Origin of the sequence: Microbacterium sp. HD4P20, from assembly GCF_019449275.2 — a bacterium.
In the GTDB taxonomy this organism is placed as follows: Bacteria; Actinomycetota; Actinomycetes; order Actinomycetales; family Microbacteriaceae; genus Microbacterium.
Genome location: NZ_JAHZQZ020000012.1, coordinates 341,637 through 399,307, shown reverse-complemented (window position 1 = coordinate 399,307; position 57,671 = coordinate 341,637). Strand labels below are relative to the sequence as shown.

The 57,671-nt window shown below is 69.4% G+C and carries 48 protein-coding genes and 1 tRNA gene (2 of these 49 cut by a window edge); 11 read left to right on the top strand and 38 right to left on the bottom strand.

Features of this window, described 5'->3' with window-relative positions:
* The 4 genes in view from aztD to aztB are tightly spaced (at most 31 nt apart) and all read right to left on the bottom strand, a layout consistent with a single transcriptional unit that may run on beyond the window.
* Nucleotides 1-688, bottom strand: partial view of a zinc metallochaperone AztD gene (aztD, locus tag K0817_RS06865; protein WP_219980626.1) — the 5' portion only. 530 nt of this gene lie to the left of the window's left edge; 688 of the gene's 1,218 nt are visible here — the first part of the coding sequence; its start codon is at nucleotides 686-688; its stop codon lies off the left edge, out of view.
* 27 nt (nucleotides 689-715) lie between these two features.
* Nucleotides 716-1,627 (bottom strand): zinc ABC transporter substrate-binding protein AztC, encoded by a 912-nt coding sequence (aztC, locus tag K0817_RS06860; protein WP_219980925.1) that lies wholly within the window; start codon nucleotides 1,625-1,627, stop codon nucleotides 716-718.
* On the bottom strand, nucleotides 1,627-2,868 hold the full coding sequence (locus K0817_RS06855; protein ID WP_219980625.1) for an ABC transporter: 1,242 nt from the start codon (nucleotides 2,866-2,868) through the stop codon (nucleotides 1,627-1,629). The genes aztC and K0817_RS06855 overlap by 1 nt, the downstream gene beginning before the upstream one ends.
* A 31-nt stretch (nucleotides 2,869-2,899) precedes the next feature.
* Complete coding sequence (gene aztB / locus K0817_RS06850) at nucleotides 2,900-3,742, bottom strand: zinc ABC transporter permease AztB (RefSeq protein WP_219980624.1); 843 nt, start codon at nucleotides 3,740-3,742, stop codon at nucleotides 2,900-2,902.
* A gap of 58 nt (nucleotides 3,743-3,800) precedes the next feature.
* Here aztB and aztA point away from each other — a divergent pair, with 58 nt between their 5' ends.
* Complete coding sequence (gene aztA / locus K0817_RS06845) at nucleotides 3,801-4,457, top strand: zinc ABC transporter ATP-binding protein AztA (protein WP_253735232.1); 657 nt, start codon at nucleotides 3,801-3,803, stop codon at nucleotides 4,455-4,457.
* 47 nt (nucleotides 4,458-4,504) lie between these two features.
* Here aztA and K0817_RS06840 read toward each other — a convergent pair.
* From K0817_RS06840 to K0817_RS06825, 4 genes are all read right to left on the bottom strand, one after another.
* A tRNA-Tyr gene (locus tag K0817_RS06840) sits at nucleotides 4,505-4,586 on the bottom strand.
* Nucleotides 4,587-4,686: 100 nt separating this feature from the next.
* Nucleotides 4,687-5,628, bottom strand: a complete 942-nt coding sequence (locus tag K0817_RS06835; protein ID WP_219980623.1) for a PfkB family carbohydrate kinase — start codon at nucleotides 5,626-5,628, stop codon at nucleotides 4,687-4,689.
* Entirely contained in the window at nucleotides 5,625-6,125 is a 501-nt protein-coding gene (locus K0817_RS06830; RefSeq protein WP_219980622.1) for an FBP domain-containing protein, read from the bottom strand. The genes K0817_RS06835 and K0817_RS06830 overlap by 4 nt, the downstream gene beginning before the upstream one ends.
* 22 nt (nucleotides 6,126-6,147) lie before the next feature.
* Nucleotides 6,148-7,047: a bile acid:sodium symporter family protein gene (locus tag K0817_RS06825; RefSeq protein WP_219980621.1), complete on the bottom strand. Its 900-nt coding sequence runs from the start codon at nucleotides 7,045-7,047 to the stop codon at nucleotides 6,148-6,150.
* 116 nt (nucleotides 7,048-7,163) lie between these two features.
* Here K0817_RS06825 and K0817_RS06820 point away from each other — a divergent pair, with 116 nt between their 5' ends.
* Nucleotides 7,164-7,910, top strand: coding sequence for a class I SAM-dependent methyltransferase (locus tag K0817_RS06820; protein ID WP_219980620.1), 747 nt, complete (start codon nucleotides 7,164-7,166; stop codon nucleotides 7,908-7,910).
* Between the two features lie 10 nt (nucleotides 7,911-7,920).
* Here the strand turns inward: K0817_RS06820 and K0817_RS06815 are convergent, their stop codons facing one another.
* The 5 genes from K0817_RS06815 to K0817_RS06795 all read right to left on the bottom strand — a co-directional run bounded on the left by K0817_RS06815 (nucleotide 7,921) and on the right by K0817_RS06795 (nucleotide 14,711).
* Complete coding sequence (locus K0817_RS06815; RefSeq protein WP_219980619.1) at nucleotides 7,921-8,712, bottom strand: hypothetical protein; 792 nt, start codon at nucleotides 8,710-8,712, stop codon at nucleotides 7,921-7,923.
* Entirely contained in the window at nucleotides 8,709-10,628 is a 1,920-nt protein-coding gene (locus K0817_RS06810) for a glycoside hydrolase family 13 protein (RefSeq protein ID WP_219980618.1), read from the bottom strand. The genes K0817_RS06815 and K0817_RS06810 overlap by 4 nt, the downstream gene beginning before the upstream one ends.
* Nucleotides 10,629-10,753: 125 nt before the next feature.
* Nucleotides 10,754-11,737, bottom strand: coding sequence for a sugar ABC transporter permease (locus tag K0817_RS06805; protein WP_219980617.1), 984 nt, complete (start codon nucleotides 11,735-11,737; stop codon nucleotides 10,754-10,756).
* A 1-nt stretch (nucleotide 11,738) separates the two neighbouring features.
* A complete protein-coding gene (locus K0817_RS06800; protein ID WP_219980616.1) occupies nucleotides 11,739-13,361 on the bottom strand; it encodes an ABC transporter permease subunit in 1,623 nt (540 codons plus the stop codon).
* Nucleotides 13,362-13,457: 96 nt separating this feature from the next.
* Entirely contained in the window at nucleotides 13,458-14,711 is a 1,254-nt protein-coding gene (locus K0817_RS06795) for a maltose ABC transporter substrate-binding protein (RefSeq protein WP_219980615.1), read from the bottom strand.
* Between the two features lie 259 nt (nucleotides 14,712-14,970).
* On the opposite strand from K0817_RS06795, the gene K0817_RS06790 reads away from it, so the two are divergent.
* Nucleotides 14,971-15,459 (top strand): YajQ family cyclic di-GMP-binding protein, encoded by a 489-nt coding sequence (locus K0817_RS06790; RefSeq protein WP_219980614.1) that lies wholly within the window; start codon nucleotides 14,971-14,973, stop codon nucleotides 15,457-15,459.
* 42 nt (nucleotides 15,460-15,501) lie between these two features.
* Here K0817_RS06790 and K0817_RS06785 read toward each other — a convergent pair whose 3' ends face one another.
* The 8 genes from K0817_RS06785 to K0817_RS06750 form a co-directional block, all read right to left on the bottom strand.
* Nucleotides 15,502-19,242, bottom strand: coding sequence for a heparinase II/III family protein (locus K0817_RS06785; protein ID WP_253735231.1), 3,741 nt, complete (start codon nucleotides 19,240-19,242; stop codon nucleotides 15,502-15,504).
* 103 nt (nucleotides 19,243-19,345) lie between these two features.
* A complete protein-coding gene (locus K0817_RS06780) occupies nucleotides 19,346-20,527 on the bottom strand; it encodes a glycoside hydrolase family 88 protein (RefSeq protein WP_219980612.1) in 1,182 nt (393 codons plus the stop codon).
* 185 nt (nucleotides 20,528-20,712) lie between these two features.
* Nucleotides 20,713-21,717, bottom strand: a complete 1,005-nt coding sequence (locus tag K0817_RS06775) for a LacI family DNA-binding transcriptional regulator (protein ID WP_219980611.1) — start codon at nucleotides 21,715-21,717, stop codon at nucleotides 20,713-20,715.
* A gap of 47 nt (nucleotides 21,718-21,764) precedes the next feature.
* Nucleotides 21,765-22,688 (bottom strand): carbohydrate ABC transporter permease, encoded by a 924-nt coding sequence (locus tag K0817_RS06770; RefSeq protein WP_219980610.1) that lies wholly within the window; start codon nucleotides 22,686-22,688, stop codon nucleotides 21,765-21,767.
* Nucleotides 22,681-23,640 (bottom strand): carbohydrate ABC transporter permease, encoded by a 960-nt coding sequence (locus tag K0817_RS06765; protein ID WP_219980609.1) that lies wholly within the window; start codon nucleotides 23,638-23,640, stop codon nucleotides 22,681-22,683. Before K0817_RS06765 ends, K0817_RS06770 begins: the two co-directional genes overlap by 8 nt.
* An 88-nt stretch (nucleotides 23,641-23,728) precedes the next feature.
* Nucleotides 23,729-25,021, bottom strand: coding sequence for an ABC transporter substrate-binding protein (locus tag K0817_RS06760; RefSeq protein WP_219980608.1), 1,293 nt, complete (start codon nucleotides 25,019-25,021; stop codon nucleotides 23,729-23,731).
* 44 nt (nucleotides 25,022-25,065) lie between these two features.
* Nucleotides 25,066-26,379, bottom strand: a complete 1,314-nt coding sequence (locus tag K0817_RS06755; protein WP_219980607.1) for a polysaccharide pyruvyl transferase family protein — start codon at nucleotides 26,377-26,379, stop codon at nucleotides 25,066-25,068.
* A 290-nt stretch (nucleotides 26,380-26,669) separates the two neighbouring features.
* Complete coding sequence (locus tag K0817_RS06750; protein ID WP_219980606.1) at nucleotides 26,670-27,224, bottom strand: helix-turn-helix domain-containing protein; 555 nt, start codon at nucleotides 27,222-27,224, stop codon at nucleotides 26,670-26,672.
* A 65-nt stretch (nucleotides 27,225-27,289) separates the two neighbouring features.
* Between K0817_RS06750 and K0817_RS06745 the strand changes: the two genes are divergently transcribed.
* Entirely contained in the window at nucleotides 27,290-28,828 is a 1,539-nt protein-coding gene (locus K0817_RS06745; protein ID WP_219980605.1) for a bifunctional NAD(P)/FAD-dependent oxidoreductase/class I SAM-dependent methyltransferase, read from the top strand.
* A gap of 254 nt (nucleotides 28,829-29,082) precedes the next feature.
* Here the strand turns inward: K0817_RS06745 and K0817_RS06740 are convergent, their stop codons facing one another.
* The 5 genes from K0817_RS06740 to K0817_RS06720 all read right to left on the bottom strand — a co-directional run bounded on the left by K0817_RS06740 (nucleotide 29,083) and on the right by K0817_RS06720 (nucleotide 34,052).
* Entirely contained in the window at nucleotides 29,083-30,090 is a 1,008-nt protein-coding gene (locus tag K0817_RS06740) for an alpha/beta hydrolase (protein ID WP_219980604.1), read from the bottom strand.
* Nucleotides 30,091-30,113: 23 nt separating this feature from the next.
* The gene (locus K0817_RS06735; RefSeq protein ID WP_219980603.1) at nucleotides 30,114-31,487 is read right to left on the bottom strand and encodes an FAD-dependent oxidoreductase; all 1,374 of its coding nucleotides are present in this window, start codon (nucleotides 31,485-31,487) and stop codon (nucleotides 30,114-30,116) included.
* 66 nt (nucleotides 31,488-31,553) lie between these two features.
* Nucleotides 31,554-32,609, bottom strand: a complete 1,056-nt coding sequence (locus K0817_RS06730; protein ID WP_219980602.1) for a polyprenyl synthetase family protein — start codon at nucleotides 32,607-32,609, stop codon at nucleotides 31,554-31,556.
* Nucleotides 32,610-32,685: 76 nt separating this feature from the next.
* Entirely contained in the window at nucleotides 32,686-33,450 is a 765-nt protein-coding gene (locus K0817_RS06725; RefSeq protein ID WP_308211888.1) for a demethylmenaquinone methyltransferase, read from the bottom strand.
* A gap of 47 nt (nucleotides 33,451-33,497) precedes the next feature.
* Nucleotides 33,498-34,052: a DUF402 domain-containing protein gene (locus tag K0817_RS06720; protein ID WP_219980600.1), complete on the bottom strand. Its 555-nt coding sequence runs from the start codon at nucleotides 34,050-34,052 to the stop codon at nucleotides 33,498-33,500.
* 22 nt (nucleotides 34,053-34,074) lie between these two features.
* Here K0817_RS06720 and K0817_RS06715 point away from each other — a divergent pair, with 22 nt between their 5' ends.
* Nucleotides 34,075-35,373, top strand: coding sequence for a chorismate-binding protein (locus K0817_RS06715; protein ID WP_253735229.1), 1,299 nt, complete (start codon nucleotides 34,075-34,077; stop codon nucleotides 35,371-35,373).
* Between the two features lie 62 nt (nucleotides 35,374-35,435).
* On the opposite strand, the gene K0817_RS06710 is transcribed toward K0817_RS06715, so the two are convergent.
* On the bottom strand, nucleotides 35,436-37,115 hold the full coding sequence (locus K0817_RS06710; protein ID WP_219980599.1) for a DUF885 domain-containing protein: 1,680 nt from the start codon (nucleotides 37,113-37,115) through the stop codon (nucleotides 35,436-35,438).
* Between the two features lie 259 nt (nucleotides 37,116-37,374).
* On the opposite strand from K0817_RS06710, the gene K0817_RS06705 reads away from it, so the two are divergent.
* Nucleotides 37,375-38,136 (top strand): class I SAM-dependent methyltransferase, encoded by a 762-nt coding sequence (locus K0817_RS06705; RefSeq protein ID WP_219980598.1) that lies wholly within the window; start codon nucleotides 37,375-37,377, stop codon nucleotides 38,134-38,136.
* 59 nt (nucleotides 38,137-38,195) lie between these two features.
* Here K0817_RS06705 and K0817_RS06700 read toward each other — a convergent pair whose 3' ends face one another.
* The 3 genes from K0817_RS06700 to K0817_RS06690 form a co-directional block, all read right to left on the bottom strand.
* Nucleotides 38,196-39,059, bottom strand: a complete 864-nt coding sequence (locus K0817_RS06700; RefSeq protein ID WP_219980597.1) for a polyphosphate kinase 2 family protein — start codon at nucleotides 39,057-39,059, stop codon at nucleotides 38,196-38,198.
* 261 nt (nucleotides 39,060-39,320) lie between these two features.
* Entirely contained in the window at nucleotides 39,321-41,180 is a 1,860-nt protein-coding gene (menD, locus tag K0817_RS06695) for a 2-succinyl-5-enolpyruvyl-6-hydroxy-3-cyclohexene-1-carboxylate synthase (RefSeq protein ID WP_219980922.1), read from the bottom strand.
* A 52-nt stretch (nucleotides 41,181-41,232) separates the two neighbouring features.
* Nucleotides 41,233-41,733, bottom strand: a complete 501-nt coding sequence (locus tag K0817_RS06690; RefSeq protein WP_219980596.1) for a PLD nuclease N-terminal domain-containing protein — start codon at nucleotides 41,731-41,733, stop codon at nucleotides 41,233-41,235.
* Nucleotides 41,734-41,832: 99 nt separating this feature from the next.
* On the opposite strand from K0817_RS06690, the gene K0817_RS06685 reads away from it, so the two are divergent.
* Entirely contained in the window at nucleotides 41,833-42,123 is a 291-nt protein-coding gene (locus K0817_RS06685; protein ID WP_219980595.1) for a DUF4229 domain-containing protein, read from the top strand.
* 42 nt (nucleotides 42,124-42,165) lie between these two features.
* Here the strand turns inward: K0817_RS06685 and K0817_RS06680 are convergent, their stop codons facing one another.
* The 3 genes from K0817_RS06680 to K0817_RS06670 form a co-directional block, all read right to left on the bottom strand.
* The gene (locus tag K0817_RS06680) at nucleotides 42,166-43,146 is read right to left on the bottom strand and encodes a 1,4-dihydroxy-2-naphthoate polyprenyltransferase (RefSeq protein ID WP_219980594.1); all 981 of its coding nucleotides are present in this window, start codon (nucleotides 43,144-43,146) and stop codon (nucleotides 42,166-42,168) included.
* Between the two features lie 150 nt (nucleotides 43,147-43,296).
* Nucleotides 43,297-44,451: an AMP-binding protein gene (locus K0817_RS06675; RefSeq protein ID WP_219980593.1), complete on the bottom strand. Its 1,155-nt coding sequence runs from the start codon at nucleotides 44,449-44,451 to the stop codon at nucleotides 43,297-43,299.
* A gap of 4 nt (nucleotides 44,452-44,455) precedes the next feature.
* On the bottom strand, nucleotides 44,456-45,364 hold the full coding sequence (locus K0817_RS06670) for a 1,4-dihydroxy-2-naphthoyl-CoA synthase (protein ID WP_219980592.1): 909 nt from the start codon (nucleotides 45,362-45,364) through the stop codon (nucleotides 44,456-44,458).
* A 76-nt stretch (nucleotides 45,365-45,440) separates the two neighbouring features.
* Here K0817_RS06670 and K0817_RS06665 point away from each other — a divergent pair, with 76 nt between their 5' ends.
* From K0817_RS06665 to K0817_RS06655, 3 genes are read left to right on the top strand one after another with little or no spacing between them, the layout of a single operon-like run.
* A complete protein-coding gene (locus tag K0817_RS06665; protein ID WP_219980591.1) occupies nucleotides 45,441-45,998 on the top strand; it encodes a hypothetical protein in 558 nt (185 codons plus the stop codon).
* A gap of 1 nt (nucleotide 45,999) precedes the next feature.
* Nucleotides 46,000-49,101, top strand: a complete 3,102-nt coding sequence (locus tag K0817_RS06660; protein WP_219980590.1) for an ATP-binding cassette domain-containing protein — start codon at nucleotides 46,000-46,002, stop codon at nucleotides 49,099-49,101.
* Between the two features lie 31 nt (nucleotides 49,102-49,132).
* Nucleotides 49,133-49,609, top strand: a complete 477-nt coding sequence (locus K0817_RS06655; protein ID WP_219980589.1) for a DUF6578 domain-containing protein — start codon at nucleotides 49,133-49,135, stop codon at nucleotides 49,607-49,609.
* 156 nt (nucleotides 49,610-49,765) lie between these two features.
* Here the strand turns inward: K0817_RS06655 and K0817_RS06650 are convergent, their stop codons facing one another.
* The 4 genes from K0817_RS06650 to K0817_RS06635 all read right to left on the bottom strand — a co-directional run bounded on the left by K0817_RS06650 (nucleotide 49,766) and on the right by K0817_RS06635 (nucleotide 55,905).
* A complete protein-coding gene (locus tag K0817_RS06650; protein WP_219980921.1) occupies nucleotides 49,766-53,485 on the bottom strand; it encodes a homocysteine S-methyltransferase family protein in 3,720 nt (1,239 codons plus the stop codon).
* Between the two features lie 220 nt (nucleotides 53,486-53,705).
* The gene (locus K0817_RS06645) at nucleotides 53,706-54,506 is read right to left on the bottom strand and encodes an LLM class F420-dependent oxidoreductase (protein WP_219980588.1); all 801 of its coding nucleotides are present in this window, start codon (nucleotides 54,504-54,506) and stop codon (nucleotides 53,706-53,708) included.
* 78 nt (nucleotides 54,507-54,584) lie between these two features.
* Entirely contained in the window at nucleotides 54,585-55,568 is a 984-nt protein-coding gene (locus tag K0817_RS06640; protein WP_219980587.1) for a permease prefix domain 1-containing protein, read from the bottom strand.
* A 1-nt stretch (nucleotide 55,569) separates the two neighbouring features.
* On the bottom strand, nucleotides 55,570-55,905 hold the full coding sequence (locus K0817_RS06635) for a PadR family transcriptional regulator (protein WP_219980586.1): 336 nt from the start codon (nucleotides 55,903-55,905) through the stop codon (nucleotides 55,570-55,572).
* 139 nt (nucleotides 55,906-56,044) lie between these two features.
* Between K0817_RS06635 and K0817_RS06630 the strand changes: the two genes are divergently transcribed.
* Nucleotides 56,045-57,052, top strand: a complete 1,008-nt coding sequence (locus K0817_RS06630; RefSeq protein ID WP_219980585.1) for an o-succinylbenzoate synthase — start codon at nucleotides 56,045-56,047, stop codon at nucleotides 57,050-57,052.
* Here the strand turns inward: K0817_RS06630 and K0817_RS06625 are convergent.
* Nucleotides 57,030-57,671, bottom strand: partial view of a TetR/AcrR family transcriptional regulator gene (locus K0817_RS06625; protein WP_219980584.1) — the 3' portion only. It continues 15 nt past the right edge of the window; 642 of the gene's 657 nt are visible here — the last part of the coding sequence; its start codon lies beyond the right edge, outside the window; its stop codon occupies nucleotides 57,030-57,032. The two genes, K0817_RS06630 and K0817_RS06625, sit on opposite strands and share 23 nt — an antisense overlap.

The following is a 57,671-nucleotide window of genomic DNA, read 5'->3' as shown; positions in this document are numbered from 1 at the left end:
CGCAGCCGAACACGACGGCCTCATCGGCTGCCGTCCCCTCGCCGTGCACGCCGGGGCACTGGTCGCTCTCGGCGATCGTCTGGCCCTCGGCATCCGTCACGACGATGCCGTTGCGACCGTCGGCGTTGCCGACCGTCGTGAGGAACGTGCCGTCCTCGAGCACGACCGACACGCCGTGGTGCGCCTCGACGCCCTCGATCGTCTCTGTCTCGGGCAGCTCACCCTCGGCATCGGCCAGCGCATCGGTGTCGAAGATGGTGGTGTCGCTTGTGCCGTCGGCGTAGAGGATCGTCTTGCCGTCGTGGCGCACGACGTGCCCGGGCGTGTCTGCCGGGAAGATCAGATCGGTGAGCGCGGGGTCCTCGGTGGTGCCCGCTGCCGTGTCGAGCACCTGGAAGCCCTCGCTCATGGTGACCATCACGTGACGGCCGTCGCCCGCGGCGTTCAGGCGTGTGAACTCCTCGCTCTCGAGATCGGCGACGGTCTCGAGAGTGTCGCCGTCGAGGACCAGGATGCCGCCTTCGTACGAGAGGGCGACGCGATCACCCGCGACCTCGGTCGAGGTCTCGGTGGCGGTGCCGCCTGACCCCGCCGAGTCGGCAGATGGAGTCGAACAGGCGGCAAGGGTGGTGATCGCGCCGGCGGCGACGACCAGCAGTCCGGCGCGGCGCAATGTGCGTGTGCGCATGGAAGTATCCTCTTTCTTCTTGGTGGCTCAGGAGGAGAGCCCGGTGGCGATGCGCTCCGTGTTGACGCGCATCATGGTCAGGTAGTCGGCGGCGCCCCCGCCCGGTTCGGTGAGCGACTCGGTGTACAGCTCGATGACGTCCACGTGTACGTCGGCCTCGTCGGCGAGCGCGCGCATCAGCCTGTCTGGCGACGACGACTCGGCGAAGATCGCCGGCACGCCGGTCTGTTCGATGGCCGACACGAGATCGGCCAGATCCGACGTGCTCGGCGCGGCAAGGGTCGTGCCGCCCGGGATGACGGCGCCGATCACGTGGAAGTCGAAGCGCTCGGCGAGATAGCCGAAGACATGATGATTGGTCACGAGTGCACGAGTCGCGTCGGGGATGCCGGCGAACGCCGCGGTCATCTCGGCGTCGAGCGCCGCCAGCTCGGCGCCATACGCATCGGCCTGCGCGGCGACCGCGTCGGTGTCGACGCCGGGCAGCGCGGACAGTTCGGGAACGAGCGCCTCGACGACATCGGCCATACGCGCGGGATCCGTCCAGAAATGGGGGTCGGGCGTGCCGGCGGCGTCGCCCTCGCGGTAGTCGAGGACCTCGATGACATCACCCGCCACGAACGTCGCCACGCCGTCGGCGGCCGCCGCATCCAGATGCTGCTGCAGGCCTTCCTCCAGCCCGAGTCCGTTCGAGACGACGAGATCGGCGGAGCGCAGTCGCGCCGCCTCCTGCGCCGAGATCTCGAACGAGTGGGGATCGGCGTTGGGGCGCATCAGGGTCATCACCTCGGCCTCGTCGCCGACGAGCTCGCCCACGACGTCGCCGAGGATGTTCGTCGACACCACCACGAGCGGCCGGTCGTCGGCAGCGGGCGCGCACGCGGCGAGCATGGCGGCGAGCATCCCGGCGATCACGCAGACGGGAGCCAGACGCCGCATCATCGCCCGGTCTCCACCAGGAACGTCGGCGCCACATCGGTGTCGAAGACACGTGCCACGCGCGCAGCATCCGCGAAGTCGATCTCGTACAGACGCTGCTCGGCGGGCCCGTTGAGGTAGGCGCGCTGCTCGTCGGCGATCAACGCCGGCGCGCCGACGCCGCCCGAGAGCGACTCGGCGACCAGTGGCGCCGTCTCGGCGAGGAGGGCCCCCGTGGTGCCGTCGAGCACGAGCACGCGACCGTCCGTCGTGAGGGCCAGCACGTGCTCCGCTTTGTTGTCGACCGCCGTCACCTGCACGAGCGGCGCGGGCGCCGGGCGCAGGGTCCACGAGCGCGCGCGGGTGTCGAGCAGCCAGATCCCGTCGTCGCCGGCGAGCGCCGCGACGGTCGGCCGTCCCTCGCGGTTGGCGAACGCCGTGGCGCGTGCCGCAGTCGTCCCCGCCGGGTACGGGATGTGCTCGATCGCGACCTCGCCGTCTTCGACCGTCGCCAGCAGTGCGCCGTCGCCGCAGCCGATCACGGCACCGACGCGCGTCGTGATGGTGCCGCGCGCGTCGGGGCATTCGGCCGTCGCTCCGCGCACCGGCATCGCCGATTCGTCATAGACGGCGACCGTCGAGACCACGCCGCCGCGCGGCTCGGTCACGAGCGCGAACGACCCGACGGGTACGACGAGCCCGTCGTGCGGCGTGGTCTCGACCCGGAACTTCTCGACGATCTCGCCCTTCGAGAGCGCTTCGGTGTCGAGCAGCACGGCATCACCGGACTCGGCGAAGTAGATTCCCGTGCCTCCGGTGGTGGAGGAGTTCGTGGTGGCGACGGTCGCCGGCCCCGCGCCCGGCACCTCGCCGACGATGCGCGGCTCGGCGCGGTAGTAGTGGAAGTGGTCCACGTGGTCCCACGTCCACCGGCCGCTGTCGACGACGGTGACGCCGTCGGGGCCGGTCGCGAACAGGTAGCGGCCGTCACCGGCGACCTGCGACGGGGACGGGACGCGTCCCAGGTCGGCGACGCTCTCGTCCAGCAGATCCAGGTGGAGGACGCCGCCGTCCGGGTCGATGGTGGTGAGGCCGAGTGGGGGCTCGCTGACCTCGGCGGCACCCTGGATGTTGCCGTGGCCGTCGCCGTCGCCACCCTCTCCGGTCGGGGTGGCAGGCGCAGCTGCGGACGCACCCGCGCATCCGGCGAGCGTGACGAGCAGCAGCCCGGCAAGGGGAAGAGAGACGGCAGAGCGACGCACAGGATCCTTTTCGTTCGAACGTGGGGAGGGTTCAGGTGGCGGGAAGCGGCGATGTGCGCACGCTGTCGCGAGCCGCCCTCGCGAGCCACGACAGCCCCGCGAAGCCGATCGCGACAAGAGCGACGGATGCCCCGGCCGCCGTTCCGGCATGCCACGACAGCAGCAGCCCGCCCGCGACGGCGGCCACGCCCAGCGCTGCGGCAAGCAGCATGCGCGACGGGATGCGGGAGGTCCACTGGGCCGCGGCGACCGCCGGCGCGAGCAGCAGACCGACCACCAGCAGTGACCCGACCGCCTGGTACGAGGCGACGACGGCGAGGGTGACGAGCGCGACGAGGGTCGTGTGCGCCGCCCGCGGAGCGAGCCCGAGCACTGCGGCTGTCCGCGGGTCGATCGCGAGGGCGACCAGGGGGCGGTGAGCGGCGATAGCGAGCAGCAGGCCGACGGCCGTGGCCGCGCCGAGGACCACGAGGTCAGGACCCGAGATCGCCAGGATGTCGCCGAAGAGGATGGCCGTGGCATCCGTCGCGAAGCTGGCCGAATGCGAGATCACGATCACGCCGAGCGCGAGCATCGCGACGAAGAGCAATCCGATGCTCGTGTCGTACGAGAGCCGTCCGCGGCGCTGCAGCGCGCCGATCCCCAGGCTCATCGCGACGGCGCTGAGCGTCGCACCGATCAGGACCGGGAACCCCAGCACGGTCGCAAGGGCGACGCCGGGGAGCATCCCGTGCCCGAGCGCTTCGCCGAGGAAGGCCATGCCGCGGATGACGACCCAGGTTCCGACCACGCCGCACAGGATCGCCACGAGCGAGCCGCCCACGAAGGCGCGCTGCACGAAGTCGAGAGCGAAGGGATCGGCGAGCCAGGTCACGAGGGACGACGGTACCCTTGTTGATAACGATTCTCAAACTCGCGGTAGGCTTGGAGCGATGACCACCACCATGGCCGCACCGATCGTGCAGCTCGACAGCGTCCACGTCGAACTCGGCGGGCACGAGGTGCTGTGCCACATCGACGCGATCATCGCGCGGGGCTCCCTGACGGCGGTCGCCGGCCCCAACGGCGCGGGAAAGTCGACGCTGCTCGAGGTGATCGCGGGAACGCGGAATCCGTCGTCGGGCGCGGTCCGCCTCGCCGCCGATTCGGTGAGCTTCGTTCCGCAGCGCGCAGCGGTGGCGGAGCTGCTGCCGGTCACGGTGCGCGACGTCATCACGGTCGGCGCGTGGGGGCGGCTCGGCGCATGGCGGCCGATGGATGCCATCGCCCGGCGTGCTGTCGACGGTGCCCTCGAGAGGCTCGCACTGACGGACGTGCAACGGCGGCCCTTCGCGGAGCTCTCGGGTGGGCAGCGTCAGCGCGCACTGCTCGCTCAGGGACTCGCCCGAGGTGCGGAACTGCTGCTGCTGGACGAACCCACGACCGCTCTCGACGCGGCGAGCGGGCGCCGCATCCGCGAAGCCATCGCCTCCGAGACCCGACGCGGTGCGGCCGTGGTCTGCGTGACGCACGACGAGGATCTCATCGCGGAAGCGGACCGCGTGATCCGTCTCGACGAGGGCAGAGTCGTCGACAGCGCGCCGGCCTGAGCCGAAACGACGACGCGCCCCGCAGTGCGGGGCGCGTGGTCACACGGTGGCGAGTGAGGGATTCGAACCCCCGAAGGCTACGCCGGCTGATTTACAGTCAGATCCCTTTGGCCGCTTGGGTAACTCGCCAAGTGCGCACCCGCCCGGCTTGTACAGTCGACCGGAGGCGCGATCCACCATCTTACGCTGTCGGCGGCGGTGCTCGAAATCGGCGCCACCGACCGCGCGATCAGGTGCCCAGGCGATCCAGATCCATGTTCGTCAGGGCGCTCGGGGTGCGCAGCAGCGCACCCTCGAAACGACAGGTCGCGGCGGCCACATCCATCGCGTTCTGCAGCACCTCCGCCCACTCGTCGGTCGTGACGGGCACGGTCTCGAGGATCGAAGCGACCGTCGCTGCGAACGCTGCGTCGCCGGCTCCCATCGTGTCGACGACGCGTCCGGGCAGGTTCGAGATCGGCCGGGTGACCACGATGTCGCCGGCCTCGATGGTGGCGCCCGCGGCGCCCTCCGTGGCCAGCACGGCCCGGGCGCCGAGATCGATGAGGCGTGCCCGCAGCGCGTCCAGGCGATCGCCGTACAGCAGGGCGGCGTCGTCGTCGCCGACCTTCACGAGCGCGGCCCGCGCTGCGAGCCGCTCGAAACCGCGCACGAAGTCGGACTTGTCGCGCAGCATTCCGGTCCGCGGGTTGGGGTCGACGGCGACGGACACTTCGGCTCGTCCCTCGCTCAGCGCAAGTGCCCCGGCATCGGCGATCACGGCGGCCAGATCGTCGATCTGCTCGGCGTCATCGAAGGCGAAGCAGCTCACGACCACGAGCGCAGCATCCGCCATCGCCTCCCGCTCGCGATCGCCGAACCGGATGCGCCGCTGCTGTGCCGCTTCGTTGAAGTCGTAGGTCGGCTCGCCACCGCCCGAGCGCGTGCTCACGGCGCGGGCGGTGCCCAGCAGCGACGGAGTCGCGAGAAGCTCCACGCCGAAGTCGGCGAGGTACCGCCGGATGCGCGAGGCGGGCTCGTCATCGCCCAGCATCGCCACCAGGGTCGCGGGCACGCCGAGACGTGCCAGACCGACCGCCACATTCAGCGCCGCTCCCCCGACGAACTCGCGCACGCCGTGCTCGTCACGCAGTTCGTCGATGAGGGCGTCCCCCACCACCACGACGCTCATCGGCGGACCGCCGCCGTCTCGGCCACGCGGCCGACGAACGCCTCGGTGCGACGCTTCGTACCGTCGATCTTGCGATCGACGCTCGCGCGCACCTCGTTGGGAGCGAGCGGAGCGGCGAGTCGCACGTTCTCGTGACAGGACAGGTCGGCGCACATGTAGGTGCCGACGCTGTCGCCGTGGGCCCCGGCATCCCCCGCCTTGCGGGCCGTGTACATGACCACCTGATCGGCGGGCTGCATTGTGTGGCACAGATCGCACATCGCCGCACGTGCCCGCGAGCTGCCCTCGGCGGCACGCAGCACGATGCCGGCGGGCTCGCCGTCGAGTTCGGCGATCAGGTACCCGCGGCCACGGCTGCGTGGATCGCGCCACGCCAGGAAGTCCAAGTGGTCCCAGTCGGTGAGGACGAAATCGGCGGGCAGCGCGACGACGCGGAGTTCGTCAGGTGAGGCGTTCACGAATGACGAACGCACCTCGTGTTCGGTCAGCGGGCGCATGGCACCTCCTCGCCGCCCCAGTCTACGAAGGTCGCGCCGATCCGGGGGCGGACACCTCGCTCTCGGGCCCGACGGCGGCCCGGTCGCGAATGAGGAAGCCGAACCCGAACGCGATGAAGAACATCAGCACGCCGTAGACCGCCGCGGGCAGGCTGAGCTCCACCGAGCCGAGCACGGTCTGGGCGATCACGATCGCCAGCGTGGCGTTGTGGATGCCGATCTCGAACGACGACGCGATCGCCTGGCGTTTGCCCACCTTGATCAGGCGCGGCACCACGTACCCGACCGTCAGACTGATGACACAGAACACGATCGTGATGAGCGACAGTCGCCCGAAGTTCTCGACGAGGAGAGCCCAGTTCTGTGCGACGGCGCCGACGATCACGATGACAAGGATGATGACGGATGCGATGCGCACCGGCTTGTCCATCGCCTTTGCGAAGCCAGGCCAGAAGCGGCGGACGATCATGCCGAGCGCCACCGGGAGAAGCACGATCGCGAACACCTCGAGCGCCTTCGACCACTGCAGCCCGAGCTGGTCGTCGAACGGGTTGAAGTACAGGATCGCGAGGTTCGTGATCACCGGCAGCGTGACGACAGCGATCACGGAGTTCACGGCGGTGAGCGAGATGTTGAGGGCCACGTCGCCCCGGAACAGGTGACTGTAGAGATTCGCCGTCGTGCCGCCGGGCGACGCGGCGAGCATCATCATGCCGACGGCCAGCACCGGCGGCAGCTGGAACGCCAGCACCAGCCCGAAGCAGACCGCCGGCAGCAAGATGAGCTGGCACAGCAGCGCGACGATCACCGCCTTCGGCTGCTTCAGGACACGGGCGAAATCGCCGACGGTGAGGCTCAGTCCGAGTCCGAACATGATGATGCCGAGGGCCACGGGAAGGCCGATGCTGGTCAACGCTGACATGGGACTCAGTGTGACGCATGGCGCGACCCCGTGTCACCCATTGAGGGGACGCGTCGCCCATTCGGTGGACACGTCCACCCAAATGGTGGACGACCGAGCCTCGATAGGGTGACGGGATGGTCGATGGAGCGGATGCCGCAGGCTGGTCGGAGGTCGCGGCAGGCTGGTCGGCGCTGTGGGGTTCGTTCGCGGCTCCCGCTCAGGACAAGCTCATCGCGCGGTGCGGCATCGGTTCGGGCACACGAGTGCTCGACGTCGGATGCGGGAGCGGCGAGTTCTTGGCGCGGCTGCGCGCAATCGGCGCCGAGCCCGTCGGCGCCGATCCAGCGCCGGCGATGGCGGCTGCGGCATCCGTCCACGCTCCCGTGGTCGAGGCCGACGCCGAGCACCTTCCTTTCGACGCCGGGCGCTTCGACGTCGTCACCGCCGTCAACGCGCTGCAGTTCGCCGACGACACGGTCGGCGCCCTACGAGAGTTCGCCCGCGTCGTGGTGCCCGGCGGGCGGATCGGCATCGCGAACTGGGCTGAGGCCGCCCGCAGCGACATCGACGTGATCGAACGCGCCGTCGCCGAGGCGCTCGATGAGGAGCAGCATCCGGACGGTCCCCTGCGCCCGGCGGGTGGCATCGAGGACACGATGATGGATGCCGGCCTCGAGGTGGTCGCGTCGGGCATCGTCGCGACCCCGTGGCGTGCGGGCGACGACACGACGCTCGTGCGCGGCATCCTGCTCGGCGAGGATGCCGCGACGCTCACTGAGCTGCACGGCGTGGTGGTGGCCGCGGCCGCGCCGTTCCGCGGAGCGGACGGCGGCTACGTGCTGCGCAACCACTTCCGCTGGGCGGTCGCCGTCACCGACTGACCGTGGCGGGTCATGCTCTCCAATCCAGACGCCGTGCAACCACATCCGCGGCCTCGGACGGGAAGTCACTCCAACCGGGTTCGAGGATCTCGCGCGTCAGCCGGTACAACTCGTACGCGGCTTCCTCGATGGGCAGCTCCAGCGCCGACGCGATGTGCGCTCCCCACCGCGGGAAGTCCTTCTCGAACCGCCGCATCGGGTCGATCGTGTCTCGGAGAGAGGTGGATGCCGTCGAGAACCGGGCGCGGATCGCCCGCACGAGCTGCTGCACGGCCCACTGCCGGATGAAGGCACTGCCGACGAGCCCTTCGCCCCGACGCACCCGCCCGACCCCGATGAGCAGCTTCACGAGGACGAGACGGACGTCGTTGGCGGGATCGAATCGGTCTGCCGCCTCTGCGCGGATGCGCGACTCGTCCACGAGCGCGGCCGTCGTGCCGGCGGCATCGTCCACCACCACGGTGGCGTCGCGTACCAGCGCCCCTGCGAGTTCTGCCGCGTCCGAGAGTGCGAACTCGAAGACGTGCCCGTCGTCGTAGATCGCGACGAAGCCGATCTCGCCCTCACGCGCTGTGAGGACCAGGCGGTGCTGGTCCGGCAGCCACGAGAGGTCGGGGCGGATCTCCGGGCCGCGCCCGACGTCGGTGAGCGCGAAGAAGTCGTGATCCGACCACTCGTCGCGTCGCTCGCGCCCTTCTTCGGACGCCGAGCCCAGCAAGACGAGACCGATGAGACCGTCGTGCTCGCGCACGCGTCCGACGAGGTCGGCGCTCAGTCGCGCGAACCGCTCGGGATCGGTCACGAGGCATCCGCGTTCGGGCTGACTCCTGCCGGCCACGCGGGAGTCGCGACACCCGCCAGGCGCCACACCGCGAAGACGGGCGCGTCGGCCGACAGCAGAACCGAGCCGTCGTCCGCGACGGCCAGGGTGGCGTCGCCGAACAGTGTCTCGGCCGCAGCAGCTCCCGGCAGCGACGCCGCCGGGATCTCGGCATCCACGTCGCCGGTCGCTGCGAGGACGAGAAGCGTCTCGTGGGCCGATTCACGCACGAACGCCACCGTTTCGTCGTCGACGTGCACCCAGCGCATGCCCCCGGTCGAAAGGACAGGGTGGGCGTGGCGCAAGGCGATGAGCTCTCGATACAATGCGAGGCGGTCGGCGGTTGCCGGCTCGTTCTCTGCACCCCACGGGATGGGTGTGCGACTGGCCTCGCCGTCGGCGCCGGTCAGGCCGAACTCGTCGCCCGCGAACACGACCGGCAGCCCGGGCATCGTCAGCATGAGTCCCACGGCGAGAGGAATCGTTCCCGGGGCGGCGTTCGTTGCGAAGCGTCCGGTGTCGTGGGTATCGAGGGGCTGCATGTTCGCGAGTCGCACGCGCCACGGGATGCCGGCCGTGAAGCGGACGACGGCGTCGACGAACTGCCGCGCGCTGTACCGGGGAATGCCGCCGATGGGCTGCCCGAAGAACCACGGCTCGGTCTGCTCCTCGCCCTCGGCGGTCAGATACGGTGCCCCCGTGGGTTCGCTGAGCCATCCCCACAGCGGCCTCGTGAACCCGGGGTAGGTCATCGCGCCGTGCCAGCCGTCGCCCTGCAGGTCGCTGGCCGCATCGTTGGTCGACTCGCCGAGGAGGATCGTGTCGGGGTTGATCTCGATCATCGTGCGCCGCAGCAGCTGGCGCACCTCGGCGTTGAGGTCCACATCGCCGAGCCGGCCGGTCATGTTGGCGACGTCGATGCGCCAGCCGTCGGCGTTGAAGGGCGGCTTCAGCCACTTCGCGACGACCGAGTCGGGACCGTCGATGAATCGCCGCCGCAGCTCATCGGATGCCCAGTTGAACTTGGGCAAGGTGGGCGTGCCGAGCCACGATATGTACTGGGTGTTCCCGGGGTCGGTGAAGTAGTAGAACTCCTCCTCGGGTGCACCAGGATGCCCGAGTGCACCCTGGAACCATTCGTGGCGATCGCCCGAATGGTTGCTGGTGAGGTCTCCGATGACACGGATGCCGCGAGAATGTGCCGCATCGATCAGGCGGATGTACGCCTCCTCCCCGCCGAGCAGTGGATCGACACTGTCGAAGCTCGACGCGTCGTAGCGGTGGTTCGAAGCGGCCGGGAAGATCGGCGTGAGGTAGAGCAGGTTGACACCCAGCGAGACCAGGTGGTCGAGCTTCTCGATGATGCCGTCGAGGTCGCCACCGTAGAACTGCTGCGAGCGCCCGGGCATGACGGGGTCGACCGGCTCGTCCCACGACGCCGCGATCGCCCACTCCGGCGTGGGGTGCGTGTCCGCCTGCGCCGAGCGCGCGAAGCGGTCGGGGAAGACTTGGTACATGACGGACTCGTTCAGCCAGCTCGGCGGGGCGGGGTTCGCCACAAGTGCGAAGTCCTCGGCGTCCAGCGTCTCGAGGCGATGAATGCCCGTCTGGTTCAACCATTCCACCGTGCCGTCCTCATGGACGAGGAGCCACCGATAGCCGTGACGAGGGTTGCGCACCGTCACCGGAGCCTGCCACCACTCCCAGCCGTCGGCGGTGCCGAGCGGGACGGCATCCGTCCACTCCGGCTCGTGGTCGGGATTCGAGCGCGTGCGAACGGCCGATAGCGGACCGTAGCCTTCGGGAACCCGCAGTCGGACGGTGACGACATCGCCTAGCGAAGGTGCGTGGTCCGAGACGTGGAGCGGTGAACCGTCGTGGTGGGGAAGGAGGGTCATGGCATGCCTTTCGGGACAGGCGGCAGCGCGCGCCGCCGGGTGCGACGTGGTTGCACGGCCACGGCCATGACAGAGCCCTCGAATTGTGGTGGAACCAGGATGCCGCGGCCCGCGGCATCCGTCTACTACTTCACGCTGCCCGCCGTCAGCCCGCCAACGATGTAGCGCTGCAACGCGAGGAACAACGCCACTGGCAGGATGGCCGCGAGGACGGCACCGGCGGCGAAGACACTCCAGTTCTTGGAGAACTCGTCTGAAATGAACCGGTAGAGCCCGACAGCCAGGGTCTGATTCTCGGGGTCGATGAGAATGACGCTGGCGAGCACGAACTCGCTCGACGTGCCGATAAAGGACAGTAGTCCGACAACAGCGAGGATCGGGGCGACCAGGCGCAGGATGATCGTGAAGAAGATGCGGGCATGACCCGCGCCATCGATCTTCGCCGCCTCGTCGATCGACGACGGCACTGTGTTGAAGAACCCGTACATGAGGTATGTGTTCACGCCGAGCGCACCGCCGAGGTAGACCATGATGAGGCCGACGCGGCTGTTGAGCCCGAGCGCGGGGAAGATGTCGCCGATAGCGACCATGAGCAGGAAGATGGCGACCATCGCGAGCATCTGCGGGAACATCTGCACCACGAGAAGCGTCGTCAACCCGAACCGGCGACCGGTGAAGCGCATGCGAGAGAACGCGTATGCGGCGAGCGCGCCGAGCAGCACGGTGCCGGCTGCTGTCACCAGCCCGATTATCAGTGTGTTGACGAACCACGCCCCGTAAGGCTGGTTGGGCATCTGGAACAGCGCGGCGTAGCTCGAGAAGTCCAGGTTGGAGAACAGTCCGTTGGCCGTCAGCAGGGTGCCGCCGGGGTTCAGCGATGCAGAGAACACGTAGAGCAGAGGGAAGAGCGCGAAGATCGCGACGCCGACGCCGACGAGGTGCCGCCAGCCGGTCTCGCGGAAGTAGCGCTTGAAGGAACGGCGCGGCTCTTCGCCGGTACCGCGGGTGCCAGCGGTGACCACGACGGAAGTGCTCGGGCGAATGTCGTCCTTCGCGACGCTGTCGAGAAGCTCGCGGGCCGCCGGAGCGCCAGGCTGCAGATTGCTCATGTCAGTTCAGCTCCTCGAGTGACTTGGTCCGGCGGAAGGCGATCACCGAGATCGTGCCGACGAGCACGAAGATGATGATCGAGAAGGCGCTTGCCAGTCCGTAGTCCGACCTCGACCCGACGAAGGCGACCTTGTAGACCATCGTGATCAGGATGTCGGTCGCGCCCACGTTGACATCTGCCGTGACATCGCGCGGACCCCCACCGGTGAGCATGTAGATCAGGCTGAAGTTGTTGAAGTTGTAGGCGAACGACGCGATGAGAAGCGGCGCGACGGCGACGAACAGCAGCGGCAGTTTGATACTGCGGAACACCTGCCACGCGGTGGCGCCGTCGACGCGAGCCGCTTCTTGAAGGTCGTCCGGAATCGCCTGCAGCGCTCCGGTGCAGATCAGGAACATGTATGGGAACCCCAACCACAGGTTCACCAAGATGATGCTGAACTTGGCCAGCCACTCGTTCGTGAGCCATGGCACGTCGGCACCGCCCAGGAGGACGACATTCAAGAAGCCGAACTCCTGATTCATCATGCCGGCCCACACCAGCGCTGACAGGAAGCCGGGGAACGCGTACGGCAGGATCATGATGAGCCGGTAGTACTTCCGGGACTTCATGCGCGGATCATTGAAGACGATCGCGAGAAAAAGGCCCAGCACGAAGGTGGTCGCCACGGAGAGAAAGGCGAACACGAAGGTCCAGATGAGCACCGTGAAGAACGGCCCCCGAATGGACTCCTCGGTGAAAGCGCGCGCGAAGTTGTCGCCCCCGACCCAGATCTGCCAGCCGGGGAGCATCTCGGTGCCGTCCTCGGCGGTGAAGGCACCGGTGCCGATGTCGCTGTAGACGACGCCGGTGCGGGTGTCGGTCATGGTGTCGGCGGCCTCGTCGTAGACGAGGTTCGACACGTAGACGTACGCCACCGATCCGTCGGGGGTTCGCAGTGCACCGTCGTTCGGGTCGTCGCTCAGCGGCACCGACATGTCGGCGATGACACCCTGGTTGGCGACGATCTGCGCGAACGCGAGGGTGTTGTAGCCGGGAACCGAGACGGCCTTGCTGCCATCGATCTCGGCGTTGTCCACCGGTTCGAGCGGCCGCTCGTCGCCGCCCAGCCACACGTCGCCGTCGGGATCGGTGACGAGGAACGAGAACTCGCCGAGCTGCTCGACCACAGTGAGCTCGTACGCGGGCGAATCCTCGACGCGCTCCTGCGCCGAGAGCATGAGCGCGTTGATCGCGCTCTCCTTGGTGCTGTTGTGACCGGTGCCGTAATTGGTGAACGCGATGTAGCCGGTGTAGCCGGCGGCGAAGATCTGGAAGACGAAGAGGAAGATCAGACCGGGGATCAGGTACTTCGCCGGAAGATGCCCGCGACTGAAGTAGATCCAGTTCGCGAAGGCGGTGACGCCGAACACGATGGCGGCGGGCACCCACTGCTCGCTCTGGACGAGAACGAGGATGGAGTACACCGCGAGCGCGTCGATCAGGCCGAGCGCGATGATCTTGATCAGCACGACCTTCCAGCCGCCTCCCGCAGCATCGGCGAGTCGTGCGGCGCGCGCCGCGCGCGGAGTCGGTCTGGGGTCGAGCGCGGCCTCGCGGTCGTCCATGGTCGGCGTCGTCATCGGCTTCGCTCCGGTTGCGTCATTGGGGTCGCATCGAATGGCGAGCGGCGAGCGGAGCGACATCCACCGGATGCCGCTCCGCACCGCCCCTGGGTGTTACTGGATCTCGGCCTGGATGTCGGCCGCCATCTTGTTCCACAGCTCAACCGGGTCCCCGCCCTGGCCGTTGATGATCGCGGCTTCGGTGACGCCCCAGAACTGCCACACAGCGCCCATCTCGGGGATGCTCGGCATCGGGACGGCGTTGGCGCCGACCTCACCGAAACCTGCCGTGATCGGGTCGGCCGCGACGGCGGCATCGAACGCCGCAGTCAGCGCCGGAGCCCGGCCGCCGACCTCGTACAGCGCGGTCTGCACCTCTTCGCTGCCGATGTAGTTGATGAGGAACTCGTTCGCCGCGAGGCGGTTCTCGCTCTCGGAGCTCAGGAAGAAGCCCTGCACGCCCGCGAAGGGCTGAGCCTCGCCACCGCCGGCCGACGGGATCGGGTCGACGGCGATGTTGATGCCGGCATCCACGGCCGCCGGGACGTTCCACGGGCCGGTCAGGTAGAACGGCGACGCGCCGCTGGTGAAGTTCTCGGTCGCGAGCTCACCGGTGATGTTGGTGTTGAAGACACCGGTTCCCGTCGCGCCCTGCGACGCGAGCCACGTGGCGAACGCCTGGCCACCCTCGTTGCCGATCTGGAGGTCGTCGGCGTTGTAGCTGCCGTCGTCGTTGGTACCGAAGACCGGGGCGCCGAAGGACGTCTGGAAGGGGTAGAGGTGATACGGGTCTGCCGCCTCGGGGTCCAGGCCCACGAGGAAGGGGTACTCGGTTCCGGCAGCCTGCCCCTTGGCGATCATGTCGTCGTAGCTGGTCGGCGCCTCGGGAACGAGGTCGGTGTTGCGCAGCAGCGCGATGTTCTCGATCGCGTACGGAACGCCGTAGGTCTGACCCTCATAGCTCCACGCGTCGATGGCGACTTCCTCGAAGTCGCCCGCCGCGTCGCCGAGCTCGACCGGCGCCACCACGCCGTTGGTGACGAGCACGCCGAGCCAGTCGTGTGCGCCGACCGCGATGTCAGGACCTTCCCCGGTCGGCACCTGCTGCACGAACTGGTCGCGGATGTCGCCGAACTCCTTCTGAACGAGCTCGACCTCGACGCCGCTATCGGCCGTGAAGTCGGCCGCGGCCTCTTCCAGCACGCCAGCACGGTCAGCGTCGACCCATACGGTGATCGACCCGGCCGATTCGGCGGCGTCGCCGCCGTTGTCGGCATCGCCTCCGCCTCCCGCGCAGCCGACGAGCGTCAGGGATGAAACGGCGGCCATCGCGCCGAAGGCGACGATGCTCCTCTTGTTCACCTTCATTGGTGTGTGCCTCTCTTGAGTGCGGGTGTCTCGCGACCTTCGACCGGAACCGGGAAGTTCGCTCGGCGCTCACAGAACTGCAAGCGCTTACATTCTTACTCATCGAGTGTTGTAATGGCAATACGGCTTGATGATCGATATGCGGCTGTGACCATCGTGCATCGATCTGGAATCGCTTGCACCACGATCAGCGAGCACGAGGGAGAACGGCACCCTCGTCGCCTGCCCGAGGCGCCCACACGTCGATAGACTGCCGCGCATGGCAGATTCCTCCTTCGACATCGTCAGCAAGGTCGACCACCAGGAGGCCGACAACGCGCTCAACCAGGCCCGCAAGGAGGTCGAGCAACGTTACGACTTCAAGGGCACCGACTCATCGATCGAGTGGAGCGGCGAGGCGATCCTCATCAAGGCAAACTCCGAAGAGCGCGCGAAGGCCGTGCTGGACGTGTTCCAGAGCAAGCTCATCAAGCGCGGTATCTCGCTCAAGAGCCTCGAGTCAGGCGACCCCGTGGCCAGCGGCAAGGAGTACCGCATCACCTCGACGCTCAAGGACGGCATCTCGTCCGAGAACGCGAAGAAGATCAGCAAGCTCATCCGCGACGAGGGGCCCAAGTCGGTGAAGTCGCAGATCCAGGGCGACGAGCTGCGCGTGCAGTCGAAGTCGCGCGACGATCTGCAGGAGGTTCAGCGGATGCTCAAGGCCGCCGACCTCGACGTCGACCTCCAGTTCATCAACTACCGCTGACGAGGCGACGGCGAGCCCCTGCGGTGGCCGCTCGTCCAGGTGTCACTCGATCTGCTCCCACGGCCCGTTGGGATCGCCCGGCGCCTGGTTCCTCGTCCACCACTTCGCCTCGTAGCGGTGGCCCTCGTTTTCCACGACGTCACCGGCGACGAAGATCCTGGAGGGTCGCCACAAGTCAGTGCCGTCCGCCGAGATCGCGATCTCCTGCCACGGGCCGTACGGGTCGCCCGGTTCCTGGTTCTGCGTCCGCCAGGACGCGAACCACGACGATCCGCCGTGGGTGACCAGGTCGCCCTCCTGGTACACGGTGGCAGCGTCCCAATGCGGCGGCGGCGGCACGGCGGCGATGGGCTCGCTGCCGCACGACCGCGCGACCGTCAGGTTCTCGAATTCCGCGTCCGTCGAGGCATAGAGCCCGACGCCCCCGCTGCGCACGACGGTATCGCGCCCCTCCAGGATCTGCTCGCCGTTCAGCGTCACCGTGACGAGGTCCCCGTGGACCGCCGCACCCAGGCGGACAGGCCCCGTGAGCCGGTCGCTGAGCGAGGTGGTCGCCACGGTGACCGGTCCCGACCGATGCGCCTCGCGGATGATGCTCGCGTACTGGCTTCCCTGGCTCGTCCGGCCGACGTGGATGCGATACCCGTAGGCGTCCGTGGTGTCGCGCAGCGAGACGCCCGCGGTGCCGATGCCAGAGAGCGTGAGCTCGGTCTCGACGACGAAGTCGCATGCCTCCGAGAACCGCTCCGGCAGCGTCGACGCGGCGAGGACGTGCGCTCGGCCGTCGACCGGTGACAGGGTGAGCCGGCCGTTGCCGACGGAGACCTCGCCTCCGATCCCCCGCCAGTTCGACTGGTCGAGCGCCTCCGAGATCGAGACGTTGTCGAAGATCGCGGCCCGCCCGTTCGCCGAGAGGGCGGCTCCGCCGTTCGGGAGCTGGGTGTCGTTCGCCGACACGGACACGTCACCGACGGCGGCCGACACGTGGCGCCCAACAGCGGACACCGTCAGCGTGTACGGCGCACCGGCGGCGAGCGGCAGGTCGGCCTCCTTGAGCAGGGTGGTCGTCCCGTTGTAGACCTTGACGAGCCGCAGCTTCGAACCTGTCGCCGTCGGCACGACGTCAGCGCGGTAGTGGTTGAGCGGCGACTGGTAGCGGAACGCCAGGCCGGTTCGACCGGCGGACTGGTCGGCCGGCCACGGCACGATGTCGGCCGACATACTCACGTCGTTCGGGACGTCCTGCTGCACCGCAAGCGCCTCGGTGTCCGCGGTCGCGGTCTGTGCGAGGTGACCATTCGACGGCTCACCGCCGAGCTCCCACGTGCCCTGGAGCGGCACCCAGCCCTCGAGCCCGTTCTCGAAGCCGTAGACCGCGCGATCCAGGGTCGCGTCGTCGAAGTGCTCGTCGAGCACCGGCATGGTGGCGAACGTGGGCTCGAGCGTCACGGTGACGAGATCGCCCGCGCGGGTGAACGCGGTCGGCATGTTGTTCACGGTCACCAGCTCTGCGGCCGGCGCCGCAAACGTGAGGGTCCCGGTGAAGGAGTCTCCAAGCGACACGCTGGCGGCCGTGCCGTGCAGCTCCACGCTGACGTCGGACACGACCCCGGACGCGTCGACGACGATCTGCCCGTCATCGACCAACGACGTCCCTCGGGTGAGCGCGTACCGCGTGAGCGCACCGTTCCCGGCACGCTCGAGATACGCGGTCTCAGCGTCGGTCGTGGCCGCCCCGAACTCCCGGGATGACGGCGTCTGCTCGCGCGAGAGGTAGAACCGGCCGGTACCGTCCGGCAGAGCGATCTCGAGCGCGGTCGCCACGGAGTGCTCCACGCCGGGCAGAGCGATGCGCGTCGCCGTCACGGACGGGGCCGCGCCGGCCGGTCCCGGGAACAGGACGGTGTCCAGGCCGGTAGAGCCGGTGTCGGACCAGTCATACGACAGGTACTCGACGTCCGTGAGGATGTCTTCGCCCACGCGCACGGCGCCGTTGTCGTGCACGCTCGGCGAGACGTCGAGATCGGATGCGGGCACAGGGACGATCTGCACGCCCGAGACCGGAGCGGCGCCGGCCACGCTGTCGAATCCAACGGTGGCGACCTTCGTGGCCGGGTCGACGACGACGGGATCACCCGGGAAGTGCCAGAGTTGCCGGTAGTCGTGCGCGGCGGTGTCGCCGGTGAGATCATCGGAGACCACCCAGAACCCCGGCTTGACGAAGTAGACGACCCGATCGTGGGCGACCGGCTGGTAGCCCATCGCCTGGCCGCGGTAGATGTCGAGGCCCGCGTTCGACCGCCAGAGCGACATCGCGCGGGTGACTCCCGCGGCCTGCGGCTCGCGGTCCACCTCGATGGTGTTGTGCGCCTCGGTCGTGCGGCGCATCCAGTCGTTCGTCGGGGTCGCGCTGTAATCGGCCGCCCCGGGGTCGACGATCAGCGGACGCCCGTACGCCGCCATGACGATGCTGAGGTCGTCCGGATGCCGGTGCGAGGCCGTGTAACTGCTGTTGTGGTTGTTGATCAGCAGGTAGCGCGCATCGGCGTCCCACCCCGAGCGTTGCACCGCGAAGCTGATGGGGTAGAGCGTCGACCCCAGAGTCGGCGTGGTCCCCTGGGTCCGGCCGGAGGCGACCCACGTGAAGTCGGACCAGGCGTTGCGCGCACCGGCCGCGCGGATGGTGCTGGCGCCGGCGTCGACATTCGGGGTGTCTCCGATCAGCGCGGCGTTGAGGTCCGGCTGCCGGGTCGCGAACAGCACGTCCGCGATCCAGTCGGCAGCCTGGATGAGAGTCGGGGGAAGCTCCCGCCCGTTGGCGTCGGCGATTCTGATCATGTAGTTGATGAGGTCCGCCACATAGGCCTGGTAGTTGAACGTCGGCTCGCGGTAGACGCCGTCGCCCTGGAGGAAGACACGCAGGAACCGCTCGACCGCTCGCGCCGCGAACGTCTCCCAGCCGAGGGCGCCCTTGAACTCGGGCAGGTACACCCCGGCGGCGTACATCGACCGCGCCATCGACACGTACCAGTTGTTCCCGACGTGCGTCTGCAGCACCGACGCGAGGAAATCGCTTGTCGCATGCACCGCCGACAGGTAGGCGACGAGATCGGACGCGGCGATGCTCGGCTCCACCCGGAACACGGAGAACGAGCTGACGAGCTGACCGAGCCGCTTGGCGGCCGCCAGGTTGCGGGTCTTGGGCCAGCTCTGGTTGTCCGCGACGAAGTCGAGGGAAATGTCCATCCACGCCGCCGCGTACGCCGCACGCTTGTCGGGGTCGCTCTCCTGCAAGTAGGCGCTCGCCAGCTTGGGCATGAACGTCAAGTCGCTCATCAGGGTCTGCGCGCTCCCGGGGATCTCGTCCGTCCCACCCCACAGGTCCGCCCAGTCGACGTCGATCCTTTGCTCGGAAGCGTTGTAGAAGTCGCGAGTCTCGTCGCCGAACCGGAAGATGCCCGCCGCGAGCTCGTCGGCGGTGGCGTCGCCCCCGCCGCCCGCCGGTGAGGGGTACTCGACGCCCGTCCGCGTCGCGTAGTACTCCTTCAGCGCTTCGGCAGCGCCCACGTCGTCGCCGGCTGCTAACTCCGCTGCGACGCCGGCGAGCTCCGGACGCGTCAGGTCGAGGAGCTGGCCGAGGTCCGACACGTCCGAAGCGACGGCCGAAGCGGCGGCCGGCACCGGCGATACGCCGGTCAACGCGAGGGCCAGCGTGATGGCTGCAGCCACGACGGCCTGCGCACGACGGCGTCCGCTCAATCGGTGTGAAAGGCGCTCTTGCATATCCGTGACTCCTCTGTCAGTCGGCTGCCGCGGGCCTCGGGCGCACGCGCCGTCACCTCAGCTGCGAGTTAGCGTAGATCGTGACGTATCGTCACGTCAAGCCTCACCAGTACCTCTGCCAGTCGGGACGGGTGCGGCGCACGAGGGCTTCCATGTAGAAGTAGTCACCCCACAGGGTGCCCTCGTCGACGCCGGTGCGCGTCGGCAGGTTGTACACGCCGTGCAACAGAAGCGCCTCCGCGTCCTCCGGGTTCGCGGGGCGCGCTCGGGCGATCAACGCATCCAGCAGCGCGTCACCCTCGCGGCGCGCCCGCGCGGCGCGGGCGCGATCCGGATCGCATGCGGCGAGCTCATAGAGACCGCACGCCGCGATCGCGGCGGCCGAGCTGTCTCGGGGAGCGTCACTGCCGTCGGAGTACACCAGGTCCCAGTACGGGATGAGGTCGGCGGGCACGTGGCGCAGGAGGTAGTCGGCACACCGCCACGCAGCATCCAGCAGCGTATCGTCGCCCGTCGCGCCATAGTTCAGCGCGAAGCCGAGGACGCCCCACGCCTGGCCGCGCGCCCAGCACGAGTCGTCGGATGCGCCCTGCTCGGTCGCACCGCGCAGCGGCCGGCCCGTCTCGGCATCCCAATAGAACGTATGGAAGGTCGAGTCGTCATCGCGCAGGATGTGCGCGCACAGCTGGGCCGTGTGCCGGCGGACAGCGTCGGCGAAGCGCGGATCCCCCGTCTGATCGCCCGCCCATGTCAGCAGCGGCATGTTCATCAGACTGTCGATGATGGTACGGCCTCGCTGCTGCAGATCCGAGAGATCCCCCCACGCCTGGATGATCCCGGCCGGCTCGAGGAAGCGCGTCATGAGTCGCTCCGCGGCCCCGATTCCGACCGCGTGCCACCGCTCGTCGGCCGTCCTGCGCCACGGCGCGACCGCCGCCAGCGTGTACAAGAATCCGAGATCGTGGGTGTCGAGATCCTCGTCGGCGCGCAGACGACGCTCGAAATCGGCCGCGTGGCGCAGCGCCTGTTCGCGAAACCCCTCGTCTCCCGTCAGATCGTAGGCGAGCCACTGCATCCCGGGCACGAAGCTCGTCGTCCATCCGCGGTTCTGCCCCTTGGCGAACGGCCCGTACGCGGGACGCAGCGGATACCGATCCTGCCGCGTCGTGTCGTCGACGTAAGCATCGCCGAAGCGATCGATATTGCGGCGCACCACCACGATCGCATCCGCCACCGCATCGGCGACGAGCGACTCGAACGCGGTCGAGGTCATCTCGTTGGTCATGAAGGTCCTCTCAGCCCGCGCGGTTCGGAACGGATCGATCGTGACGAGCGAGGCGGTTCTCTGCCGGCGATTGACGTATCGTTACGTCAAGAGAAGCAGAGGGCACCACCCGAGTCAAGGGATGAACGGTTCCGCTCTTCGCTGGGTGCGAACCCCGGCGCACTGCCCAGCAAGCGCGCGGATCGTCAGCGGATGGGAGGCCGGACGCTCTCGCGCGGAATCACGTAGGGTGGCGGCTCGGAGATGACTCCACCTCTGGGGGCTTCTCCCGATAGCAGGGCCGACACTTGCTGTACTGCCCGGATCCCCAGCACCCGCATCGGCAAGTGCACTGTCGTCAGCCGCGGCCGAACCAGCTCAGCGATCTCAGCATCGTGAATTCCAACCACCGAGAGTTCGCGGGGAACCTCGATTCCTGCATCGGCGGCCGCTGCCAGCAGTCCCAGGGCCGAGACGACGTTGTTCACCACGACGGCCGTCGGCATCGCATGACCGGATTGAAGCATCGCCAGGCCCGCCGCTCCGGCCTGGGCGCCGTATCCGGTGAACAGAGGGGGACGAGGGGCAAGCCCCGCGCGCGTCAACGCGCTGACGTACCCGTCGTGCCGTGGGTTCACGGGATGGATCTCGTGACCACCGACGAACGCGATGTTCGCGTGTCCCGCCTCGATGAGATGCTCAGTGGCCACTCGTCCGGCCGCGGCCTCGTCCGCAGAGACCCACGCGCCGTTGTGGTGTGACTGGTACTCCACGAGCACGACCGGTGTCGGGTGTGAACGGAGCGCAGCCATCACCTCCTCATCGAGCAATTCGCCTGTCCGCAGCACGATCGCATCGACGGAGCCCTGACCCAGCAGCCGTGCGAGGAAATGGCTGCCGGAGTTCATCCACATCGTGTCGCCCAGCATGATGGCCCATCCACGTTCCTCGGCGGCCTCGTAGATCCCCTCCAGCAATTCCTTGTACACCGGATTCTCGAGGTTCTCCACGACGACGGCGATAGTCCCGGCGTGCCGACGACGCAATGCACGGGCGGCATCGTTGGGTACATATGCCAACTCGGCAATCGCTGCTTCGACGCGGGTACGAGTGTCGTCACTCATTCGGGTGTGAGTGGTTCCGTTGATCACCGCAGAGACCGTGGATACAGAAACCCCGGCTAGACGGGCAATGTCCTTCTGCGTCGCCATCTGGCTCACTCTAGTGGCGATGGGAAGGCACCTGTAGCAAGGACGGGCTACTTCAGACCGGTGGTGGCGATCCCGCGGACGAGGAAGCGCTGGCCCAGAAGGAACATCACGAAGAGAGGGATGAGCGAGACGATCGACATCGCGAACATCGCACCCCACGAGGACTCGCCTGTTGAGTCGAGGAAGGCTCGCAGAGCGATGGGGACGGTGTAGAGGTCCGGGTCGGTGAGAAAGATCAGCTGCGAGAAGAAGTCGTTCCACGTCCAGATGAACGTGAAGATCGCCGTTGTCGCGAGCGCAGGGGCTGCCAGCGGAAGCATGATTCCGACGAAGATCCGCGCATGGCCGGCGCCATCGATACGGGCAGCCTCGTCAAGCTCCCTGGGGACGCCGCGGAAGAACTGGACCATCAGGAAGATGAAGAAGGAGTCGGTGGCCAGCAGTTTCGGAACGATGAGCGGCAAGAAGGTGTTGAGCCACCCGATCTGAGAGAAGAGCACGTACTGGGGGACGATGATCACGTGGATCGGCAGCATGATCGAGATCAGCATCATCGCGAACCACAGCCGCCGGAGCCGGAAGTTCAGCCTCGCGAAGGCATAGGCCGCCAACGAGCAGGACACCAGGTTGCCCACGATCGAGCCAGCCACCACGAGGAAGGAATTCAGCAGGTAGTGGCTGAACGGGTGACTCAGGGCGTTCCAGCCCTGGGCGTAGTTGTCCGTCGTGAAATCGGTGGGAATCAGACCGGGCTCGCTGAAGATGAGTGCGTCGGGCTTGAACGATGAGGCCAGCATCCAAAGCAGCGGGTAGATCATCAAGAGGCCAACCGCGATGAGGACGGCATGCTTCGTCAGCGTCCGCAACCGTACCCACGGCAGCCGAACGCGGCGACGGCGCGGGGGCCTGGTGGAAGGGCTCACGTTTGCAGGGGAATCGGTGACGGCTGCAGGTGACATGAGTTCAGTCATCGTGGAAGACCCAATACTTTGAGGCGAAGAAGTTGAGTGCGGTCATGGCTCCGATGATGACAACCAAGAGCCACGCCATCGCCGAGGCATAGCCCATATTGAAGTTGGCGAAACCCTGAAGGTAGAGATACAGCGTGTAGAACAGGGTCGAATCAACCGGTCCGCCGGTTCCCCCAGAGACGATGAACGCCTGGGTGAACGACTGGAAGGCATTGATGGTCTGAAGAACGAGGTTGAAGAACACCACCGGAGTCAGCATCGGGAAGGTGATGCTCGTGAACTGACGGAGCTTCGACGCACCGTCGAGGCTCGCCGCCTCGTAGTACATCTCTGGAATCTGGCGAAGTCCGGCGAGGAAGATCACCATTGGCGAGCCGAACGTCCAGACGTTCAAGACCATGAGCGTGCCAAGCGCGTACTGGGGGTCGGACACCCAGCCGTGCGTGCCGATCTGTATCAGCGGCTGGATGCCGTTGAACCACTCGATGGCTTGATTGAGCACGCCGTCGGTGCCGAACAGCTGCCGCCACAGGATCGCAATCGCCACGGAGGCGCCGAGCAGCGATGGCAGGTAGAAGACCGAACGATAGAACGGCAGGCCGCGCACGCCCTTGTCCAGCACCATCGCGAGGCCGAGCGCAGCTGCGAGTTGCAATGGCACCGAGACGAACACATAGGTGAAGGTGACCTGAAGCGACTGTGCCAGCCGCGGATCCTGGAACAGACGCGTGTAGTTCTCGAGCCCGATGAATTCCGGATCCCGGAACAGGTCGTAGTTCGTGAACGACAGGTACAGCGATGCCAGCAACGGGCCCACGACGATCAGCGCCAGACCGATGAACCATGGCAAGAGGAACACGGCCGCCGCCTTGCCGTCTCCTCGCGCCGGGCGCGCCTTGGTAGCCGTCGTGGCTCCCTTGCGGAGCTTGGAAAACTCACGTAGGACTGCCATGGCGCACCCCCTTCCTCGTGGCGTCGAACATCGCTATTGCACGTGGGCCCCGGATTGCTGCAACGGATGAATCACGGGATCGCATGCGTCAACGTGCGTCGGAGACGCTCTGGTCAAGCTCGGCCGTGAACTGCTCGGCAGCCTCGGCAGGCGAGATCCGATCGAAGAGCATGTCCTCGGCGTAGCGCCGTAGCATCTGCTCGGCTGTATCGGCGCCAGGCGGGGGTGCCATCGGCGCAGCCTCAGGTGCGTTCTCCTCGACGATGGCCACGAAGTCCGCCATCATCTGCTGCTCGGGAGAGAGGTTGGGCCTGATGTGCTCCACGACCTCCTGGTTCGCGGGAAGGCCACGCTCGGCCTGAAGGATGTCAGCGGCATCCAGGTTGCTTTGAAGGCAGTTCAGCAAACGCGCCGCCTCCACCGGGTGCTCAGAATCGGAGGTGATCGCCCAGCTCATCGAACGGAAGGTCTGGCCCGTGTCGCCCTCTTCGTGGACCGGCAACTGCAGCAACTCGAATTCTGAACCAGTGGCGGCGAGAGCGGTGATCTCGTTGATCGGACGCACCGCCATCAATGCCTTGCCGGTACCGATCATCGTCTGCTCGACACCGCCACCCTGGTGCTCGATCGATACCGACGCAGGTGCCGACCCCTCGGCGTTCTGCAGGTCGTAGCCGTACTCCAGGAACGAGGAGATGACCTCGGTGTCGACTCCCACTCCGGTTTCACTGAAAAGGCCGTCCGGGTGCCCGAGCTGTCGCGCCCAGATGCCCAGCAGGCGGATGTCCTCGCTCGGCTGCTGCAGCCCCCAGATCGCGCCATCGGATGCTTCGTAGACACTGCTGGCGTAGTCGAACAAGTCGTCCCATGTCCAGTTCTCGTCATCCGGGCGCTCGAGACCGTACTGCTCCATGAGCGTGACATTGAGCAGGATGCCGGAGGCGTTGACCGTGATCGGAACCGCGTAGTTCTTACCATCGACCGCGTCCTGGTTCAGCACGCCGGGTGCGATGGCCGAGGTGTCGATGTGTTCCTCGACGGTGGCGATATCCACCAGTCCACCGCGCTGGCCATAGGAGGTGACGTGTCCACTGGTCACTTGAATGATGTCGGGCGCATCACCGGCGGCGAACTGGGTGGCAAGCCGGTCGTCATAGCCCTGGCTGGTGAACTCCGCCGACGTGGTGACATTGCCGAGGGCTTCTTCACACACCTTCAGGGCGGCTTGAGTCTGCTCATGGCGACCTTCCGCACCCCACCAGGCAACGCGGATCTCTACGGGTCCCGACGCGGCCGTCTCTTCGCCCTGGGCCTGGTTGTCCGCCTGGCCGCACGCTGCGAGGGTCAGCAGCACTGCTGAACTCGCGGCGACAACCGTCATGCCACGGCGTAGACGCTGTGTCCCGCGCGGCCTCAATGGATTTCTCATCGTGTTCCTCCAGTTAGTTCGCCGACGATTGCCGACTCAAAGGATGAGGCCGGTTCGCCGGACAGGATTGTCTTGGCCATCTGCCGAAGTCGACTGCGAGCAACGGCATTCACCCTCGCGGAGGTGTCACTCCACCGCTGCGGGTCGTCGATGATGCTGACGACGGTCTCTTCCGCCGCCGCCTCGGCACCGGGACCTACTTCGATGAGCATGTCCGAGCCGCCGAGGTCGTCATACATGCGCCCTTTCACCGTTTCGGTCGGCTGGCGCAGGTACACGGTCGGTACTGCATGTGCCGACGCGATGATCGGCGAATGACATTCCATGCTGATCACGGCGCGACTGATGGAATAGACGGCGCTCGCCTCCGCCAGGGACCAGAATCGGTCCAGGATTCTCACGCGAGGTGCGACATCCGCGGGCAGCAGGGGAAGGAGATGACTGCGCGAATAGGCGGGTACGTAGGACATCTCCGGAACGACGACGGCCATCGAGTCGGTACGACGAACCCAGGTCACGATCGCCGCAACGAGGGCACCCAAGTCGGCCTGAGACGTCGCGCCGTTGATCGCATCCCTGCGCAGGCTCTCCGGCGTGGCCGGCTCGCCGCGCATCTGAGCGTACGGCGCGTATCGCAGCCTCGGCACGAAGCATGCGAAGTCGTCATCGCCCAGACCCAGTTCTTCGCGGAATACGTCGATTGTGCTGCGATCGGCATAGTCGTACGCGAAGGTGCAGTCGGGACCGAACTCCAGCGTCTGGGCCTGAACCCGCTGACCGCGCAGGTAGGCCAGCGAAATCGAATCTCTCGCGAAGATGAACTCGGCAGAATCGAGAGGTTCCCGCCCGTCCTCGTCGAGGAAGCCTTCGGGAAGGTGCTCGGCCATCGCCTCCAGCTCTGTCAGCGTGCCCCAGGTCGGGGGACAGACCGGGTCGACGGTCACGCCGGCGTATCCGTGCGGCCTTCCCGAGCTGCGCGACCAGTGCGCGAACTCGGCTTGGCGATTCTCCACATCAGCCGCCGAACCGTGAACGAGCACGTCGGCCGAGTTCCACGCCCTCTTGAGTTCAGGTGTGGTGAGCTCGCCGCTGCTGGTGCATTCTCCGCGGACGATCCCTACGTGAGGGAACGCGCGGCGCACCAGCGCTTCTTCTCTCTCCCCCAGCGCAACCGGCCACAACGTGATCTCGGCATCCGGATCCAGCTCGAGCAATGCCGCCATCGCTCCGGGTGAGTGAGCGACATCGCCGATGTTCACATCCTGCCAAGACGAACGCAGGAGCACCCTCCGCGACTTCGGCGAACCCATGCGCACTCTCCTTGCGGCCTCACTGCCAGACGATCCGAAAGACCGGATTGACGTATCGTTGCGTCACGCTACCACCGTCGTCAGGTGCAGTCAACATTGCGCCATCGGAGCCCTTGACGGACGCGGTCCGCGGGGCGGCTTTCCGCTGGTCCCGGTCACCGCACCGATCACGAGATCGCCACGACGCGACTCGTCAATTGCCGCTGGCACCCGTGTCTCTCAGCCGAGGGTGTCGCCGACCCGGGTGACGACCACCCGCCACGACTCCATCGCGGGGGTCCACGATGCTCTTATGGCGCCCCGTGCGTGTGCATGCGCTCGCCCGACGCGCTGAAGATGCTCAGGACCTCGGCCGGGCCGTCCCCTGTGGCACTGAGGCTGTGCGGCATCCGCGTGTCGAACTCGGCCGCCTCGCCCCGCTCGATGATGTGCTCGTGATCATTGAGCGCCAGGCGCAGCCGACCACTCAGGACGTACAGCCACTCGTACCCGTCATGCACGCGCGGGGCCGGCGCCGCCTCGGTCGCGGGATAGGTCACCTTGTAGGTCTGGACGGGCGAGTGCTCCAGCGTCAGCGGCGCGATGACCATTCCGTCGCGGCGCTCGACGGTGCGGCGCACCCGCGGATCGATCGGCGTCACCGGGAGGAGATCGTCCAGGCGGATGCCGAGCTGCCGGGTCAGCGGCAGCAGGAGAGGCAGCGACGCCTGGCGCTTGCCGGACTCCAGGCGCGACAGCGTGCTGACGGACATGCCCGCTCGGGTGGCAAGGTCTTCGAGAGTCCAGCCGTGCTCGCGGCGTGCTGCCCGCAGGCGCGGCCCGATTTGGGCGAGTTCGGCATCCATGCGTCAATCTTGCCATTAATGCAAACCAACTTGCCACAAGGTTCTCCGCCGGGGACGCTGGAGTCATGACGAATGAATGGGATGCCGTGATCATCGGCGGTGGTGTGGCGGGGCTCAGTGCCGCGCAGATGTTAGGACGCTCGCGACGGCGCACTCTCGTGATCGACGGCGGGCAGCCGAGGAACCGCTTCGCCGCCCACATGCACGGAGTTCTCGGTCACGACGGCCGAGACCCCGGCGAGCTGCTGGAGACCGGGCGCGCCGAAGCGCGCGCGTACGGTGTCGAGATCGTGGCGGGCGCGGTGACCTCGCTCACCGAGGACGGCGACGTGATGCGCATCCGGCGCTCGGACGGAACGATCGAGACGGCGCGCGCCGTCGTGATCGCGACCGGCATCCGCGACGAGCTCCCGGATGTGCCCGGACTGGAGGGCGAATGGGGACGCACGGTGCTGCACTGCCCCTACTGTCACGGCTGGGAGGTCGCCGGAAAGCGCCTCGGCGTGCTGGCGACGTCACCCGCGAGCGCTCACCAGATCCAACTCGTCCGCCAGCTCTCCGAGGATGTCACCGCCTTCACGGCCGCGGCCGAGCCCCTCGAGGAGGACGAGGTGACGAGGTTCACCGCGCGCGGCATCCGCCTCGTGTCATCACCCGTGAGCGAGGTGCGCCACACCGAGGACGGACTCGTGGTCGTCACCCGGGACGGGGACAGCCACGTCGTGGACGCCCTGTTCACCGGGGGTACCCCGACCCTCGAACTCGACTTCGCGGCCGACCTGAATCTGGCGCGCACCGACATGCCGGGTGGGCCCCTCGCCGTCGACATGCTCGGAGCCACGAGCCACCCTCGCGTCTTCGCGGCGGGGAACGTCACGTCGCCGTTCGGGAACGTCCCGATCTCGATGGGCGCAGGGTCCATGGCGGGTGCCGGCGTGAACGCGATGCTGGTCGCGGAGGACTTCCGCCGGGCCGTCGCCGAGCGCACCGCGCTGCGCAACGCGGGCTGGGAGGAGCGCTACGCCGAGAAGGACCGCTTCTGGTCGGGTCGCGTCAACGCCGCGGTGGCCGCCATCGTCGCCGATCTCGCACCTGGCACGGCTCTGGACATCGGGTCCGGCGAGGGCGGGGATGTCGTGTGGCTCGCGGAGCACGGCTGGCGCGCGACGGGCATCGACGTATCGGCGACAGCCGTCCGTCGCGCGGCGGAGTTCGCCGCGACCCGCGGCGTCGATGCCCGCTTCGTCGTGGCGGACGGCGCGGCGTCTGTCGAGGGCGAGTTCGACCTCGTACTGGCGAGCTTCCTGCATTCGTGGGAGCCCGACTTCCCGAGGATCGGGATCCTGCGCGAGGCGGCTGAGCGGGTCGCGCCCAACGGGCACTTGCTGGTGGTCTCGCACGCGGCTCCCCCGTCGTGGGTCCACGAGCTTCCCGAGCACATGCCGCCTATGCGGTCCCCCGAAGCGGAGCTCGCCCTCCTGAACCTCGACACCGCACGGTGGCGGCCCGAGATCGTCGAGATCCGGCGCCGCGAAGCCACCACCCCGGACGGAGCCCCGGCTCACCTCGACGACGGCGTCCTGCTCTTGCGCCGCGTCGAGTGACACCGCGCCCCGGCATCGAGTAGACGATCTGCAGGGTTCCCAGCCCACCGGGGACGGCGAAGGCCCCGGGTGCTGGGGACACCCGGGGCCTGTCGTCACCGGTTTCACGCTCGTCCACCCCCCGGCGAACGGCTCTTCGGCGACGATGGGAAGAGCCTGGGGTAGCTCGTTCCCGTGAGACGCTGGGGACGCCTCGCGTACAGCCTAACCTGATTGGTAGAACCATCTCTGTCCCCTCTTCGGGGGACAATTCCTCATTCCGCGTGGCCCACGTAGCCGGCGATCCAGCGGTCCAGCGCCTGGTAGGCAGCCGCTCGAGGCTCGGCTCGCGAGAGGAAGACGTCGTGGATCGCCCCGTCGATGCGCGCCACCGTCACCAGCGACCGAATGCGCGTCGCCGCGCGGGCGATGTCGTCGACCACGAGCACCGAGTCGCTCGAGGTCATCGACTCCTTCCAGGTCAGCGGCGGGGTCGACCGGGCAGAGAGCAGCACCAGGGCAGGGCAGCCGACCTCGACGCCGGCGGCGATCCGCCGATGACCGTCCAGAACCGCCGCCAGCCAGCCGGGCGCCGTCGGAAACCCACGGTCCGGGCGCCACGTGGCGCGCTCGGGAGCATCGGGAAGGCTCCCGATCTCGTTCTGAGCGCGCGTGTAGAAGCCGACGTCGACCGCCGGTTGCACGCCACGTGGGTCCAGTCGCGCGCGGATGTCGACGAGCGGCGCCAGGGCCTGACGCCCGATCGCGCCCAGCTGCAGCTCCAGCCACGGGCTGTTGAGCACGAGCGCCGCGGCACGCCCGCGATGCCGGGCGGCCCACAGCGTGAGCGTGAGACCCCCCGTCGAGTGACCGAGAAGCACCAGGCGACGCCGTCCCGCGGCATCCGTCTGTGCCGTCCCGTGCCCCATCGCCGCCAGCGCCGCCTCGATGTCGGCGTCGTAGTCATCGAGCGTGTCGATGTACCCCGGCTGCTGACCCGGGCGCAGACTGCGCCCGTACCGCCGCAGATCGAGAGCGAAGAAGCGCGCGCCACGGCTGGTCCAGAAGTGCGCCAGCTCGGTCTGGAAGAAGTAGTCCGACCACCCATGGACGTACAGCACGTCGACGTCGCGCAACGACGCGAACAGCGACGTGACGGGATTCGGGATGCTGCGAACCAGCGTCGCCGTGAGCGGCCCTCCCTCCCCGTCGACAGGGAGAGGCAGGGTCAGCTGCGAGAACGGCTTCCCGAGGACGTCGGGAACCCACTGCGGCGCTGACATGGCCACAGCCTAGGCCTGCGCCCTCACTCGCCTCGTGAGATCGAGACCATCTCGTCGCGCGGCACGATCTTGATGCGCGCGCGCTCGTGCGGCGCGCCCAGGGCGACCTCGTGCTCGTCGAGGCGATGCCAGCCTTCGAGATCGGTCCACGCGACGCCGCGCGAGGCCAACAGGTCGGGGATCGCGTTCTCGGACGGATCGCTCGGCTGCCACCACGACCCCTGGTCGTTGATGAGGTGACGGACCGTCTCCATCGCGTCGGACTTGGTGTGCCCGATGAGGCCTACCGGCCCGCGCTTGATCCACCCCGTCGCGTAGACGCCCGGCACCCGCTCGTTGGAGTCCTTGCGCAGCACCTGGCCTTCGCGGTTCGGGATGACGCCGTGCCGCTTGTCGAACGGCACGCCCGGCAGGGGCGATCCGAAGTAGCCGACGGCACGGTAGATGGCCTGGATGGGCACCTCGCGGATCTCGCCGGTGCCCATGACCCCGCCTTCACCGTCGGGGCGCGTGCGCTCATAGCGGAAGGCGGCGACCCGCCCGTCGGCATCCTTCACCACTTCCAGCGGCTTGGCGTAGAAGTGCAGGTGCAGGCGGCGGGATGCCTCGCCCCCGGCGTTGTTCGCCGAGGGGCGCTTGCGCCACGCCTGGAGCACCCGGTCGATGACCATGACCTGCTTGTTGCTGGCGATGGCGGCCTTGGACGCGTCGTCGTAGTCGAAGTCCTCGTCGTACACGACCATGTCGACGTCGCGCAGCTCGCCGAGCTCGCGCAGCTCGAGCGGTGTGAACTTCACCTGCGCGGGGCCGCGGCGCCCGAACACGTGCACGTCGGTCACGGGCGAGTCCTTCAGCACGTCGTAGACGTTGTCGGGAATCTCGGTGGGCAGCAGGTCCTCCGCGTGCTTGGCGAGCATGCGCGAGATGTCCAGCGCGACGTTGCCGTTGCCGACGACGGCGACGGACGCGGCTTCCATGGGCCAATCGCGCGGCACATCCGGGTGACCGTCGAACCAGCTGACGAAGTCGGCGGCGCCGTACGAGCCGATCGCGTCGATGCCGGGGATGTCGAGATCGGTGTCGCGGATCGCGCCGGTCGCGAAGATGACGGCGTGGTAGTGGTGCTTGAGGTCTTCGAGGGTGATGTCCTCGCCGAACCGCACGTTGCCGAACAGGCGGATGTCACCGCGGTCGAGCACCTCTCGGAGCGCCGTGACGATCCCCTTGATCCGCGGGTGGTCGGGCGCCACCCCGTACCGAACGAGCCCATAGGGCGCGGGAAGCTGCTCGAACAGGTCGATCGACACGTCGAACTTGCGCTCGGCCTTCAGCAGGATGTCGGCGGCGTAGATGCCTGCCGGTCCTGCACCGACGATCGCCAGCCGGAGCTTGGTCATGGGGGTCCTTTCAGTGCGCCGGTCGAGCGAGCCGAGAAGAGAGGAGCTCACGACCGGTGGATGCTGTCAGCTGGAACGGTCCGCCACGGCCTGGGCGAACCGAGTCAGTGCTTCTTTGACGGGCCCGTCGGGCACGGGGGCGATGGCGTCGATCGCCTCTTGAGACCACGTCCGCGCGAGGTCGAGGGTCGCGGCGGTCGCCTCGTGTTCGCGCAACTGGGCGAGCGGCTCGTCGAGGATTGCGGGGTCGGCGCCGTCGGCGATGCGCGCGACGCCGTCTTCGATGCGTGCGTACAGGTCGATCGAGGCGGCGTCCTTGCGCTGACCGAGGACGAGGTACGGCATGGTGGGGACGCCCGCACGCAGGTCTGTGCCGGGAACCTTGCCGGTCTCGTCGGGGTCGGCCGAGAGGTCGATGACATCGTCCAGGAGCTGGAAGGCCACGCCCGCCTTCTCGCCGAACGTCATCATGGGCTGCTCGAATTCGGCAGGGCCGTTGGAGTAGATGATGCCGGCCTGCGCGGCGGCCGCGATGAGAGACCCGGTCTTGTCGGAGAGCACACGCAGGTAGAACTCGACCGGGTCGTCGCCCTCTTTGGGCCCGACGGTCTCGTGCATCTGGCCGAGGACGAGGCGCTCGAACGTGTCGGCCTGCAGGTGGATGGCACGCTCGCCATGACGCGCCATGATCTGGCTGGCACGCGAGAACAGCAGGTCACCGGTGAGGATGGCGACGCTGTTGCCCCACACCGCATGAGCACTGGGCACGCCGCGACGTTTGTCGGCGGCATCCATGACGTCGTCGTGATAGAGCGAGCCCAGGTGGGTCATCTCCAGCGCCGTGGCCCCGTCGATCACCTCGTCGGTCGTCCCGTCGCCCAGTTGCGCGGTCAGCAGCGCGAGCATCGGGCGCACCCGCTTGCCGCCAGCCTCGTAGAGGTAGCGGCTCGTCGCGTCGGCGAGCGCGTCGGTCACACGCAGCTCGCGCTCGAGCGCGCTCTCGACGCGCTGCAGGCCCGCTTCCACCGTCGCATAGAGCTTGCGGGACCGAGGGCCGGCGAAGATCCGATCGGTGAGGCCCAGCTTGCCCGCGATGTGCGAGCGCGGCGCTGTGGGAGTCACGCCCCCAGCCTACCGACCCGGTCGTCGCCGGAGCGAAGCGAGCTGAATCGCCCGACCGCCCGACGCCCGCCGCACGTCACTCCGACGCCGGCAGCGCGGCCTTCGTGGCCCGATGCAATGCCACGATTCCCATCGAGAGGTTGCGGTAGGCGACATCCGTCCAGCCCGCATCGCGGATCCAGGCCGAGAGCCCGGCCTGGTCGGGCCAGTCGCGGATGGACTCGTTGAGGTAGTCGTAGGCGTCGGCGTTCGAGCTGAGGACCTTCGCGACGATCGGCAGGACTGTGCCGTTGTAGAAGCGGTAGAGCCCGCCGAACGTCTTCGACGGCGGGTGCGAGAACTCGGCGATGACCAAACGCCCGCCGGGCTTGGTCACCCGCAGCATCTCGCGCAGCGCCTTTCGGGGGTCGTTGACGTTGCGCAGCCCGAACGAGATCGCAACGGCATCGAATTCCTCGTCGCCGAACGGCAGCGCGGTCGCATCGGCATGCACGAAAGACAGATTCGGGATGCCGCCACCCGGCGCGCTGTCGCCGTACCGGCGCTGCCCCTCGGCGATCATCCCCGGCGAGAAGTCGGCCGCGACCACCTCGGCACCGCTGGCGGCCAGCGACACGCTCGACACGCCGGTGCCGGCGGCGAGATCCAGGATCCGCTGACCGGGCCGCGGTGCGACCGCGCGGGTCGCGGCGGCGCGCCAGAAGCGGTCGTTGCCCAGGCTCAGCACGGTGTTGGTGCGGTCGTAGCGGGCCGCGACCTGGTCGAACATGCCGCTCACGCGCGACGGATCCTTGCGCAGGTCGGCGCGGTTGGGCTCGGGGGCCGAGGAGTCGGATGCCACGGCTCCGAGTCTAGGCCGCGGGTCCGGCCGTCCGCGGTCGCCGACGGTCATCGCAGGTCGAGGGCATCGAGGCGGCTGAGCCACGCGTCCGCCGTCGCGTCGTCGAACGGGGCGCTCTCGACTGTGACCCTCTGTTCGAGGTCGACCGCGAGCGCTTCGAGTCGCGTGACGATGTCGAGCGGGTACCCGTACGCGACCCGGTGCTCGTCCCACTCGTCCTGGTCGTCGATGAAGACCCTGCGCGGGTCGACCGTGCGGACGACGTCGAGATCCATGTCGATCCCCGTCGGCTGGCCGGAGTCCCAGCGCACGTCCCACGCGAGGTCGATGTAGACGCGGTACGAGGCGGGCGGCGCCTGGTTGACCGTGACGACGTGATCACCGTCCGGCGGCATCAGGGTGACGTTCGGCGCGTCGGCGAGGAAGTCGCGCCCCGGCCGGAAGCTGCGCCACCCGGCGAGCTGGCCGAACCAGTCGCCCCAGCGGTCGCTGCCGAGGTAGACGCATTCATGCACCCAGTGCTCGGCGCCGTCCCACTTGCGCCACCGGAAGAGCAATCGGGTGCCGACATCGGGGCGGGAAGGGACGACGAGGTCGGTCACGCCGCGAGTCTAGGCTGGACGGGTGACACCCGCGTACGGCCTGCCTCGGTTCGTGGTCGAGACCCGCGAGATCGAGCCCGTCGACGATCTGCTCGCGTTCGCCTCCTCCCGCTCGCCGTTGGCATGGCTGCGTCGCGGTGACGGCATCGTGGGAATCGGCGAGGTCGGCGGCTATGAACGCGGCCCCGAACTGCCGCCGGGCATCGACCCGGACTCGCCGCCCTCACCCGCCGAGTCCTGGCGGATGCAGGCGGCTGCGGCCGAGGTGGACGACCCCGTCGGGCTGCCGGGTACGGGACTGGTCGCCTTCGGCACCTTCGTCTTCGACGAGCGCTCCACCGCGACCAGCCGGCTCGTCGTGCCGCAGGCCGTCGTCGGCCGGCATCGTGGTCGCTCGTGGGTGACGCGCATCCGCTCGACGGCGGCCCGACTCGAAGAGCCCGTGATCGAGCCGATCCCCTACGGCCCCTACTGGTCGGGGACTCTCGGCCCTGGGTCGCTGGCTCCCGCGGGTTACCAGGCGGCGGTCCGCGCCGCGGTCGACGCGATCGTCGCGGGCCAGATCGACAAGGTCGTGCTCGCGCGCGACCTCGTCGGCACGATCCCGGCCGGCGCCGACCTGCGTCGCCTGGTGCGGGCGCTCGCCCACGACTATCCCGACACCTGGACCTACGCGGTCGATGGCCTGATCGGTGCGAGCCCTGAGACGCTGGTCACCGTCTCGCACGGCGCCGTGACCGCGCGGGTGCTCGCCGGGACGATCCCGCGGGGAACCGACGCGACCGACGATGCCGCGGCATCCGCCTCTCTCGCGCACAGCGCGAAAGACATCGAAGAGCACCGCTATGCCGTGCGCAGCGTGCTGGACACCCTCGGCCCGCACGTGCGCGACCTGCGGGCCGACGCCGAGCCGTTCACCCTCGAACTGCCCAACCTGTGGCACCTGGCGACCGACGTCGCCGGCGACATCGCCGACCACGCCTCGTCGCTCGACCTGGTGGCCGCGCTGCACCCGACCGCGGCCGTGGCGGGCACGCCGACCGATGCTGCGATCGAGGTGATCCGCCGGCTCGAGCCCTTCGACCGCGGCCGCTACGCCGGACCCGTCGGCTGGGTCGACGGCGACGGCGACGGCGAGTGGGCGATCGCTCTGCGCTGCGCGCAGATCGGCAGCGGCCCGGTGCGCGGCTACGCGGAGTTCAGCGACACGGTGCCGGTCGTCGCCCATGCCGGTGCCGGCATCGTCGCGGCGAGCGATCCCGAGACGGAGCTTCTCGAGACGCGAGTGAAGTTCCGCCCCATCGTGGACGCCATCGCCTGACCCTCCCCCGTCGTTCGAGGAACCACGTGCGGGGGTGTTTCAACCGAGGTGTCGTTCCAACCTCACGTCGGGCTCCGGGTCAGCAGCTCCCGCAGCGGGTCGAGGCCCATGGGGCCCAAGGCCAGCGCGTCTCGATGGAAGTCGGGGAGCGAGAACTGGCCGCCCAGCTGCGCTTCCCGAGCTTCGCGCGCTTCGCGCCACAGGCGCGCGCCGATCTTGAACGCGAGCGCCTGGCCCGGCCAGCCGAGATACCGGTCGACCTCGAATCGCGCGAGGGTCGGCTCGACGAGCGCGAAGTCCACGAGCATGCGACGCGCGAGCTCGGGGGTCCATTCCCGCTCCGGCACGAGGGAGTTCGCGGGGATCGGCCGGCCGGTGTGCAGCCCGATGTCGGCCACGATGCGCACCGAGCGCCAGATCTGGCCGAGGACCAATCCGAGGCGCTCGGCGTCGTCGCGGATGAGCCCCAACTCGTCGGCGAGTTGTTCGGCGTAGTGGGCCCAGCCCTCGGCGTACCCGTGGATATGGCACAGGTGCCGCTGCCACGGATGCAGCTGCGGGTACGACGCGGTGAGCACGAACTGCAGGTGATGCCCGGGCACGCCCTCGTGGTGGACGCTCGTGACCTCCTGCCACGAGGCCGCGACCGGCACGCCGCTGGGGATCGTCCACACCACGCGACCCGGCGTCGAGCCGTCGGGTGCGCCCGGTGTGTAGTACACGACACCCGAGGAGGCCTCCGACACGAGGCACTCCACGTTCCGCACCGACCCGGGCAGATCGAATGCCTCGGTGACAGCGTCGATCGTCTCGGACACGCGCCCGGTGAGCCACGACCGGATCGCCTCGACGCCGTCGAGCCGGTACCGCGGATCGTCATCGAGAACGGATGCCGCGGCCCGCACCGGATTCCCGCTCGCGGCGGTGGCCGGCCCGGCGATCCTCCCGGCGAGCGCGCGAGCCTCTGCAACGAGACGCTCGAGCTCCGCCCACCCGTACGCGTACGTGTCGTCGAGGTCGATGCGGGCGCCGAGCATGCCGGCGGCAAGGTCGGCGTAGACCTCCTCGCCCACGCCGTCCGCGGCGGGTGCGACGGGCCGCAACTCATCCCGCAACAGCGTGGCGAGCTCAGCGAGAGCCGCAGCGGTCTCGTCCGCCGCGGCACGGAGGCGGCGCCGAGCGTCGGCATCCACATCGTCCGCCACCGCCACCTGCCCGAACCAATCCCCGTCGATCCAGGCCTCGACCTGCCCGGCGAGGGTGTCGAGCTGCCGCACCGGGGCGACGCCGGTGCCGGTGAACCGGTCGGGGTTGTCGCGGGCCCACCGCAGGGCGGCGATGTACTGGCGCACGGCGGTCGGCGCGGCCTCGAGCCGGCGCAGGAGCGTCTCGCCCGCGGCATCCGGAGTCAGTGTCATCCCCTCGAACGCGTACCGCACGAGGTGGACCGGCGTGGCGAGCCCCGCGACCAGGCGCGGCGTGAAGCCGGTGTCGAACAGCAGACGCTCCCGCTCGAGGCGCTCGCGCAGCGCCACCCGCAACACTTCGTCGCCCGGCCCCGCCTCGTCGAGCGCCTGCAGCGTCTCGCGCTGCAACTCGTATCGGCGCACGAGCCACGCGGGACTCAGGTCCGGTAGGCCCGGCGGCTCGACACCGATCGCCATGGCGGCGTCCGGCTCGTGGCGGGCGAGTTCGCGCACGTATGCGTCGGCGACGGCATGCACGGGGTCGGGGTGGCTCACCGATCCAGCGTATGCGCGCCCGCTCGAGGCGCATCGCGCCCGGCTCCCCGCCGCCGATCCGTCGTCCACACGAGAACCGCGCTTCCACAGGAGAACCGCGCTTCCACAGGAGACCTTGCGGTGCGAACATCCTGTGGAGGCAGGGTCTTCCTGTGGAGCTGCAGCTCCGCCCGAGAAGTGCTGCCGGACCGCGGACATGCGCGGAACCCGATGAGACGACCGATACCGCGCCGGCCCGGCCGCGCGTAGAATCCGCGCCATGTCGTTCGATGTGGCAGCCGAGGCGTACGACGCGTTCATGGGCAGGTTCTCGGTTCCGCTCGCCGAGCTGTTCGCCGACGAGGCGAGGCTCCCGCACGAGGGGCGCGCGCTCGACGTCGGCTGCGGCACGGGTGCGCTCACCGGCGTGCTCGCGCATCGCTTCGGCGAGACCGAGGTGGCGGGGGTCGATCCTTCGGCGAGCTTCGTCGACGCTGCCGCGGCCCGGTTCCCGTGGGCGGACCTCCGCCACGGGACCGCGGAGGCCCTGCCGTTCGACGACGACGTGTTCGCGGCGACGCTCGCCGAACTGGTGGTGCATTTCATGACGGATGCCACGGCCGGTGCCCGCGAGATGGTCCGGGTCACGCGGCCCGGCGGCGTGGTCGCGGCGTGCGTATGGGACTTCGCCCGCGGGCGGGCGCCCCAGAGCCGCTTCTTCGAGGCTCTGCGAGCGGTCAAGGCAGACATCGACGATGAGAGCGAGCGGTTCGGGGCGCGCGAGCACGACCTCACGACGCTGCTGCAAGATGCCGGATGCCTCGACGTGACCGGATCGGAGCTGACGGTGTCGGTGCCGTTCGCCGACTTCGCGGAGTGGTGGGCACCGTACACCCGCGGGGTGTCCCCCGCCGGAGCGCAGCTCGCGGCACTGCCCCCCGAGGATCGCGAGCGCGTGCGCCGTCACGCTCACGCGGCCATGGGCGACGGCCCCTTCACCGTCGTTGCGACGGCGTGGGCCGCACGCGGGATCGCTCCGTAGTCACGGCGTTCTCGCGATCAGCCCTCTCCCCCGCCCGCGCTCGACCCGCAGGGCCGGCGTCAGGTCGCCGCGAGCCGCTTCTTCTCGGCCTCGACATCGAAGGTCGCCGCGGGCCACTGCGGGTCGATGTCTTCCAGTGCCTCCAGCAGAAGGTGCTGCACTGCCAGGCGCGCGTACCACTTGCGGTCGGCGGGCACGACGTACCAGGGGGCGTGCGGGGTGGATGTCCGCTCGAACACCGTCTGGTACGCCGCCATGTACGCCGGCCACAGCTCCCGCTCGTCGACGTCGCCGGGGTTGTACTTCCAGTGTTTGTCGGGGCGCTCGAGCCGCTCCATGAGCCGCTCCTTCTGCTCGCCGGGCGAGATGTGCAGCATCACCTTCACCACACGGGTTCCGGCATCCGTCACGGTCTTCTCGAACTCGTTGATCGCGGTGTACCGGCGCTCGACCTCGTCAGCCGGGGCGAGTTCGCGCACGCGACCGATGAGCACGTCCTCGTAGTGAGAGCGGTCGAAGACCCCGATCATGCCCGGCTCGGGCAGGCGCTTCTCGACGCGCCACAGGAAGTCGTGCTCCAGCTCTTCGGGCGTCGGCTTCTTGAACGCCGCGAGCGCGACGCCCTGCGGGTCGACCGAGCCGACGACGTGCCGGATGATGCCGCCCTTGCCCGCCGAGTCCATGGCTTGCAGCACCAGCAGCACCGAGGCGTTCGTCGCATCGACGCGGCTGCGGGCGAACAGCCTCTCCTGGTACTCGTCGAGCTGTGCGCTGCCGGCGGCGAGGTCGTCGGCGGCATGGAGCTTGTCCTTGGCGTAGCCCGGCGTAGCCCTGGTGTCGACGTCGGCGAGCACGAACCCCTCGCCCACGCGCAGCAGCTCCGCGACATCCCCGGTCCAGTGCTTCTGGCTCTTGGCGATCATGGAGCCATCATGGCGGATCCCCGGGCTTCCCCTCGTCGAAAACGTACGTACTCGCCGAAGACGCATGGTGCCAACGTCAGCCGCGTGCGGTCTCGGCGAGACCGCATCCTCTCGACGGGGACCCACGCCGCCCGGGGTCGCGGGTCCAGCCCTCGTCGAAAACGTACGTACTCGCCGAAGACGCATGGTGCCAACGTCAGCCGCGTGCGGTCTCGGCGAGACCGCATCCTCTCAACGGGGAGATGGTGGCGGATGCCGGGCTCAGCGCTCCAGCGGGATCTCGATGAGCTGGCGCCCGGCCACGGGCGAGGTCAGCACCTGGTCGAGCTCGGAGCGCGTGGTGATGCGGTGGTACTCCCAGCCGTACGCGAGCGCGAGATGCTCCAGCCTCACGGCGTGGGGCGTGTAGAGCACGCGGTCCATGACATCCGAGTCTGCGACCGCGGCCACTTCGAGCGCGTCGAAGATCGTGCCGCCGCCGTCGTTGCCGACGAGCACCTGGATGCGCGGCTCCTCCTCCCGCGGCGCCAGCAGCAGCGCGCCGACATCGTGCAGCAGGGCGAGATCGCCCAGCAGCACGCGCGTCACACCAGGCCTCCCCCCGTCCTGGCTGGCGAGGGCCACGCCGATCGCGGTCGCGACGGTGCCATCGATGCCGGCCAGGCCGCGGTTGGCGTGCACCGGCACCTTCTTGCCCGGAAGCAGCGCATCGGCGACCCGCACGAGCCGCGACGAGCCGAACACCAGGCGATCGTGCGGCCACGTCGCGCGCCACACGGCGTCGACCAGACCGGCGCGGTCGAGCGGAGCGCGGATCACTTCGAGCTCGGCGGCGATCGCGCCCAGACGTTCCTGCGGCACGGCTGATGCGAGACCATCGGCGTCGGGCGCGGGGGGTGTGAGGTCGACGGATGCCGCGCGCGACGCGTGCAGCCATGCTCCGAGCCAGTCGCGGTCGGGGTCACCAGGCGCGACCGCGACCGTCTCGGCGGCGATGGTGACGCCGTTGAGATTGAGGGACTCGCCGGTGCCACGCAGTGCGATGACCTCGACGGCGGGATCCGACAGCAGCGCCGACGACTCACGGCTGAGCGTGGGATGCCCGAGCACGACGACGCGCTCAATGCGCCCGCCGAGCTCGGGGTCCGACAGCAGCGCGCGGTAGCCGTGCACGAGGTTGCGGCCGAATCGCGCACCGCTGACGATCTCGGCGATCAGCGGCCACCCGCCCGCGTGCGCCAGCGCTTCGGCATCGGGTCCGGCGTCGGCTCCGGCGAGGACGACGGTGCGAGGCCCACGCTCCAGCACGACGGGCTCGTCGGGATCGCGCGGCACGCCGGCCTGGCCGATGCCGCCCCCGCCCTGATAGAGAGCACCGGATGCTCCCCACACCCCTTCCGCGGATCGCTGACCCGCCGCGCGGAGCGTCAGGGTGCGCGTGCCCGCGTCCACGGAGTCCGCGCCGGTGGACGCCGCATCGGGGTCGTCGTGCACCACGGTCCCCCGTGCGAGCGAGGAAGCACCGAGCCACGACGGGAGCGCGCCCGACAGCGGCTCACGGTAGGGCAGGTTCAGGTGCACCGGACCCGCCGCACGCACCCCGGCGCCGAGCGACGCGGCCACGGCCTCGTCCGCCACCGAGCGCAGCATCGCGCTGTGCTCACCGCATCCGTCATCGTCCGTCTGGTCGGGCACCGGAAGGTCGGCCTCGAACCGAACGCTCGAGGCGAACATGCCAGGCTGCCGCGTGGTCTGGTTCGCCCCGACGCCGCGCAGTTCGGGGGGCCGGTCAGCGGTCAGCAGAAGCAGGGGCACTGCCGAATGATGGGCCTCGAGGGCCGCCGGCAGCAGGTTGGCGACCGCCGTGCCCGACGTGCAGACCACGGCCGCCGGCATCCGTGTCTCGCGTCCGATGCCGAGCGCCGTGAATCCCGCGACGCGCTCATCGATGCGGATGTGCAGGCTGATCAGGCCGCGCCGCTCGAGCTCCGCGGCGACGAGGGCGAGCGCCTGCGACCGCGAACCGGGGCTCAGCACCACGTGACGCACGCCGAGTTCGACGAGGTGGCCGAGCAGAGCCGCTGCGGCGTCCGTCGCGGGGGCCGGCGCGAGAGCGGTGATGGGCGCGCCGGCGGGATCGGTCGCGCCGTCGACGCCTTTCGGCTCCGTCACGTCAGCCGACGGCTCCGCGCTGACCCCGTGTGTCGTCCTCACCGTCGGTGGGATGGGTCGGGGGCTTGGGCGCGGGCGGCGTGGCGGAATCCGCGGCCGGACCGTCGGGCGCCGAGCCGCTCGACGTCGAGGCGGCGGCGTCGTCCGAGACGGCCGATCGGTCCGGCGGCAGGAACCGAGGATCGTCGTCCTCGGAGTCGAGCTGCGCGAGCTCCTCCTCGAGGCGGCGGATTCGCTCGTCCTGGTCGCTGATGCTGCCGATGCGTCCGAGGAACTCGGGATCGTCGTCCGGCGCCTTGCGCTGTGCGATCACCGACTTGCGGGTGCGTCCGACCACGAGCCACAGGATGCCGCCGAGCACCGGCAGCAGCACGACGATGAGGATCCAGATGCCCTTGCTGACGCCGCGGTGCCGAGTGGAGGGCTGGACGGCGCAGTCGACGATGGTGAACACCCAGAAGACGGCCGCCACCAGGGCCAGTATGAGCAGTCCCCTCGCCATTACCCCATCCTAGGCGGGCGGCGCGGCGCGCGGGCGCCTCGAGCCCTCTCGTGACCGAACCGTCGCCGTGCCGGCGGCGCGCGAACGTAGGATTGTCGGGTGAAAGCGCGCTCGGCCATCGTCTACACGGTTCTGCGGCTGCTGGCGTTCCTCGTCCCGTTCGGCATCCTCATGCTGTTCCCGCTGATGCGGCAGTTCTACTGGCTCTCGGCGATCTTCGCCGCCCTCATCGGGCTGAGTCTGTCGCTGCTGTTCCTGCGGGGGCCGCTCGACGAGGTCACCGCGAGCCTGGCCGAGCGCCGCGCGCAGGCTCGTGCCGCAGCCAGCGACGAGACCGTGGAGGATGCCGCGGCCGACGCCGCGACCACCGACGATCCCGATCGGGCCTGAGCCGGGGCATCCCAGCGCCCTCCCCTGGGCGCCGGCACCGGGTCAGCCGATGAACGCCCACAGGAGGAAGGCGCCGTAGGCCACCGAGGTGAGCGAGGTCAGGCCGAGCGCGACGACGAGTTCACGCGGCTGCCGATACGTCCACACGATGAGGATGGCGGCAAGACCCGCGAGCAGGGCGAGCAGCGTCAGCCAGGCGATCGGATAGAACAGCGCCAGGAACGCGGCGATCGCGAACGGCGCGAGCACGAAGAGCGTGAACAGCCACCGCGTCGCCGTGCGTCCGATGAGCACCGTGAGCGTGCGCTTGCCCGAGGCACGATCCTGGTCGATGTCGCGCAGGTTGTTGGCCAGCAGCACGGCGCATGCGAGCAGTCCTGCGCCGACGGCGCCGAACCATGCCTCCTGCGGCAGCGCGAACGCCTGCACCCAGGTCGTGCCCAGTGTGGCGACCAGACCGAAGAAGACGAACACGAACAGCTCGCCCAGCCCGTAGTAGCCGTAGGGGCGCTTTCCGCCGGTGTAGAACCACGCCGCGAGGATCGCGACGGCGCCGACGGCGATGAGCCACCACTGCTGGGTGCGGATCGTGATGGCAAGGCCGGCGAGAGCGGCCACCGCGAAGAAGAGGAGGGCCACCAGCAGCACTGTGCGCGGCTTCGCCTTTCGGGATGCGGTCAGCCGGGCCGGGCCGACGCGGTGGTCGTCAGTTCCCCGGATGCCGTCGCTGTAGTCGTTGGCGTAGTTCACGCCGATCTGCAGCGCCACCGAGACGATGAGGCAGAACAGCGCGATCACCCAGTGGAAGGCGTCCACGACCAGCATCGCGGCACCCGTGCCGATGAGGATCGGGGTGATCGCGAGCGGAAGCGTGCGCAGCCGTGCCGCGCCGATCCAGTCGCGCGCGGTCGCCTTCTCGACGCGTGCGGGGTCGCCCGACACGCGGGGCTTCTGCGGGTTGCCGCGCGTCGGCTGCTTCTTCGGAGTCGGACGTTTGCGCTTCTTGCTCGAGGTGCCTGCCACGAGAGCACATCTTACGTTCGCGGGCGTTGTGCGAGCGAAGCGAGACGAACGACGTCCGCGGTCGTTGAGCGAGCGAAGCGAGACGAAACGCATCAGGCAGCCTCGACGACAGCGCCCGCCGGCGACCCGTCCGCGAGGCGTGACCGCCGGTCAGTGCAGCGCGAGGACCGCGCGGCGGATCGCCTCACGGTCGGGCTTGCCCGAGGGCAGCGTGGCGAGCTCGTCGACGAGGATCAGCCGGGTCGGGCGAGCATGCGCGCCGATCTCGCTCTTCACGGCGTCGCGAGCCTCCTCCAGCTGCACGGCCTCGCTGCGGCGCAGCGCCTCTCCGCGAGAGGCGACGATGACGGATGCCTCGCCCCAGCGCTCGTCCGGAATCCCGACCACCACGGCCAGGTCGAGGCCTGGCACGGTCCGCACGATGCGCTCGACCCGGTCGAGCGAGACGTTGAGGCCGCCCGAGACGATGACGTTGTCGAGGCGTCCGCGCACCCGCAGCACGCCATCTTCGACCAGCCCGGCGTCACCGGTGCGGTACCACCGGGTGCCGTCGGAGTCGCGGAGGAACGTGGTCGAGGTCATCTCGGCGTCGCCGAGGTAGCCGTCGGCCAGCACCGGTCCGGCCACCTGCACCTCGCCGTGCTCGATGCGCACGCGCACGCCGCGCAGCGGGACGCCGTCGTAGACGCAGCCGCCGCTGGTCTCTGTCGAGCCATAGGTGCGCACGATGCGGGCGCCCGCGGTCTCGGCGCGCTCGAGGGTCGCCGGCGGCAGCGCCTGACCGCCCACGAGGATCGTCTCGAACGAGCGCAGCGCGGCGAGCACGGCACTGTCGTGCTCGGCGGCGTCGAGCACCCGCGCCAGCTGCGCCGGCACCAGCGAGGTGAAGGTCGGCACGCGCTGCCCGCCGTCGGACGACGCCATCATCAGCGCGGCCGCTGCGAACGCCTGGGGGGTGAACGCGCCGGAGAGGATCGCCGGCTCGCGGTCGGCGACGAGTGAGCGCACGAGCACCTGCAGCCCCGCGACGTAGCTCGCCGGAAGCGCGAGCAGCCACGCCCCATCGCCGATGCGATCGGCGGTGGCCATGGCGCCGGCGGTGAGGGCGTCGCGGCTGAGGACGACGCTCTTGGGGATGCCGGTGGATCCGGACGTCGTCACCACGACCGCAGTACCCGCCCGGACCTCCCCGGGCAGATCGCCCACCATGCCGAGCCCGAGCGCGGGCCCCGCGCCATGCAGTGCGCCCCGTAGCCCCCGCAGGATCTCGCGGGGGTCGTCGCCGACGACAGGTTCGAGTCTCATCGCATCAGAAGTGCCAGGGATAGGGCGACCAGTCGGGATCGCGCTTCTCGAGGAATGCATCGCGTCCTTCGACGGCTTCGTCGGTGCCGTAGGCCAGGCGCGTCGCCTCGCCGGCGAACACCTGCTGGCCGACCATCCCGTCGTCGACGGCGTTGAAGGCGAACTTCAGCATGCGGATCGCCGTGGGCGACTTCGTCAGAATCGTACGGGCCATCGCGACGGCCTCGCGTTCGAGGTCGGCATGCGGCACGACGCGGTTGACGGCGCCCATCTCGTATGCCCGCTGAGCCGAGTACTCCTCGGCGAGGAAGAACACCTCGCGCGCGAACTTCTGCCCGATCTGGCGGGCGAAGTACGCCGAGCCGTAGCCGGCGTCGAACGACCCCACGTCGGCGTCGGTCTGCTTGAACCTGCCGTGCTCGGCGCTGGCGATGGTCAGGTCGCACACGACGTGCAGCGAGTGCCCACCGCCGGCAGCCCAGCCGGGGACGACGGCGATCACGACCTTCGGCATGAACCGGATCAGACGCTGCACCTCGAGGATGTGCAGACGCCCGGCGCGCGCGGGGTCCGCCACGGTCGCCGCGTCGTCGGAGTACTTGTAGCCGTCCCGACCGCGGATGCGCTGGTCGCCGCCGGAGCAGAATGCCCAGCCGCCGTCTTTGGTGCTCGGGCCGTTGCCGGTCAGCAGCACGACGCCGATGCGCGGATCCTGGCGGGCGAGGTCGAGCGCCCGGTACAGCTCGTCGACCGTGTGCGGACGGAAGGCGTTGCGCACCTCGGGACGGTCGAACGCGATCCGGGCGATGCGGCCGTCCTTCGAGACGTGCGCGGTGATATCGGTGTAGCCGCCTTCGGGCTGTCCGGGCGCGGGCGCCCACTCGGCTTCGTCGAACAGCTCCGATACGCTCACCGGCCCAGCCTACGGCGGCGTGACCCACAGCGTCATCTGGCCGGGCGGGCGACTGCGCGCGCCCTACCCTGTAGCGGTGACCTCGACTCTTCGCGCCATGGCCGCCGCCGCCGCATCCGTCGCCCTCGTCTTCACCCTCGCCGCTTGCGCCGGCGGCGGCGACGAGCCCACCTCCACGCCGACCGCGTCGGGCGAGGCGAGCGCATCGATCACGACCCAGACCGCGTGCGACGGCGACGAGGGCGTGACCCTCGTCGTCGACGCGACCGCGCTCGAGGGCGGTGAGCCGCAGGAGCAGTGCCTCTTGACCGAGGAGGCTGTCGTCGCGGGCGAGGCGTTCACGATCGCGGGGGTCGAGACCGAGGGCACCGAGGAGTACGGCGACCAGGTCGTGTGCCGCGTCGAGGGGCTGCCCGCCGAGGACGAGGCGATCGCAGCCGAGGACGGGTCGGACTACTTCGAGACGTGCCAGGCGATGCCCGCCGCGTTCGCCTACTGGTCTGTGTGGGTGCGGACTGCCGGAGGCGAGTGGGGCTACGCGCAGGAGGGACTGTCGACCCTGCAGGTCGAGCCCGGCGACGCCGTCGGGCTGCTGTTCACGCTCCACGGTGAGCCCGCCGCGCCGACGTCGTGACATGACCTTCCGGCCCGGCCCTCTGCGCGCGGCGGCGGTGCTCGCTGCCGGGTTCGTGGTGGTCCGGGTGCTCTACCGCGTGCTCTTCCACGGCGCGGACGGCACGGGGGCGGTGCTCGTGCCCCTGCCCGAACTGCGGCTTCCGGCGCCCTTCGCGCACGTGGTGCTGCTGGGCCCCGTCACGATCGACGGGCTGGCGGATGCTGCGGCCAGCGCGCTCCCCATCGCCCTCGGCATCGTCGCGTTCGGGCTGCTGAACACCGTCGTCGATGTGTCGCGGCTGCTGGCACGCGCCGCGCGCCGCGGACCGCTACGCGGTGCGGCGCGGGCGCTGGCGATCGCGTGGGCGACGCTCCCCTCCCTCGCCGATGCCGCGCGGGACGTGCGGTTCGCCCAGCGTCTTCGCGGCGAGCGCGGTGGCCCGCGGATGCTGATGCCGCTGCTTCAGCGCACCCTCGAACGCGCGGGCACGGTGGCCGCGGCGCTCGAGCTTCGAGGTTTCGCCGGGCGGGGTCTGGACGGCGACTGCCTCGCTGCCGTCGAGGCGCACGGGGTACGGATCGGGTTCGGTGGTGCGCCGGAGCACGCGCCTGCGGAGGTGCCCGGCAGCGGCATCCGTCTTCCTGCCGAGCTGGCGCTCCACACCGGCACACTGACGCTGGTGTCAGGGCCGACCGGATCGGGCAAGTCCACGCTGCTGCGGGCCTTCGCCGGGCTCCACACGCACACCGACGGCGGCTGGATCGCGGGCACGCTGCGAGTGGTGGGGCACGACCGGACAGTCGTGGCGCCCCGCGATCTGGCACAGCGGGTCGGCGTGGTGCTGCAGCATCCGCGCGAGGCGTTCGCTACCGAACGCGTCAGTGATGAGGTCGGGTTGTCGCTCGAGTTGCGCGGGGTGGCGGGCGTGATCGTCCGTGCCCGCGTCGAGGCGGTGGCACGGCGGGTCGGCATCACGCGCCTGCTCGAGCGGCCGACGCGCGGTCTGTCGGCCGGTGAGGCGACGCTCGTGGCGATCGCGGCGGCGATCGTCGAGCAGCCGATCCTGCTGCTGGTGGACGAGCCCCTGGCCGATCTCGACGCCGCGGCACGGGCGCGGGTCTCGGCGCTGCTCGGCGAGCTCGCCCACGACGCCGGTATGTGTGTGGTGGTGGCCGAGCACCGCGCCGAGGCCCTGCGCGCCGTGGCCGACGCCGAGCTGACGATCGCCGGCGGCGAGGTGGTGCCGGCGGCCGGCGCCGGGGACGGCGCCCCGCTCACGCCACCGCCGCTCCCCCGTCACGAGATGCGCGCCGTGACGGCAGATCGGGACGAGGCACCGAGGCCACACCGACAGCTCGCCCTCCGGGCGAGCGACGTCAGCGTGCGGCACGGTGGCCGGGTCGCCGTCGACCGGGCGAGTCTGCACCTGCACGCGGGTGAGATCGTGGCGCTCGTCGGACCGAACGGTGCCGGAAAGTCCAGTCTGCTTGCGGCGCTCGCCCTCCCCGCCCGCGATGCACGCGTCGAGGCTCGGGGCCGGACGGCGTTGGTTCCGGATGCCTCGGACGACCTCTTCACATACGACACCGTCGCCGCAGAGTTCCGCCGAGCCGACCGGCGTTCGGCCCGGGTCCTTCGTCGCGCTTCGCGCGGCGGGGGGCCGGATGCCGCGGCACCTGGCCTTGACGGGGCGGCGAGTCCACACGGCCCGGCCGGTTCCTACGGTGCGCAGGAGGGTCCCGCCGGCGCTGCGTCTCCTGCAGGCGGTGCCGCACGGCGGACGGCGGAGCGATTCGCGGAGTTCGTCGGCCTCGATGCCGGCAGCGCGGAGTTCGCGGCGCTCGGGTCGCGGCACCCGCGTGATCTCTCCGTCGGCCAGCGGCGGTGCCTCGCGATCGCGATCCAGTTCGCGGCGCACCCGGCCGCTCTGCTCATCGACGAGCCCACGCGCGGCCTCGACCCCGTCGCGCGCGAGCTCGTGTGGGCGGCGCTGGCCTTGCTCGCCGCGGACGGCACCGCTGTGCTCGTGGCGACCCACGAGCCCGACGTGGCGACCCGGGCACATCGCATCCTGTCGATGGACGCCGGCGTGCTCACGCTCGCCGCCGCGCACGCTTCGGCCCGTACCGTTGTCCCGCTCCTCGCTCCCGCTGGGCATGTCGCGACCTCGCCCGATTCCGCTCGCGCGGGCCTGGACACACGACGGGCCACGGGGACCGCTGCGGCGTCGGGCCATGGGGAGCCAGGGCACGCGCGAGCGCCTCGACCCACGGCATCCGTCCCCGCCGCACCGGCGCGTGCCGCTTCGCCGACACGCGGCCATCGGCCCTGGCCGCTCCTGACGCTCGCGGCGGCGAACCTCGTCGCGCTCGGCGCATTCTGCTGGCCCCTCGTCGCGAGCGCCGTGCCGGAACAGGCTTACGCCGCCGTGCCGGTCGCGGCGCTCGCGCTCGCACCGCTCGCCGCGCTCGTCGTGATCGCGACGCTCGACGGCACCGTGCGGTCGGCGCACGTGCTCGCGCTCCTCGGCACGCTCGCCGCCATCGGCGCCGCCGTGCGGATCGCGAGCACCGGCGTCGGCGGCGTGGAGGCCGTCTTCATCCTGCTGATCCTCGCGGGCCGGGCGTTCGGAGCGCGGTTCGGGATGCTCCTGGGCATGGCGACGATCACGCTGTCGACCCTGGTAACGGGCACATTCGGACCGTGGACCCCGTTCCAGATGTTCGCGTGCGGGTGGGTGGGCGCCGTGGCAGGGCTGCTCCCTCGACGCTCCCTGCGCCCTCTCCAGACGCCGTCGCCACCGACCCCGAAGCCCCCGGGCGCGCGGGCACTCACCGAGATCGTGATGCTGTGTCTCTACGGGGTCGTCGCCTCGTATGTGTTCGGGCTGCTGATGAACCTGTGGTTCTGGCCCTTCGCGGTGGGGTACGGAACCGGCATCTCGTACGAGCCCGCCGCCCCGCTGAGCGTCAATCTCGCGAGTTTCCTCGTGTATTCGCTGGTCACCTCGACGCTCAGCTGGGACACGCTCCGCGCGGTCACCTCCGTCGTCGGCATCATCGTCATCGGCAGCCCGGTGCTCGCGGCGCTTCGCCGCGCCAAGCCGCTGATCCCGCGATGACGGATGCCGCGGCTCGGCGTAGCCTGGCCGCATGGAGCGGGTGTGGCTGACGGGCTGGGAGTGGGACTGCTGCGGCGACCCGTTCACCGTCGGCGACCGGATCGACCTGAACGTCTCGCGAGAGGTCCGCGGTTGGTTCACCGAGATGCTGGGGCCTGAGCTCGCCGACAGCCTCGACGCGATCGAGTCGCATCACGACGAGCCCGGACCGGATCGCCTCACCGGTACCGTGACAGCGATCCATGCCGTCACCCTCGAACACGCCGAGCGTCGCGAGCCGCGCCCCGACCACCCGCCATTGCCTGAGCCGGTGGAGATGGGCGAGGGTGTGTGGCTCACGATCGGCCCGCGCGACCCGTGGGTCACCGTGATCGAGCCGATTCCCGGCACAGCTGCGCTGGTCCCGGCGCCCGGCGTGCCGTGGCATCCCCGGGACGACGAGTCGGCCAGCTCAGCGCCACGGGGCCTGAACGGCTACTTCGTCGACCTCGATCGCGACACCGCGTGAGCGGATGCCGCGGCTCGCGGCATCCGCGCTCCACAGGAGAACTCGCGCTCCACAGGACGTTCGCGCGTGAAACGTCCTGTGGAAGCCCACTTCTCCTCCGAGGGCGCAGGGGCAGACACCGGATGCCCCGACCGCCGCCTCTCGCCGGAAGCGGTGTCACACCGAGAAGTACTTCGCCTCGGGATGGTGGAAGACGAACGCGTCGGTGGACTGCTCCGGGTGCAGCTGCAGCTCCTCGCTGAGCTCGACGCCCATGCGCTCGGGGCGAAGGAGCTCGACGACCTTGCGGCGGTCCTCCATGTCGGGGCACGCGGGATAGCCGAGCGAGAAGCGGGCGCCGCGGTACTCGAGCTTGAACAGACCCGCTGTCTCGTCGGGATCCTCGTCGGCGAACCCGAGCTCGGCCCGGATGCGGGCGTGCCAGAACTCGGCGAGCGCCTCGGTCAGCTGCATCACGAGTCCGTTGAGCTCGTAGTAGTCGCGGTACTTGTCCTCGGCGAACAGCTTCGCCGTCACCGAATCGATGTGGGCGCCGGCCGTCACGAGCTGCACCGGCATGACGTCGACGACTCCCGACTCGCGCGAGCGCACGAAGTCGGCCAGGCACAGGTGACGGTCGCGGCGCTGGCGCGGGAAGTGGAAGCGCAGCCGCTCGGAACCCACGGTGCCGCCCGACCCGCCGTCCGGCGCGAGCAGCCCCGGCGCCCCGAGCACCCCCGTCGGGTCGTCGCCGTGATGCAGCACGACCACGTCGTCGCCGTCAGAGACGACGGGAAAGTACCCGTACGCGACCGAGGCGTCGAGCATCCCCTCGGCAAGGATGCGATCGAGCCAGTAGCGCAGCCGCGGACGCCCCTCCGTCTGCACGAGGTCCTCGTACGACAAGCCATCCTGGCTGCGGCCCGGCTTGAGGCCCCACTGCCCCATGAACGTCGCTCGCTCGTCGAGGAACGCGGCGTAGTCGTGCAGCGCGATGCCTCGCACGATGCGCGTGCCCCAGAACGGCGGCGCGGGAACGGGATTGCCGGATGCCACATCCGACCGAGCCGGCATGGCATCGGGCTCGGTCAGCGTGAGCTTGGAGCCGGCCGTGTGGCGCCGCTTCTTCAGCGCCGGCAGGCCGACCTCGGCCGGGTGGGCTCCGCGCGCGATCTTGACCAGCGGCTCCATGAGCGCGAGCCCTTCGAACGCGTCGCGGGCGTAGCGCACCTCGCCGTCGAAGAGTCCGGCGAGGTCGTCCTCGACGTAGGCGCGGGTGAGCGCGGCACCCCCGAGGATGACGGGCCACTTCTTGGCCAGGCCGCGCGACTGCAGCTCCTCGAGGTTCTCCTTCATCACGACCGTGGACTTCACGAGCAACCCCGACATGCCGATGACATCGGCGTCGTGCTCCTCGGCGGCCGCGATGATGTCGGCGATCGGCTGCTTGATGCCGAGGTTGATCACGTCATAGCCGTTGTTGGTCAGGATGATGTCGACGAGGTTCTTGCCGATGTCGTGCACGTCGCCGCGCACCGTCGCCAGGACGATCCGGCCCTTGCCCGAGGCATCCGCCTTCTCCATATGCGGCTCGAGCAGAGCCACCGCCCGCTTCATGACCTCGGCGGACTGCAGCACGAACGGCAGCTGCATCTCGCCGGCTCCGAAGCGCTCGCCGACGACCTTCATGCCCTCGAGCAGGTGGTCGTTGATGATCTGCAGCGGAGTCAGCCCTTCGGCCCGTGCCAGGTCGAGGTCGGGTTCGAGGCCCTTGCCCTCGCCGTCGATGATGCGACGCTCGAGCCGTTCACCCAGCGGCAGCGCGGCCAGCTCGGCCGCCCGCTGGTTGCGCAGCGCGGCGGTGTCGACCCCGGCGAAGAGATCCAGCATCTTCTCCAGCGGGTCGTAGGTGACATTGCCGTCGGCGTCGTACTCGCGGCGATCCCACACGAGATCGAGCGCGACCTTGCGCTGCTCGTCGGTCAGAGAGGCGAGCGGCACGATCTTCGCGGCATCGATGATGCCCGACGTGAGTCCCGCTTCGGCCGCCTCGTGCAGGAACGCCGAGTTGAGCACGCTCCGCGCCGCCGGGTTCAACCCGAACGACACGTTCGAAACTCCGAGCGTCGTCTGGATTCCCGGGTACTTCCGCGAGATCTCGCGGATCGCCTCGATCGTCTCGATCGCGTCGCGCCGGGTCTCCTCCTGGCCCGTGGCGATCGGGAACGTCAGGCAGTCGACGATGATGTCGCTCACCCGCAGGCCCCAGTCGCCGACGAGCTCGTCGACCAGGCGCGAGGCGATGCGCACCTTGCCCTCGGCGGTGCGCGCCTGCCCCTGCTCATCGATCGTGAGGGCGATGACCGCTGTGCCGTGCTCCTTCACGAGCGGCATGATGCGACCGAATCGGGATGCCGGGCCGTCGCCGTCCTCATAGTTCACCGAGTTGACGACCGGGCGTCCGCCGATCAGCTCGAGGCCGGCGCCGATGACGGCGGGCTCGGTGGAATCGACGACGAGCGGCAGCGTCGAGGCACTCGCGAAGCGCGAGACGACCTCGCGGATGTCGGCGACGCCGTCGCGACCCACGTAGTCGATGCACACGTCGAGCAGGTGCGCGCCGACGCGGATCTGGTCGCGCGCGATCTCGACGCAGTCGTCCCAGCGCTCCTCGAGCATCGCCTCGCGGAAGGCCCGCGACCCGTTCGCGTTGGTGCGCTCGCCGATCGCGAGGTAGGAGGCGTCCTGGTGGAACGACACGTGCTGGTACAGCGATGCGACCCCGGGGTCCGCGGTGATCGCGCGAGCGCCCTCCCCGGTCGTTGAGCGAGCGAGGAACGAGCGAGACGAAACGCCTCCGACGTCCGCGGAGGGTCGGGCGCGTTCCGTCTCGCCGCTGCGCTCCTCGCTCAACGACCGAGTGCGCCGCGGACTCAGGCGCTCGACGACCGCGGCCAGGTGCTCAGGCGTGGTGCCGCAGCATCCCCCCACCAGTCCCAGCCCGAATTCGCGCACGAACTGCTCGTGCGCCGTCGCGAGCTCGGCCGGCGAGAGCGGATAGTGCGCGCCGTCGGCCGTGAGCACCGGCAGCCCGGCGTTCGGCATGCACGCGATGGGCACGCTCGCGTGCCGCGAGAGGTGTCGCAGATGCTCGCTCATCTCGGTCGGCCCGGTCGCGCAGTTCAGCCCGATCGCGTCGACGCCGAGCGGCTCGATCGCGGTCAGCGCGGCACCGATCTCGCTGCCCATGAGCATGGTGCCGGTCGTCTCGACGGTCACCTCGACGAAGATGGGCAGCCGGATGCCGCGGCTCACGATGGCCTGCCGGCATCCGTTGATGGCCGCTTTTGTCTGCAGCAGGTCCTGCGAGGTCTCAACGAGGAAGGCGTCGGCGCCGCCGTCGATGAGTCCCTCGGCCTGCAGCGCGAACGTTCGCTTGAGATGGTCGTACGTGGTGTGGCCGAGGCTGGGCAGCTTGGTGCCGGGCCCCATCGAGCCCAGCACCCAGCGCGTGCGGCCGTCGGCGGTCTCGGCGGCTTCGACCCGGTCTCGGGCGATGCGGGCCCCCGCCGCGGCGAGCTCGGCGATGCGGTCGTCGATGCCGTAGTCGTCGAGATTCGACCAGTTCGCGCCGAAGGTGTTGGTCTCGACGGCGTCGATGCCGACGGCGAGGTAGGCGTCGTGGATGGCGCCGACGACATCGGGACGCGAGACGTTGAGGATCTCGTTGCAGCCCTCGAGGCCCTGGAAGTCGCCGTCGATCGACAGGTCGTACTGCTGCAGCATCGTACCCATCGCGCCGTCGGCGATCACGACGCGCTCCCGCACGGCGTCGAGCAGCCGCTGCGAGCGCTCGGGACGCGGCACACCGTCGATGTCGAGGGCGAATCGGGGCACGGGCGGGGCGGTCACCCGCGCGAGTCTAATGAGCCACGGATGCCGCCACCCGACCGCCCGTCACAAAACGCCGCCTTGCGGCATCCGTCCCCGTGACTCCGCGTGTCACGCCACCCGAACGGCGCACGCCGCCGGCGCTTCGAGTGTCACAACACGCGGCATCGGCGGGGCCACTCCGCGTGTTGCGCCACCCGGACGGGCCGCCGGGCCGCGGGCGGGGTCAGGCGTTCTTGGCGTCGCGCCAGCGCAGCCACGACCGGACGAGGTCGTAATCCCAGTCGGGGCCCTGGAAGGCGAGGGTGAACAGGCGCACCCCGGCGTCGTAGAGCTCATCGGCGAAGTCCTCGCCGCGCTGGTGCAGCTCGTTCGAGATGACCAGGTCGGACGTGTCGCGCTCCTCGCGCTCGGCCCAGCGCTCGATGACGTCGAGCTTGTGGGCGAGCTCGCCCGGGCGGACGAAGCTGTGCCAGATGTCGGCGTGGCGCGCGACGAGTCGGAGCGTCTTCTGCTCGCCCTTGCCGCCGATGAGCACCGGAATCTTGCGCGTCGGCGCCGGGTTGAGCTTCTGCCACCGCGTCTCGATGCGCTCCAGGCCGGCCGCGAGGTCGTCGAGGCGTGAGCCGGCGGTGCCGAACTCGTAGCCGTACTCCTCGTAGTCGCGGGCGAACCAGCCGGCCCCCGTCGCGAAGATGAAACGGCCCTCCCCGCCGTCCTTCGCCGAGATGTGGTCGACGGTGCGGGCCATGTCGGCCTGCAGGTCGGGGTTGCGGTAGCTGTTGCAGTTGACCAGGGCGCCGAACTCGACCCGCTCGGTCTGCTCGGCCCACGCGGCGAGCATCGTCCAGGACTCGAAGTGCAGCCCGTCGGGATCGCCCGACAGCGGGAAGAAGTGGTCCCAATTGAACAGGATGTCCACCCCCATGTCCTCCAGCCGGCGAACGGCGTCGCGGAAGGCCGAGTACGGGGCGTGCTGGGGCTGCAGCTGCACGCCGAGGCGCACAGGAGTGTCGAGAAGTGGCATGCGAATCAGCCTAGAGGCGGACGGATGCCGGGGGCCGCGGGAGGTCCGTCGAAACGTCGCCCCCTCGACCCCCGGTGGTCAGCGCGTGCGGGAGGTCTTCACGAAGACGTCGGTGATGTCCCACACGGCGATCCCCGCGATGACGAACCCGAACACGACGCTCAGGATCGCAGCGACGTTCGAGTCGGACTCGGCAGCGCCACGGGCGACTGCAGGGAAGAAGTCCGGATTGACGAGCATGCCCTGCGCCAGCAGCAGCAGTGCGGGAACGGCGACGGCGAGCGCGATGGCCGCGTTGACGATCGCCAGCGTCCACGTCCAGCCGCGGACGAGATACACCACGACCGCGAGCACCGCCTCGAGGGCCATGAGCACGAACAGCCCGCCGATCCACCACGGCCACAGCTCGGGGTTCAGGAACGACAGACCGGGCTGCGTCGGCACGAACCCGACGAACCGGTCCCAGATGACGGCGCCGACGGCAATGGCGAGGAAGACCAGTGACGCCACCATGTCGCCGAATCCGACGCCACGAGGCCGGGGCTCGGGAAGCTGGTCGACGGTCCATTCGGTCAACGGTGCGCGCGCGCCGCGACTCCAGCCGCGCTCGACGATCACGAAGATGAGCGTCGTCCAGAACACGACGTGCAAGGCCACCGTCAGCAGCGTCACCACCGTCCCGCCGATGACTTCTCCGACGTTCGACCCGGTGAGCGTCCGCGCCAGGGCCACGCCGAGCGCAGCGGTCGGCAGCACGATCCACAGCAGGAGCTTGAGCAGGCGCCACCAGTCGAGGTAGTAGCGCGGGCCGATGAGATAGAGCGTCCGTCCGGTGTAGTCGGCCGCGAGCTTCTCGGGATCGCCCAAGCCTGTCAGGACGGCGCGCTCGGCGACGTCGCGGGGTTCGCCATCGTCGACGCGCGCGTCGATCTGGTCGTCGATGGAGGCGCGCAGTTCTGCCGCCAGGTCGTCACGCCCGGATTCGGGCACCGTGCGCATCGCGGCGTCGACATAGCGATCAGTCAGGGTCGTGGTCGTGCGGGAGGGGGAGGTGGCGTGCATGTCAGTTCTCTTTCGGAAGCCCGTCGATCGCGGCAGCGATCGCGCGGAAGTCGTCGGTGAGGGAGGCCGCCAGGCGGAACCCGGCGGCGCTGGTGCGGTAGAACTTGCGGGGCCGGGCCTCGTCGGTGTTCCACTCGCTCGTGAGATGCCCCTGCTTCTCGAGGCGGCGCAGCAGCGGATACAGCGTGTTCGCGTCGGTGGGGAAGCCGCGCTTGCCCAGCTCTTCGAGCAGACCGTACCCGTACCCCGGCTGCTCGAGCAGCCGCAGGCACGCGAGCACGATGGTGCCGCGCCGCAACTCCTGCAGGTGCGTCTCGAGGATCTCGGATTCGCTCATGCCTCACACTGTACTGTGTGTCACACACTATAGTCAACTACACATTGTCGTCTGGTTCACTTGCCCTGAACGTACGCGCCGCCCCGCGTGTCTCGTACATTCAGCGCAAGCGAACCGCCGAGGGCGGGATGATGTGGGGATGAGCAACGACGCCGGCCGGCCGGCCCTGGACGAGATCCTCGACACCGCGCGGGTGGTGGCACTGCCCCTGACCACGCGATTCCGCGGCGTGGACGTGCGCGAAGCCGTGCTGTTCGAGGGCCCACAGGGATGGACGGAGTTCTCGCCCTTCGTCGAGTACGACGATGCCGAGTCGGCGACGTGGCTCGCCGCAGCCATCGACTGGGGATGGATGCCGCAGCCCGCAGCCCGACGCGACGTCATCGCCGTCAACGCCACCGTGCCCGCCGTCGCGGCGGCCGAGGTCGCCGCCGTGCTCGCACGCTTCGACGGCTGCCGCACGGCGAAGATCAAGGTCGCCGAGCCCGGTCAGCGTGTTGCCGACGATGTCGACCGCGTGCGAGCCGTGCGACGGGCCATGGGACCGGAGGGCCGGATCCGCATCGACGCGAACGGGGCCTGGAACGTCGACGAGGCCGAGCACGCGATGCACGCGCTCGCCGAGTTCGACCTCGAGTACGCCGAGCAGCCCTGCGCGAGCGTCGAAGAACTCGCAGAGCTCCGCCGGCGCGTGAAGTACATGGGCATCCCGATCGCCGCCGACGAGAGCGTGCGCAAGGCCGCCGACCCGATCGCGGTGGCACGCGCCGGCGCAGCCGACCTTCTGGTCGTGAAGGCACAGCCGCTCGGAGGCGTGCGGTGCGCGCTCGACATCGTCGCTGAGGCGGGGCTACCCGCGGTGGTCTCGAGCGCACTTGACACGTCGGTCGGTCTGGCGATGGGCGTGGCTCTGGCCGCCGCACTTCCTGACCTCGACTACGACTGCGGACTGGGCACGGCGTCGCTGTTCACGGCGGACGTGGCAAACCCGGCGCTCACTCCCCGCTCCGGCGCACTGCCGGTCGGTCGGGTCACGCCGGACCCGACGCTGCTCGACGCGCACGCAGCATCGCCCGATCGCCGCGCGTGGTGGCTGCAGCGGGTGACCCGCTGCTACGTGGCGCTCAGCGCCCGGGAGTCTCGATGATCAGCTGCGCGACCCGCGCGAGCTCCTCGTTGGTGCGGCGGCACATCTCCTCGTAGTCGAGGCCTGCCATCGCGGCCCGCACCGCTGACCCTTCCCACACGGTGAGCATCAGACGCGCCGCGTCGTAGGGGGGCAGACGGAACCGCAGCACGTTGGCGCGACCGATGTCGTCGATGATCTGCGCCACGCTGCGGCGCATCTCCTCGTCCTGGGCGAGGTAGGCCGTCGCCAGCTCGGGGCTGCGCAAGGCGTGTATGCGGATCTCGCTCATCAGCAGCACCCCCAGCCGATCGTCGGCCGAGAGATCGAGCACCTGCCGGATCACCTGGAGCGCGTCGACGTTCGCCACGTCGAACGCTCCATCGCGCTCGAGCTGGCCGACGCGCATCCTCACGCTCTCGACGCGCTCCCGCGCGACGGTGCCGGCAAGCTCGAGGAACAGTTCGTCCTTGCTCTCGAAGTTCGAATAGAACGCACCGCGCGTGAAGCCGGCACGCTCGCAGATCGCCTCGACGGATGCTCCGTCCAGGCCGACCTCTGCGAAGACCAGTGCTGCGGCATCCAGCAGCCGCTGACGGGTCGCCTCGCGGCGGCGGGAGGTGACGGGACCGACCTCCGT

Excerpts from the sequence above, each read along its gene's own strand:
- K0817_RS06660 (WP_219980590.1), top strand. The coding sequence starts at position 46,000 with ATGACCTTCCGGCCCGGCCCTCTGCGCGCGGCGGCGGTGCTCGCTGCC.
- K0817_RS06795 (WP_219980615.1), bottom strand. The coding sequence starts at position 14,711 with ATGAAGGTGAACAAGAGGAGCATCGTCGCCTTCGGCGCGATGGCCGCC.
- K0817_RS06640 (WP_219980587.1), bottom strand. The coding sequence starts at position 55,568 with ATGCACGCCACCTCCCCCTCCCGCACGACCACGACCCTGACTGATCGC.
- K0817_RS06770 (WP_219980610.1), bottom strand. The coding sequence starts at position 22,688 with ATGACTGAACTCATGTCACCTGCAGCCGTCACCGATTCCCCTGCAAAC.
- K0817_RS06790 (WP_219980614.1), top strand. The coding sequence starts at position 14,971 with ATGGCAGATTCCTCCTTCGACATCGTCAGCAAGGTCGACCACCAGGAG.
- K0817_RS06825 (WP_219980621.1), bottom strand. The coding sequence starts at position 7,047 with ATGTCAGCGTTGACCAGCATCGGCCTTCCCGTGGCCCTCGGCATCATC.
- K0817_RS06645 (WP_219980588.1), bottom strand. The coding sequence starts at position 54,506 with ATGCCACTTCTCGACACTCCTGTGCGCCTCGGCGTGCAGCTGCAGCCC.
- K0817_RS06835 (WP_219980623.1), bottom strand. The coding sequence starts at position 5,628 with ATGAGCGTCGTGGTGGTGGGGGACGCCCTCATCGACGAACTGCGTGAC.
- K0817_RS06805 (WP_219980617.1), bottom strand. The coding sequence starts at position 11,737 with ATGAGCAATCTGCAGCCTGGCGCTCCGGCGGCCCGCGAGCTTCTCGAC.
- K0817_RS06700 (WP_219980597.1), bottom strand. The coding sequence starts at position 39,059 with ATGATCGCCAAGAGCCAGAAGCACTGGACCGGGGATGTCGCGGAGCTG.
- K0817_RS06820 (WP_219980620.1), top strand. The coding sequence starts at position 7,164 with ATGGTCGATGGAGCGGATGCCGCAGGCTGGTCGGAGGTCGCGGCAGGC.
- K0817_RS06740 (WP_219980604.1), bottom strand. The coding sequence starts at position 30,090 with ATGTCAGCGCCGCAGTGGGTTCCCGACGTCCTCGGGAAGCCGTTCTCG.
- K0817_RS06690 (WP_219980596.1), bottom strand. The coding sequence starts at position 41,733 with ATGGCGAGGGGACTGCTCATACTGGCCCTGGTGGCGGCCGTCTTCTGG.
- K0817_RS06750 (WP_219980606.1), bottom strand. The coding sequence starts at position 27,224 with ATGGATGCCGAACTCGCCCAAATCGGGCCGCGCCTGCGGGCAGCACGC.
- K0817_RS06755 (WP_219980607.1), bottom strand. The coding sequence starts at position 26,379 with ATGGGTTCGCCGAAGTCGCGGAGGGTGCTCCTGCGTTCGTCTTGGCAG.
- K0817_RS06655 (WP_219980589.1), top strand. The coding sequence starts at position 49,133 with ATGGAGCGGGTGTGGCTGACGGGCTGGGAGTGGGACTGCTGCGGCGAC.
- K0817_RS06765 (WP_219980609.1), bottom strand. The coding sequence starts at position 23,640 with ATGGCAGTCCTACGTGAGTTTTCCAAGCTCCGCAAGGGAGCCACGACG.
- K0817_RS06775 (WP_219980611.1), bottom strand. The coding sequence starts at position 21,717 with ATGGCGACGCAGAAGGACATTGCCCGTCTAGCCGGGGTTTCTGTATCC.
- K0817_RS06745 (WP_219980605.1), top strand. The coding sequence starts at position 27,290 with ATGACGAATGAATGGGATGCCGTGATCATCGGCGGTGGTGTGGCGGGG.
- aztC (WP_219980925.1), bottom strand. The coding sequence starts at position 1,627 with ATGCGGCGTCTGGCTCCCGTCTGCGTGATCGCCGGGATGCTCGCCGCC.
- K0817_RS06630 (WP_219980585.1), top strand. The coding sequence starts at position 56,045 with ATGAGCAACGACGCCGGCCGGCCGGCCCTGGACGAGATCCTCGACACC.
- aztA (WP_253735232.1), top strand. The coding sequence starts at position 3,801 with ATGACCACCACCATGGCCGCACCGATCGTGCAGCTCGACAGCGTCCAC.
- K0817_RS06810 (WP_219980618.1), bottom strand. The coding sequence starts at position 10,628 with ATGACCCTCCTTCCCCACCACGACGGTTCACCGCTCCACGTCTCGGAC.
- K0817_RS06800 (WP_219980616.1), bottom strand. The coding sequence starts at position 13,361 with ATGACGACGCCGACCATGGACGACCGCGAGGCCGCGCTCGACCCCAGA.
- K0817_RS06830 (WP_219980622.1), bottom strand. The coding sequence starts at position 6,125 with ATGCGCCCGCTGACCGAACACGAGGTGCGTTCGTCATTCGTGAACGCC.
- K0817_RS06780 (WP_219980612.1), bottom strand. The coding sequence starts at position 20,527 with ATGACCAACGAGATGACCTCGACCGCGTTCGAGTCGCTCGTCGCCGAT.
- K0817_RS06705 (WP_219980598.1), top strand. The coding sequence starts at position 37,375 with ATGTCGTTCGATGTGGCAGCCGAGGCGTACGACGCGTTCATGGGCAGG.
- K0817_RS06760 (WP_219980608.1), bottom strand. The coding sequence starts at position 25,021 with ATGACGGTTGTCGCCGCGAGTTCAGCAGTGCTGCTGACCCTCGCAGCG.
- K0817_RS06735 (WP_219980603.1), bottom strand. The coding sequence starts at position 31,487 with ATGACCAAGCTCCGGCTGGCGATCGTCGGTGCAGGACCGGCAGGCATC.
- K0817_RS06675 (WP_219980593.1), bottom strand. The coding sequence starts at position 44,451 with ATGAGACTCGAACCTGTCGTCGGCGACGACCCCCGCGAGATCCTGCGG.
- K0817_RS06635 (WP_219980586.1), bottom strand. The coding sequence starts at position 55,905 with ATGAGCGAATCCGAGATCCTCGAGACGCACCTGCAGGAGTTGCGGCGC.
- K0817_RS06785 (WP_253735231.1), bottom strand. The coding sequence starts at position 19,242 with ATGCAAGAGCGCCTTTCACACCGATTGAGCGGACGCCGTCGTGCGCAG.